At 72.0% G+C, this 57,671-nt stretch carries 41 protein-coding genes and 7 pseudogenes (2 of these 48 cut by a window edge); 14 read left to right on the top strand and 34 right to left on the bottom strand.

Going from position 1 to position 57,671, the window contains the following annotated elements; all coding sequences use genetic code 11:
- Positions 1-5,073: pseudogene (locus ACEXOX_RS35500) on the bottom strand (amino acid adenylation domain-containing protein) (its annotated part extends 1,603 nt beyond the left edge of the window); the annotation flags it as partial.
- Complete coding sequence (locus ACEXOX_RS35495) at positions 4,977-5,975, bottom strand: condensation domain-containing protein (RefSeq protein WP_406524960.1); 999 nt, start codon at positions 5,973-5,975, stop codon at positions 4,977-4,979. The pseudogene ACEXOX_RS35500 and the gene ACEXOX_RS35495, both read right to left, overlap by 97 nt.
- 146 nt (positions 5,976-6,121) lie before the next feature.
- Between ACEXOX_RS35495 and ACEXOX_RS35490 the strand changes: the two genes are divergently transcribed.
- Positions 6,122-7,306 (top strand): amidohydrolase, encoded by a 1,185-nt coding sequence (locus ACEXOX_RS35490; RefSeq protein WP_406524959.1) that lies wholly within the window; start codon positions 6,122-6,124, stop codon positions 7,304-7,306.
- 64 nt (positions 7,307-7,370) lie between these two features.
- Here ACEXOX_RS35490 and ACEXOX_RS35485 read toward each other — a convergent pair whose 3' ends face one another.
- Positions 7,371-8,372, bottom strand: a complete 1,002-nt coding sequence (locus ACEXOX_RS35485) for an ABC transporter substrate-binding protein (protein WP_406524958.1) — start codon at positions 8,370-8,372, stop codon at positions 7,371-7,373.
- A 154-nt stretch (positions 8,373-8,526) separates the two neighbouring features.
- On the opposite strand from ACEXOX_RS35485, the gene ACEXOX_RS35480 reads away from it, so the two are divergent.
- Positions 8,527-9,324, top strand: a complete 798-nt coding sequence (locus ACEXOX_RS35480) for an ABC transporter ATP-binding protein (protein WP_406524957.1) — start codon at positions 8,527-8,529, stop codon at positions 9,322-9,324.
- A gap of 162 nt (positions 9,325-9,486) precedes the next feature.
- On the opposite strand, the gene ACEXOX_RS35475 is transcribed toward ACEXOX_RS35480, so the two are convergent.
- Positions 9,487-10,689 carry a glycosyltransferase gene (locus ACEXOX_RS35475; protein ID WP_406524956.1) on the bottom strand — a complete coding sequence of 401 codons (1,203 nt, stop codon included), beginning with the start codon at positions 10,687-10,689 and terminating at the stop codon, positions 9,487-9,489.
- Between the two features lie 274 nt (positions 10,690-10,963).
- On the opposite strand from ACEXOX_RS35475, the gene ACEXOX_RS35470 reads away from it, so the two are divergent.
- From ACEXOX_RS35470 to ACEXOX_RS35460, 3 genes are all read left to right on the top strand, one after another.
- Positions 10,964-11,734 (top strand): 2OG-Fe dioxygenase family protein, encoded by a 771-nt coding sequence (locus ACEXOX_RS35470; RefSeq protein ID WP_406524955.1) that lies wholly within the window; start codon positions 10,964-10,966, stop codon positions 11,732-11,734.
- A gap of 83 nt (positions 11,735-11,817) precedes the next feature.
- Positions 11,818-12,480: a HemK2/MTQ2 family protein methyltransferase gene (locus ACEXOX_RS35465; RefSeq protein WP_406524954.1), complete on the top strand. Its 663-nt coding sequence runs from the start codon at positions 11,818-11,820 to the stop codon at positions 12,478-12,480.
- Between the two features lie 4 nt (positions 12,481-12,484).
- Positions 12,485-12,754, top strand: coding sequence for a CDGSH iron-sulfur domain-containing protein (locus ACEXOX_RS35460; RefSeq protein WP_406524953.1), 270 nt, complete (start codon positions 12,485-12,487; stop codon positions 12,752-12,754).
- Here ACEXOX_RS35460 and ACEXOX_RS35455 read toward each other — a convergent pair.
- Both ACEXOX_RS35455 and ACEXOX_RS35450 read right to left on the bottom strand, forming a co-directional pair.
- Entirely contained in the window at positions 12,734-13,618 is an 885-nt protein-coding gene (locus ACEXOX_RS35455; protein WP_406524952.1) for an iron-containing redox enzyme family protein, read from the bottom strand. The genes ACEXOX_RS35460 and ACEXOX_RS35455 overlap by 21 nt on opposite strands.
- Before the next feature lie 218 nt (positions 13,619-13,836).
- Positions 13,837-15,177: an FUSC family protein gene (locus ACEXOX_RS35450; RefSeq protein ID WP_406524951.1), complete on the bottom strand. Its 1,341-nt coding sequence runs from the start codon at positions 15,175-15,177 to the stop codon at positions 13,837-13,839.
- A 280-nt stretch (positions 15,178-15,457) separates the two neighbouring features.
- Here ACEXOX_RS35450 and ACEXOX_RS35445 point away from each other — a divergent pair, with 280 nt between their 5' ends.
- Positions 15,458-15,718 (top strand): hypothetical protein, encoded by a 261-nt coding sequence (locus ACEXOX_RS35445; protein ID WP_406524950.1) that lies wholly within the window; start codon positions 15,458-15,460, stop codon positions 15,716-15,718.
- 100 nt (positions 15,719-15,818) lie between these two features.
- Entirely contained in the window at positions 15,819-16,520 is a 702-nt protein-coding gene (locus tag ACEXOX_RS35440) for a hypothetical protein (protein ID WP_406524949.1), read from the top strand.
- Between the two features lie 130 nt (positions 16,521-16,650).
- Here ACEXOX_RS35440 and ACEXOX_RS35435 read toward each other — a convergent pair whose 3' ends face one another.
- From ACEXOX_RS35435 to ACEXOX_RS35420, 4 genes are all read right to left on the bottom strand, one after another.
- Positions 16,651-17,307: a DUF2637 domain-containing protein gene (locus tag ACEXOX_RS35435; RefSeq protein ID WP_406524948.1), complete on the bottom strand. Its 657-nt coding sequence runs from the start codon at positions 17,305-17,307 to the stop codon at positions 16,651-16,653.
- A gap of 640 nt (positions 17,308-17,947) precedes the next feature.
- Positions 17,948-18,142 (bottom strand): hypothetical protein, encoded by a 195-nt coding sequence (locus ACEXOX_RS35430; RefSeq protein WP_030024513.1) that lies wholly within the window; start codon positions 18,140-18,142, stop codon positions 17,948-17,950.
- A 340-nt stretch (positions 18,143-18,482) separates the two neighbouring features.
- Complete coding sequence (locus tag ACEXOX_RS35425; RefSeq protein ID WP_406526569.1) at positions 18,483-18,602, bottom strand: BBE domain-containing protein; 120 nt, start codon at positions 18,600-18,602, stop codon at positions 18,483-18,485.
- A 96-nt stretch (positions 18,603-18,698) separates the two neighbouring features.
- Entirely contained in the window at positions 18,699-19,652 is a 954-nt protein-coding gene (locus tag ACEXOX_RS35420; RefSeq protein WP_406524947.1) for a helix-turn-helix domain-containing protein, read from the bottom strand.
- A gap of 202 nt (positions 19,653-19,854) precedes the next feature.
- On the opposite strand from ACEXOX_RS35420, the pseudogene ACEXOX_RS35415 reads away from it, so the two are divergent.
- A pseudogene (locus tag ACEXOX_RS35415) lies at positions 19,855-20,082 on the top strand (PIN-like domain-containing protein); the annotation flags it as partial.
- Positions 20,083-20,217: 135 nt separating this feature from the next.
- Here the strand turns inward: ACEXOX_RS35415 and ACEXOX_RS35410 are convergent.
- The 4 genes and pseudogenes from ACEXOX_RS35410 to ACEXOX_RS35395 form a co-directional block, all read right to left on the bottom strand.
- Positions 20,218-20,651: pseudogene (locus tag ACEXOX_RS35410) on the bottom strand (hypothetical protein).
- 115 nt (positions 20,652-20,766) lie between these two features.
- Entirely contained in the window at positions 20,767-21,765 is a 999-nt protein-coding gene (locus ACEXOX_RS35405; RefSeq protein ID WP_406524946.1) for a hypothetical protein, read from the bottom strand.
- A gap of 635 nt (positions 21,766-22,400) precedes the next feature.
- Positions 22,401-24,005 (bottom strand): S1 family peptidase, encoded by a 1,605-nt coding sequence (locus tag ACEXOX_RS35400; RefSeq protein WP_406524945.1) that lies wholly within the window; start codon positions 24,003-24,005, stop codon positions 22,401-22,403.
- A gap of 115 nt (positions 24,006-24,120) precedes the next feature.
- Positions 24,121-24,606, bottom strand: a complete 486-nt coding sequence (locus ACEXOX_RS35395) for a hypothetical protein (RefSeq protein WP_406524944.1) — start codon at positions 24,604-24,606, stop codon at positions 24,121-24,123.
- Between the two features lie 394 nt (positions 24,607-25,000).
- Between ACEXOX_RS35395 and ACEXOX_RS35390 the strand changes: the two are divergent.
- From ACEXOX_RS35390 to ACEXOX_RS35370, 5 genes and pseudogenes are all read left to right on the top strand, one after another.
- Positions 25,001-25,312, top strand: a pseudogene (locus tag ACEXOX_RS35390) (ALF repeat-containing protein); the annotation flags it as partial.
- 68 nt (positions 25,313-25,380) lie between these two features.
- On the top strand, positions 25,381-28,611 hold the full coding sequence (locus ACEXOX_RS35385) for an ALF repeat-containing protein (protein WP_406524943.1): 3,231 nt from the start codon (positions 25,381-25,383) through the stop codon (positions 28,609-28,611).
- Positions 28,611-29,537, top strand: a complete 927-nt coding sequence (locus tag ACEXOX_RS35380) for a hypothetical protein (protein WP_406524942.1) — start codon at positions 28,611-28,613, stop codon at positions 29,535-29,537. The genes ACEXOX_RS35385 and ACEXOX_RS35380 overlap by 1 nt, the downstream gene beginning before the upstream one ends.
- Positions 29,538-29,734: 197 nt before the next feature.
- Positions 29,735-30,130, top strand: coding sequence for a hypothetical protein (locus ACEXOX_RS35375; protein ID WP_406524941.1), 396 nt, complete (start codon positions 29,735-29,737; stop codon positions 30,128-30,130).
- 415 nt (positions 30,131-30,545) lie between these two features.
- A pseudogene (locus ACEXOX_RS35370) lies at positions 30,546-30,716 on the top strand (IS701 family transposase); the annotation flags it as partial.
- Here ACEXOX_RS35370 and ACEXOX_RS35365 read toward each other — a convergent pair.
- The 20 genes and pseudogenes from ACEXOX_RS35365 to ACEXOX_RS35270 all read right to left on the bottom strand — a co-directional run bounded on the left by ACEXOX_RS35365 (position 30,656) and on the right by ACEXOX_RS35270 (position 56,892).
- The gene (locus ACEXOX_RS35365) at positions 30,656-31,522 is read right to left on the bottom strand and encodes a GDSL-type esterase/lipase family protein (protein WP_406524940.1); all 867 of its coding nucleotides are present in this window, start codon (positions 31,520-31,522) and stop codon (positions 30,656-30,658) included. The pseudogene ACEXOX_RS35370 and the gene ACEXOX_RS35365 sit on opposite strands and share 61 nt — an antisense overlap.
- Positions 31,519-32,406: a GDSL-type esterase/lipase family protein gene (locus ACEXOX_RS35360; protein WP_406524939.1), complete on the bottom strand. Its 888-nt coding sequence runs from the start codon at positions 32,404-32,406 to the stop codon at positions 31,519-31,521. The genes ACEXOX_RS35365 and ACEXOX_RS35360 overlap by 4 nt, the downstream gene beginning before the upstream one ends.
- A gap of 251 nt (positions 32,407-32,657) precedes the next feature.
- A complete protein-coding gene (locus ACEXOX_RS35355) occupies positions 32,658-33,188 on the bottom strand; it encodes a hypothetical protein (RefSeq protein WP_406524938.1) in 531 nt (176 codons plus the stop codon).
- A gap of 60 nt (positions 33,189-33,248) precedes the next feature.
- Positions 33,249-33,599, bottom strand: a complete 351-nt coding sequence (locus ACEXOX_RS35350; protein ID WP_406524937.1) for a hypothetical protein — start codon at positions 33,597-33,599, stop codon at positions 33,249-33,251.
- Positions 33,584-34,858, bottom strand: coding sequence for a hypothetical protein (locus ACEXOX_RS35345; protein WP_406524936.1), 1,275 nt, complete (start codon positions 34,856-34,858; stop codon positions 33,584-33,586). The genes ACEXOX_RS35350 and ACEXOX_RS35345 overlap by 16 nt, the downstream gene beginning before the upstream one ends.
- Positions 34,855-35,775, bottom strand: a complete 921-nt coding sequence (locus ACEXOX_RS35340; protein WP_406524935.1) for an ABC transporter ATP-binding protein — start codon at positions 35,773-35,775, stop codon at positions 34,855-34,857. The genes ACEXOX_RS35345 and ACEXOX_RS35340 overlap by 4 nt, the downstream gene beginning before the upstream one ends.
- A gap of 2 nt (positions 35,776-35,777) precedes the next feature.
- Positions 35,778-36,173 carry a hypothetical protein gene (locus ACEXOX_RS35335; RefSeq protein ID WP_406524934.1) on the bottom strand — a complete coding sequence of 132 codons (396 nt, stop codon included), beginning with the start codon at positions 36,171-36,173 and terminating at the stop codon, positions 35,778-35,780.
- A 245-nt stretch (positions 36,174-36,418) separates the two neighbouring features.
- The gene (locus ACEXOX_RS35330) at positions 36,419-37,474 is read right to left on the bottom strand and encodes a sensor histidine kinase (RefSeq protein WP_406524933.1); all 1,056 of its coding nucleotides are present in this window, start codon (positions 37,472-37,474) and stop codon (positions 36,419-36,421) included.
- A gap of 219 nt (positions 37,475-37,693) precedes the next feature.
- Positions 37,694-38,356 (bottom strand): response regulator, encoded by a 663-nt coding sequence (locus ACEXOX_RS35325; RefSeq protein ID WP_406524932.1) that lies wholly within the window; start codon positions 38,354-38,356, stop codon positions 37,694-37,696.
- Between the two features lie 101 nt (positions 38,357-38,457).
- Complete coding sequence (locus ACEXOX_RS35320; protein ID WP_406524931.1) at positions 38,458-38,673, bottom strand: MbtH family protein; 216 nt, start codon at positions 38,671-38,673, stop codon at positions 38,458-38,460.
- 243 nt (positions 38,674-38,916) lie between these two features.
- Entirely contained in the window at positions 38,917-39,783 is an 867-nt protein-coding gene (locus ACEXOX_RS35315) for an ArsR/SmtB family transcription factor (protein WP_406524930.1), read from the bottom strand.
- 157 nt (positions 39,784-39,940) lie between these two features.
- The gene (locus tag ACEXOX_RS35310; RefSeq protein ID WP_406524929.1) at positions 39,941-40,369 is read right to left on the bottom strand and encodes an acetoacetate decarboxylase family protein; all 429 of its coding nucleotides are present in this window, start codon (positions 40,367-40,369) and stop codon (positions 39,941-39,943) included.
- Between the two features lie 32 nt (positions 40,370-40,401).
- Complete coding sequence (locus tag ACEXOX_RS35305) at positions 40,402-40,878, bottom strand: acetoacetate decarboxylase family protein (RefSeq protein ID WP_406524928.1); 477 nt, start codon at positions 40,876-40,878, stop codon at positions 40,402-40,404.
- Positions 40,879-41,315: 437 nt separating this feature from the next.
- A pseudogene (locus ACEXOX_RS35300) lies at positions 41,316-42,642 on the bottom strand (class I SAM-dependent RNA methyltransferase).
- A 205-nt stretch (positions 42,643-42,847) separates the two neighbouring features.
- Positions 42,848-44,899, bottom strand: a complete 2,052-nt coding sequence (locus ACEXOX_RS35295) for an APC family permease (RefSeq protein ID WP_406524927.1) — start codon at positions 44,897-44,899, stop codon at positions 42,848-42,850.
- Positions 44,900-45,205: 306 nt separating this feature from the next.
- A pseudogene (locus ACEXOX_RS35290) lies at positions 45,206-50,082 on the bottom strand (DNA repair ATPase).
- A 544-nt stretch (positions 50,083-50,626) separates the two neighbouring features.
- Positions 50,627-52,636: a flotillin family protein gene (locus ACEXOX_RS35285; RefSeq protein ID WP_406524926.1), complete on the bottom strand. Its 2,010-nt coding sequence runs from the start codon at positions 52,634-52,636 to the stop codon at positions 50,627-50,629.
- Between the two features lie 177 nt (positions 52,637-52,813).
- Positions 52,814-53,416, bottom strand: coding sequence for a hypothetical protein (locus ACEXOX_RS35280; protein WP_406524925.1), 603 nt, complete (start codon positions 53,414-53,416; stop codon positions 52,814-52,816).
- 187 nt (positions 53,417-53,603) lie between these two features.
- Positions 53,604-54,695, bottom strand: a complete 1,092-nt coding sequence (locus tag ACEXOX_RS35275; RefSeq protein ID WP_406526568.1) for a PucR family transcriptional regulator — start codon at positions 54,693-54,695, stop codon at positions 53,604-53,606.
- A gap of 133 nt (positions 54,696-54,828) precedes the next feature.
- A complete protein-coding gene (locus tag ACEXOX_RS35270) occupies positions 54,829-56,892 on the bottom strand; it encodes a potassium channel family protein (protein ID WP_406526567.1) in 2,064 nt (687 codons plus the stop codon).
- A gap of 378 nt (positions 56,893-57,270) precedes the next feature.
- On the opposite strand from ACEXOX_RS35270, the gene ACEXOX_RS35265 reads away from it, so the two are divergent.
- Positions 57,271-57,671, top strand: the 5' portion of a protein-coding gene (locus ACEXOX_RS35265) for a potassium channel family protein (protein ID WP_406524924.1). It continues 268 nt past the right edge of the window; 401 of the gene's 669 nt are visible here — the first part of the coding sequence; its start codon is at positions 57,271-57,273; its stop codon lies off the right edge, out of view.

Here is a 57,671-nt window from a genome sequence, read left to right as displayed (position 1 = left end):
GACGCGCAGGTCGGGGATGTTGACGCCGATGGTGCTGGAGGTGGCGCCGGCGGCGGTGGCGCGGTCGAGGGGGAAGTACGAGACGTGCACGGTGGTCTCGGTGATGCCGTACATGTTGACCAGGACCGGCGCGTCGTCGGCGTGCCGCTCGTACCAGTCGTCGAGCCGCGCGAGCTCCAGCGCCTCACCGCCGAACACCACGTACCGCAGGGCCAGTTCGGAGCCGTCGCTCTCGCGGTCGGCGGCGGCGAGCTGGTAGAAGGCGGACGGGGTCTGGTTGAGGACGGTGACCTGCTCGGTGGCCAGCAGCTGCCGGAAGGCGTGCGGATCGCGGCTGGTCAGGTGCGGTACGACGACGACCTTGCCGCCGTACAGCAGCGCGCCCCACAGTTCCCAGACGGAGAAGTCGAAGGCGTAGGAGTGGAAGAGCGTCCAGACGTCGTCGGGGCCGAAGCCGAACCAGTGGTCGGTGGCGGTGAACAGGCGGGTCACGTTGTGGTGGGTGACGACGACGCCCTTGGGGCGGCCGGTGGAGCCCGAGGTGTAGATGACGTACGCGGCGTCGTCGGGGCGGAGCGGCCGGGTGCGGTCGGCCTGGCTGAGCGGCGCCGCGTCGTACGCGTCGGCCGCGCCGCCGTCCACGGTGATCAGCGGCAGGGTGTGGGCCGGGAGGCGGGGCGCGGTCGCCGTGTCGGTGATCAGGGCGGCCGGGGCGGCGTCGCCGAGCATGTAGGCGAGGCGGTCCGCCGGGTAGTCCGGGTCGAGCGGCAGGTAGGCGGCTCCGGCGAGGGAGACCGCGAGCAGGCCGGTGACCAGGTCGACGGAGCGCGGCAGGGCGAGGGCGACGATGGAGCCGGGGCCGATGCCGCGGGCGGCGAGCAGCCGGGCCAGGCGGTGGGCACGGGCGGAGAGTCCGGCGTAGGTGAGGGACTGCCCGTCGCAGCTGACGGCGGTACGGCCGGGGTGGCTGCGGGCGGCGGCCTCGTAGACCTCGGGGAGCGTGGTCGCGGGGCGGGTGGCGAGGGGTTCGGCGGGGGTGTTCCACGCGACGAGGGCGCGGTGGCGTTCCTCGTCGCCGAGCAGCGGCAGCAGGCCGAGGGGGTGTCCGGTGCGTCGGCGGCCGCGGTGAGCAGCCGGGCCAGCCGGTCGGCGAGGCCCTGTACGGTCGCGCGGTCGAAGAGGTCGGTACGGAACTCGAAGAAGCCGCCGATGCCGCCGCCGGGCTGCTCGCCCGCGTTGAGGGTGAGGTCGAACTTGGCCGTGCCGGACGGCACGGCGGTCAGCCGTGCGGTGGCCTGCGGGCCCAGCGCGAACGCGGCGTCCGGTACGGACTGCCAGGCGAGCATCGTCTGGAACAGGGGGTGCCGGGCGAGCGAGCGCCGCGGGTTCAGCTCCTCGACGAGGTGGTCGAAGGGCAGCGTGTCGTGCTCGTACGCGGCGAGGGTGGCGGCCCGTACCCGCTCCAGGAGTGTGCGGAAGGCGGGGTCGCCGGAGGTGTCGGTGCGCAGCACGACGGTGTTGGTGAAGAAGCCGACGAGGGCGGCGGTGGCGTCGTCGGCGCGGCCGGCGACGGGCGTGCCGAGGGGGATGTCGGTGCCGCAGCCGTGCCGGGTCAGGAGGGCGGCGAGGCCCGCCTGCACGGTCATGAAGACGCTGGTGCCGGTGGTACGGGCGAGGCGCTGGAGGGCGGCGTGGGCGGCGGTGTCGAGGGTGAAGGGGACGGTGTCGCCCGCGTGCGAGGCGACGGCCGGACGCGGCCGGTCGGTGGGCAGGTCGAGCTGGTCGGGCAGCCCGGCGAGGGCCTGCTTCCAGTGCGCGAGCTGGGCGGCGGCGAGCGGGGTGGGTTCGGCGGGTGTGCCGAGGAGCTGCTGCTGCCGGGCGGCGTGGTCGGCGTACTGGAAGGGCAGCGGCGCGAACTCCGGGTCCCTGCCCGCGTGTCTGGCGGTGTAGGCGGTGGCGAGGTCGCGGGCGAGGGGCGTGGTGGAGGCACCGTCACCGGCTATGTGGTGCAGCAGCAGGAGCAGGGTGTGGCGGTCGGGGCCGTCGCTGAACAGCGTGGCGCGGAGCGGGGGTTCGGTGGCCAGGTCGAAGCAGTGGCGTACGGCCTCGGTGAGGTCGTCGGCGCCGGGCTCGGCGAGGTGCACCTCCGGCTGCGCCAACGGGTGCTCGGCGGGAAGAATGCGCTGGTAGGGCTGCTCCTCCCCGCCGTTGTCAGTGGTCGGATACACCGTTCTGAGCGTCTCGTGGCGAGCGGTCAGGTCGCGCAGGGCGCGCTGGAGCGCGCCACGGTCGACCGGTCCGTCGATGCGCAGCACGAGCGGGATGTTGTAGGTGGGGCTGGGGCCTTCGAGCCGGTGGAGGAACCAGAGGCGCTGCTGGGCGGGCGAGAGGGGAGGTGTCCGGTGCGGGGAATGGGAGACGCGGGCAGGACGGTGGGCGGTTCGCCGTCGCTGTCGCCGCCCGCCGGTGCGGCGGAGTGGACGAGTGCGGCGAGTGCGGCCGGGGTGGGGTTGCGGAAGACGTCCGCGGTGCTCACGGGCGCCTGGAAGATCTCCCGCATACGCGCGGCCAGGCGGGCGGCCAGCAGCGAGTGACCGCCCAGGTCGAAGAACCCGGCGTGCGCCGGGGGCTGGTGTCCAGTGAGAGGAGGTCGGCCAGCAGACCGCGGATGATGTCGGTGTGCGGGCTGTCGGTGACGGTGGTGGTGTCCGTACCGCCGGGCCCGGTGCCGGAGCCGGTTCCGGTGCGGCCCGTGCCCGCGCCGCCGCCGTCGGCTCCGCCGTCGCCGGAGCCGGGGACGCCCGGCTCGGGGTCCGGCAGGGCGCGGTGGTCCAGCTTGTCGTTGGCGGTGCGCGGCAGTTCGGCGAGCAGCGTCACGGTGGCCGGGACCATGTGTGCGGGGAGAGCGGCGGCGAGGTGGGCGCGGAGGGCTGCGGGGGTGGGGGCGGGGGGCCCGGGGGGAGCGTCCTGTACAGCTTCCCCGCCGTCCGCCCTCAGTACCGCGTACGCCTGCAAGCGCTTGCCCTGCGGTGTGTCGCGGGCGATCACCGCGGCCTGGGCGACGGCCGGGTGCTGGGCGAGGGTGGTCTGGATCTCGCCGAGTTCGATGCGGAAGCCGCGGATCTTGACCTGGTCGTCGCTGCGCCCCAGGAACTCGACCGTGCCGTCCGGCCGGCGCCGTACGAGGTCCCCGGTGCGGTACATCCGGCTGCCGGGCGTGCCGTGCAGGGCGCCGTACGGGTCGGCGACGAAGCGTTCGGCGCTCAGGTCGGGGCGTCCGAGGTAGCCGCGGGCCAGGCAGGCGCCCGCCACGTACAGTTCGCCGGTCGCGCCGTCCGGCGTGGGGCGGAGACAGGCGTCGAGGACGTAGGCCCGGGAGCCGCGCACCGGCCGCCCTTCGGGGGCCGCGGTGCCCACCGTACGGCCACCCGCCGCGGGTGCCGTGGGCGCCGCGGACGGCGCGGACGGCGCGGACGCCGAAGACGCCGCAGGCGCCGTCCAGTAGTACGCGTCGACGGTCGTCTCCGTCGGCCCGTACAGATTGACCGCGTGCAGCCCGCCGGTCGTGGTCAGCCGTTCCCACAGCGGTACGGGTACGGCCTCGCCGCCGACGACGATCACGGCCGGGCGGTGCTTCCCGTCGTCCAGCAGCCCCTCGGCGAGGAGGGCTTCGGCGTAGGACGGGGTGACGTCGAGGTAGTCGACGCGGTGCTCGTCCACGTACCGGGCGAGGGCGGCGGGGTCGCGGTAGGCGGTGTCGTCGAGGAGGTGCAGTTCGTGGCCGTGGACCATCCACAGCACCGGGTCCCAGGACGCGTCGAAGGCGAACGAGGCGCTGTGCGCGACGCGCAGCCGTTCCCGGCCGGTGCGGGCGACGGCGGGGGCGACGTGGTCGCTGCCGTGCCCGGCGTACAGGTTGGCGAGCGAGGCGTGGCTGACGACGACGCCCTTGGGGCGCCCGGTGGAGCCGGAGGTGTGGATGACGTAGGCGGCGTGGCCGGGCGCGATCGGTACGGCGGGTGCGCTGTCGGGCTGCGCGGCGAGCGCGTCGGCGGTGGCGGTGTCGTCCAGCGCGAGGACGGGCAGCCCGTGCGCCGGGAGTGCGGCCAGCGTCGCGGTCGTGCCGACGACGCACACCGGGCGGGCGTCTTCGAGGACGGCCAGGGTCCGGGCGGCGGGGTGCCCGAGGTCGAGGGGCTGGCAGACGCCGCCCGCCTTCAGGACGGCGAGCAGCGACGTCATCATGCCGGTGCCGCGCGGCAGGGCGAGGGCGACGGGGCGTTCCGGGCCCGCGCCGCGGCCGGCCAGCAGGTGGGCCAGGCGGTTGGCGGCGGCGTCCAGTTCGGCGAAGGTGAGCGCGGTGTCGCCGGTGCGGACGGCCACGGCGTGCGGGGTGCGGGCGGCCTGGGCGGCGAAGTACGCGGGCAGGGTGCGGTCGGCGGCCGGTTCGTCGCGGCCGGTGGTGGCCCGGCGTACGGCGTCGGCGTCCAGCAGGTCGATGGTGCCGACGGGGCGGTGCGGGTCGGTCAGCAGGAGGTCGGCGAGCCCGTCGAGGTAGCGCAGGAACGATTCTCGATGCCGGTCGAGTTCGTCCGCCGCGTACCGTGCGGTGTGCGCGTCGAGGCTGATGCGCAGCCCGCCGTCCGCGTCGGGCGAGGCGGTCACGGCGAGGTCCTCGACGGGGCCGGCGGCGAGGTTGTGGACCGTGCCGGGCAGGCCTGCGAAGTCGAGGCCGCCGTCGAACGGCTTGATGTTGACCATGGGCCCGGTCAGCGGCGCGGCGGCCGAGGAGAGCGCGAGGTCGCGGCGGATGTCGGCCTGCGGGTAGCGCTGGTGGCGGCGTACCGCGCGCATTTCGAGGACGATGCGGCGCAGCAGTGCCGCGCCGGTGTCCTGGGGGTGCACGGCGATGCGCAGGGGCAGGACGTTGACGGTCATGGCCGGGGTGCGCAGCGCGGCGGGGCCGCGGCGGTTGGTCAGCGGCAGGCCGAGTACGACGTCCTCGGTGCCGGTGAGGCGGTGCAGGTGGCCGGCGGTGGCGGCGATGACCAGTTCCGCCCAGGTCGCCTTGACGGCTTCGGCGGCGCGGGTGAGCCGGTCCAGGGTGGCGGCGGGCAGGTCGGTACGGGTGCGGAGGACGTCACCGGCGGCGATGGCGTCGGCGAGCGTCGCGGCGGAGAGGGCCGTACCGGCCGCCGTGGAACGTGGCGCATCGGTGGTACCAGCGCCCCGGCCCTCCCGGCCCCCGCCCCGCTCGCCGGAGTCACCGGTTCCGGCCGTCCCGCCATCCGCGCGGTCCAGAATTCCCGGTCGGCGGTGTACTGCTCGCTCTCCAGGTACCGCGTCTCCTCCTCGACCAGGTCGCGCAGCGGCGCGAACCGGGTGGCCGCGGGCTCCTGCCCGGTGGCGAGGGCGGTGTAGAGCTCGGCGACGCGGCTGCCGACGAGTTGCAGGGCGTAGGCGTCGACGGCGATGTGGTGCACCCGCTGGTACCACCAGTAGCGGTCGTCGGCGACACGGAAGAGGGCCTGGGTGGTGAGCTGTCCGGCCTCACCGAGGTCGGCGGCGCGGGTGAGGTCGGTGTGCATCCAGTCGCGGGCCGCTTCTTCGGCGGGCCGGCCGGCGTCGCGCAGGTCGATGCGGTGCAGCAGCCGTTCCGGGTCCGGCGGAAGGACGCGCTGCCTCGGCTCGCCGTCCGTCTCGCTCACACACACGCCGAGCGTCTCGGCCTCGGTGACCGTGCGCAGCAGGGCGCGTTCGAACAGCGTCTCGTCCAGGGTGCCCTGGATCTCGACGACGTCCGCCGTGTTGAGTGCCGGGCTCTTGGGATTGATTTGACCCGCGTAATGAATGCCGGCCTGCGCGCTGAGCAGAGGGAATTCCGCGGGTCCGGCGGGGCGTGGTGTTCCCGGCGCGGGAGCGCTGGGGCGCGAAAGTGCCGCGGGGACTGCCTGGTCGACCGGACGCTGATGCATGTGTGTGACAACTCCCAGGGAGGAACCGAGCTTCGCGGACCGGCCGGCAGCCCGCACACAAACTTAGGGAAGCCTAAGTTATTTTTACTCTTCTGCGGTGCCGCCGACCGCCACCGGCACCGGTCACCGAGCCCGAAGAGGAGACGATGACGTCCGCCCCCGCCCCCGCCCCCATCCCCGGCCCCGCCGCGCTCACCGCCGTCAAGGACGCCGTGCGCCGGCACATCAAAGGTAAAGACACCGTCCTGACCGACCTGAGCCGCCGTATCCACGGCCGTCCCGAGACAGCCTTTACCGAGCACGAGGCAGCCTCCTGGTGCGCCGGACTGCTGCGCGAGCACGGCTTCGAGGTGACCGCGCCCGCCCACGGCCTGGACACCGCGTTCACGGCCACCACCGGGACCGGCCCGGTCACGGTGGCCATCGCCTGCGAGTACGACGCCCTGCCGGACCTCGGCCACGCCTGCGGCCACAACCTGATCGCCGCGGCCGGTGTCGGCGCGGCGCTGGGCCTGGCTCCCTACACGGCGGAACTGGGCCTGACGGTCCGGGTCGTGGGCACGCCGGCCGAGGAGCGCGGCGCGGGCAAGGCGCTGCTGCTGGAGGCGGGCGCGTTCGACGGGGTGGACGCGGCGATGATGGTGCACCCGTGCCCGTTCGAGATGTCCGACTTCCGGTCCTTCGCGCTGGGCACGCTGTCCGTCACGTACGCCGGCCGCACCGCCCATCCCAGTCTGAACCCGCACGAGGGCCGCAACGCGGCCGACGCGCTGACCGTGGCCCAGGTCGCCCTGGGCCTGCTGCGCCAGCAACTGCCGCCGCAGTGGCGGGTGCACGGCGTCACGACCTCGGCCGGCTCCGCGCCGAACGCGATACCCGACCGCGCGACGGCCGAGTACGAGATCCGCGCCGAGGCCGCCGAGGACCTGCGCGAGCTGCGGGAGCGCGTCGAGGCGTGCTTCCGGGCCGGGGCGCTGGCGACCGGCTGCGAGGTGACCCTGGAGCGCCCGGAGCCCGACTACCTGGACTTCCGCGGTGACCCCGGGCTGATCGCCCTGTGGGGCGCCAACGCGCGCGCCCTGGGCCGTCCCGAGCCGGTCGAGCGCGGGCCCTTCGCCTGTACGGACATGGGCAATGTGTCCCATGTGGTGCCCGCCATCCACCCCGTGCTGGACATCAGCGGGGGCGCCTGCGGGCCGCACGAGCCGGAGTTCGCGGAGGCGGCGGTGGCACCGCGGGCCATGCGGGCCATGCTCGACGGAGCGGTGGGCCTGGCCTGGACGGCGGCGGACTTCGCGTACGCCAGGAACGGCGGCGCGGCCGGGGCATGACGGAGTGCCGGTGGCGCCCCGAGGGGTGCCACCGGCACCGCAGTGGCCTCCCGGCCGCTCCGGCTCAGGACTTGGACAGCGCCTTGCTGATGTCGTTCATGACGACGTCACTGGCCAGCGGGCCGCCGCGGGTGGACCAGACGGAGCCGTTGACCGTCACCACGTGGCCCTTCTTCACCGCGCCCAGCTCCTTGTAGGCGGGCTTGGTCTGCACGTCCTTGAGGGCCTTCTCGCCGTCGGAGGTCAGGGTGGACAGGAACAGCCAGTCGCCGTCGATCTCGTCGATCTTCTCCAGGCTGAGCGACGGGGCGTGCGCGTTGCCGTCCTTGTTCTGGTTGGCGGGCCGCTGCAGACCCATCTCCAGGGCGACGCCGCTGGCGAACTGCTTCTTCTCCATCCAGCTCGGCCCGTCCGGGTTCCAGCGCACGATGGAGACGGCGGCGCCCTTGTTCGCGCCCAGCTTCTCGCCCGCCTGCTTGGCGGCGGCCTCGTGGTCGGCGATGACCTTGTTGGCGTCGTTCAGCTTGTTGACGGCGTTGCCGATGCCGCGGAAGGACATCTTCCAGTCGTCGGTGGGCGCCATCGTCACCAGAGTGGCGGGGGTGATCTCGCGCAACTGCTTGAGGACCTGCTCGTCCTGCATGTCACCGGCGAGGATCAGGTCGGGCTTGGCCGCGACGACCTTGTCCATGACGGGCTTGAGCAGGCCGCCGACGATGTCGATGCCCGCGACCTTGTCCTTCAGGTAGGCGGGCGGCTCGTCCAGGCCCTGCCCGTTGGTGATGCCCACCGGCTTGATCTTCAGCGCGAGGACCGCGTCCAGGTCCTCCTGGGTCAGCGTGACGATCCGCTTCGGGTTCGCGGGCACCTCGACGACCTTGCCGGTGGCGTCCTTGACCGTACGGGTGCCGCCGGACGCCGCCGCGTCCTTGCCGCCCTTGTCCATGGCGTCCGCGCCGGAGTCCGAGCCGCAGCCGGTCAGCAACAGCGCCGCGGCACCGAGGGCGGCGACGGCCGAGGCGGTACGGCGTCGGGCGGTGAGAAGTGAGCGGCGGGACACGGTCATCGGGGACTCCGGGTTCAATGGGACATGACGTGACAAGGCGTGCGTACGGCGGCCGCGGCAGCCGTTCGTGCGCCACTTAGCGTTAAGGTTAGCCTTACCTTATGACAAATAGGCAAGAGGTGTGACCTCTCGCCCCGGGGAAAGGCCGGCCACAGTGGAACTCCGCGTCGAGCAGCTCACCGCCGGATACGCCGGGCACCCGGTCGTCGACCGGGTCGATCTGACGGTGGAGTCGGGCCAGGTGGTGGCGGTGGTCGGCCCCAACGGCTGCGGCAAGTCCACCCTGCTGCGCTGCATGGCGCGCCTGCACGAGCCCGCCTCCGGCCAGGTGTTCGCCGGCGACGCCGACGTGTGGCGGCTCAAGCAGCGGGAGGCGGCCCACCGCATCGCCCTGCTCCCCCAGTCCCCGCAGGCACCCGAGGCGGTCACCGTGGCGGGCCTCGTACGGTACGGACGCCACCCGCACCAGGGCCTGTTCCGCCAGTGGTCCCGCGAGGACGAACGGGCCGTGACCCGCGCCCTGGAGGCGACCGGCACCACCGGCCTGGCCGACCGCCGCCTCGACCAGCTCTCCGGCGGCCAGCGTCAGCGCTGCTGGCTGGCCATGGCCCTCGCCCAGGAGACCCCCGTCGTACTGCTCGACGAACCGACCAGCGCCCTCGACATCGGCCACGCCGTGGAGGTGCTGGACCTGGTCCGCGAGGTCGCGGCGGCCGGGCGGACCATCGTCATGGTCGTCCACGACCTCGCGGCGGCGGCCCGCTACGCCGACACGGTCGTCGCCATGCGGGCGGGCCGGGTGGTCGCCGCGGGCCCGCCGCGCGAGATCATCGACGCGCCGCTGGTGAAGGAGCTGTACGGCGTCGACGCGGAGATCCTCGCCGCTCCGTCCGACGGTTCGCCGGTGGTCGTGCCGACGGCCCGCGCGGCGGCGGGGGCCGTACGGTCCTGAAGGACCCCGCCCTCGCCTCCGCGAAAGCCCCCGAAAACACCACGCGGGAGTGCGGCGCCCCCGTCCCACGACGGGCCCGCCGCACTCCCAGCCGGTACAGCCTCAGGATGCCTGTGCCGCCTCAGGAGGCCGGTACAGCCTCAGGCGACCCGCGCCGCCTCCTCAGGCGATGAGCTTCTCCAGATCGTCCACGACCTGCCCGACGTCCGGCAGCGCCAGGCTGGCGAGCTGCGCCTGCCGGATCCTGGCGGCGATGCCGCGGTCGTCCAGGATGTCCCGGCACACGGCGGCCACGGCCTCCGGCGCGGTGTCGGTCAGGTGCCGGCCGAGCCCCAGTTCCTGCACCCGCTGGGCGTTGGGCAGCTGGTCGCCGAAGTTCGGCAGCACCGCCATGGGCGTGCCCGTGCGCACCGCTTCCCTGACGCTGTTGTAACCGCCGTGGGTGACGAACAGGTCGGCGCACTCCAGCAGCAGCGGCTGCGCGAGACGGTCCGTCAGGTGGACGTGCGGCGCGGGCTCGACGCCGCCGGCCGGGCTGATGCCGCCGGTCGCCACCACGGCCGTGCAGTCCAGCCGGGACAGGCCCGCGATGATGGTGCCCAACTGCTCGGCCGGGTCGGTCATCCCCACCGGCAGCGGGGTGCCCTCGGGCAGCACCTCGCGGAACATCGGCAGTGCGGTGCCCACCGCGGCGAACACCAGGGGCCGGTCGGTGGGCAGTTCGGTCACCCAGCCGGGCAGTCCGGCGGTGCGGTCCACGACGGTGGTCTGGCGGTAGGCCAGGACCGTCGAGGGGAAGTGGGCGAAGGAGAACGCGGCGGGCAGGTAGTCGAAGCGGCCGTGCGGGTAGAGCGATCCGGCCTCCTCCTGCACGGGCAGCTCCAGCCGCTCGCGCAGCTCGTTGAGACCCGGCAGCAGGCTTTCCGGGTCAAGGATGTTGACCGTCCCCGCGGGGATGGGCAGCTGCGGGATGCCGAGCCGCTCGGCGAGCAGGCACGCGCCGAAGTCCATGCCGTCCCGGATGATGACGTCCGGGCGTACGGTACGGGCCAGCCCGGCCAGTGCGTCGTGGCTCTCGACGGCCATGTCGCCGACGAGCCGGTCGAGCAGGATGCGCAGGTGCCGGTCCTCCTCGGAGACGCCGTCCGCTTCCGCCGACTCCTCGGCGTCGTCCTGCCAGCCGGACCCGAAGTCGATCCGGGGCAGGCAGGTTTCCACCGTCACGGGATCGGCGGCGAAGACGGGGGCCACTTCGGGCGTCGTGGCCACCGTGACGTCGTGGCCGGCCCCGGCCAGCGCGCGGGCCAGTGGCAGCAGGGCTCTGCCGTGCGACGGAGAGCCGGTCGCGGTGCACAGGACGCGCATGGGTTCCTCTTCTCTGGACGTTCTCTGGCGGAGGCGGTGCGATCACCGTAGGAAGCCCCGAAAAGAGGTGTCAAAGAAAGATGACGCCATACGACGACATTGAGTCATCCGGCATGAACAGGCCGCCGAGCGGGCAGTACCCGCCCCATGATCCACCGCGGCGCCCCCGTACCGGGCGCCGGGTGCGCGCAAGATGCGATCAGCGGCCGGCCGCCACACGATGGGACCACGCAGGCGCTGCGGCGCACGCCCGGCAGGAAGGCGGACAACCGACGTGGAGCACATCGAGGACCGCTCGGCACCCTCCGGCACCGGCGGCACGGCCGGGGCCGACTCCCCGGTCGAGGCCGCGCGCTCGTGCCTGACCCACTCCGCCGTCTGTCTGATGTCCCCGGCCTCGGTCCGGGCGCAGCTGGGCGCGGACGACACGGCGTGGGCGCGCTTCGCCGCGCACTGGGACGACCTGGGCGAGGACCGGTACGCGGCCGAGCAGGGCACCCGCAGACTGCGCCGGTACGGCCAGTTCTCCCTCACCCCGGCCACCGGCGAGATCGTCCAGCTGTCGCACACGCCGTTCGTGCAGCCGAAGGACACCAATCCGCTGTACGAGACGGTGGACCGGCACTTCGAACCGCTGACCGACGCGTTCGTCGCCGACCCGCTGCTGCGGCCGCTGTTCACCCTGCTGGGTCAGGCGGCGGCCGCCCTGGACGACGCCGGGCGGTGGATCGTCAAGGTGCACCCCTTCCGGGTCGTGGCGACGGCCGACGACGCGGGCGACCCCACCCCGGAGGGCCGCCACAAGGACGGCGTCACCCTGGTGTCGTCCCTGCTCGTCGACCGTGACAACGCCACCGGCGGCCAGAGCAGCGTCTACACCCACGACGGGCGGGAACTGCTGTCCACCACCCTGTACCGGCCGGGCAGCCTGCTCCTGTCGGACGACCGGGACTCGCTGCACTGCGTCTCCCCGATCCGGCCGATGGACCGGTCACGGCCCGCGTACCGCGACGTGCTGGTGACCACGCTCACCGCCGTGCGGTGACAGCCGTCGGGCCGCTCGGCGTCCTGGCACCGCGTCTTTCGTCCGTCGTGAGATGAACGTTGCTTCCGGGGTACTCGTGACCCGTGTTCTTCATCAAACCCCCTGGCGTGTACGCGCCCCAGGAAGACACCGGAATGCTGGCCGCGGCCCTCCGGCGCGAGACGCTGCGGCCGGGCGCCGAGGTGCTGGACGTGGGCGCGGGCAGCGGTGCCCTGGCGGTCGCCGCGGCCCGGCACGGCGCCGGGCGAGTCACCGCGACGGACGCGGCGTTCGCCGCCGTGCTCACCACCCGGTTGAACGCCTGGTTCGCCGGGCACGCGAGCCGGGTGCGCGCACACCGCGGCGATCTGCTGCGCCCCGTGGCCGGGCGCCGCTTCGACCTGGTCATGGCGAACCCGCCGTACGTTCCCTGCCCGGCACCCGTACTGCCGCGCGGCGGCCGGGCGCGGGCGTGGGACGCCGGGCCGGACGGCCGGGCCGTACTGGACCGGCTGTGCGCGCAGGTGCCCGTGCTGCTCGCCCCGGGCGGTGTGCTGCTGCTCGTCCACTCCCAGCTCTGCGACCCCGACCGGACCGTGGACCTGCTGACGGACGCCGGGCTGGAGACCTCGGTCACCGACCGGAGGTTCATCCCGTTCGGGCCGGTGATGCGGCAGCGCGCCCCGTGGCTGGAGGCCCAGGGGCTGATCGCCCCTGGCCAGGACAAGGAAGAGCTGGTGGTGGTCCGTGCGCAGCGAACCGAGTGAGCTCATGCGCGAATCCGTACCGGAGCGGACGGAGCCGGCGCGCAAGGAGGCGCGCCGGGTCGTCCAGGACCCCGGTGGCCCGGTGCTCATCGAAGGCCCGGTGGAAGTGGAGGCGGACGACGGGACCGTGGTCCGTTCGGACCGCCCGTTCGTGGCGCTGTGCATGTGCCGCCGCAGCCGTACCTTCCCGTGGTGCGACACCAGTCACCGCAGCCGCAAGCGGCCCCCGGCCGCGCGGACGGCCGGCGGCGCGTCAGATCGCGGCGAACAGTGAGGACTCGCCCGCCTGCCAGGCGCTGAGCAGATGCTCGCCCAGCCGGTCCTCCAACAGTTCGGTGGCGCCGATGCCGAACGCGACGTCCGGGGCGAGCGCGGGCTCCTCCCGCAGCAGTCCCTTCACGACCTGGTGGCGCACCACCTGTTCGTGCACGGCGTCCGCCTCGACGTGCTCGGCGTAGAAGTGCACGGCCGCCGGCCCGGCCTCCAGCCGCTCCAGCGCCTGCGCGAGGCGGCGGGACCCGGGCGACGAGGTGATCTCGACCCAGGCGAAGTGGCCTATCAGGGCGCCTCGGTGCACGCGGTGCAGCCCGAAGAGCGACATCAGGTTGTTGACGGCGAGCATCTGCCGGGAGCAGGCGCCCAGGTAGCGGCCGTACGTGCTGTCCAGGCCGAGGTCGTCCATCAGCTCGGCGAAGAGCCGCGAGTGCACCCGTTCGGCGCGGCCCGCCCCGAACTCGTCGTACTCCACCGCCATCATCCCGGCCTTGGCCTGGCCCCACAGGCGCGGCACGACCCACAGGTGGGGGTCGGCCTCCTTGAGGTGGTAGAGGGACCGCTGGGCCGCGTACTCCCGCAGGTGCCGGTGCTCGCCCTTGTCGCGCAGGAAGTGCGAGACGCCGTCGCTGTCCGCCGGCTCCACCAGCAGGCCGTCGAGCAGCGCGTCCACGTCGTCACGCGCGGGGACGTCGGCGCGCAGCGCGCCGAGGAAGGCGTGCTCCAGTGCGGCCCGGAAACGCAGCAGTTCCGGATCCCACTCCCAGGTGTCGGGTACGGCGTCGAAGCCGCGGTAGTGCAGCTCGTAGCAGAGGGCGAGGGCGAGTTGCAGGTCGTCGCCGTACGGGTCCGACGCCGCCGCCATATGGCTGTCCGGCAGGCGCACGGTGCCCGGCGGCTGCTCCAGCGCGGAGACGACCGCCGCCGACAGGTCTCCGCGGGCCGGGGGCGTTTCACGTCGCGGTCCTTCCCTTCACCTGTCTCACCCGTCCGGGGGCGGGGTGCCGTGTGGCTCACGAGTGCCCCCGGTGCCTCCGGGGAAACGCCTTGGCCTGCTGGTACGCGCATGGGGGAGGCGTCGGGTCAGGTGGGGTCCGAGGGTCGGCCATCGACATCGACAGCGGTACGGCCCCGGCCCCGCGCACCTCCCGGCTTCACCTCTTGTCCCGGCTTCACCTCTTGTCCCTGCTTCCCCTCCCGCCCCGGCTTCACCTGCCCCCGCGCTTTCCGCCGGCCGTCCGGCTTCCGTGGGTCCGCGGGCACGTCCGGATCCGCGAGAAGGGTCAGCTCGTGCAGCAGCTGCTTCATCTCCACGAGCAGTTCGCCGCTCGCCGCGGCGGCCGGCGGGTCGCGCTGCTCGCGGAAGTCGTCCGCGAGCCCGTCGTACAGCTCCTGCGCCCGCGCACGAGCCCGGCGGTAGCGCTCCCCCGCCGCCGCCCGGTCGCCGTCCGCGATCAAATCCTCCTCGGCCTGGCACAGCGTCGCGGCCTCGTCCGCGAGATCGGCGTAGCGCCGCAGGAACGCCGCGCCGGGCGCGGTCAGCCGGGCCTTGTCCCCCGCCGTGCCGGCCAGCGTGCGGGTGATCGCCGAGAGGTGGGCGACGGCCCGCTCCCACACCGCGTCGGCCTTCTCGGGCGGCGGCGGGGGCGGTCCGGTACGGCGCAGCCGGAAGCCGGGGTTGAAACGGGAGCTCTCGGTGTTCCACTCGCGGGCGCTGGCCAGCGCCCGCAGCACCTGGCCGAGGCGGCGCGCGCGGTCGTGCCAGCCCGCCGCGTCCGTGGCGCTCCGCTCCTCGTCGCGCAGGCCCTCGGCCATGATGCGCAGCAATTCGGCGCTCTCCCGGGGCAGGCGCCGCAGCTGGTCGTGCACATTGCGCAGGTGCACCGGCGGGAGGATCAGCGCGTTGACGGTGATGCCGATGACCGCCCCGATCGCGGTCTCCATGAGCCGGTGCCCGACCTCGGTCAGCGAGTAGGCGCCGTAGGTGATGACGAACAGGGCGGTGGTCGCGCCGTAGATGCCCTGGGCGCCCAGTCTGCGGTGGGTGCCGATCAGCGTCATCACCGGCAGCACGATGAGCATGGCGCCCAGCGTGCTGCCGTCGGTGACGGCCATCGCCGCGGAGGCCAGCAGGGCGCCGAGCACGATCACCACGAGCTGCTGGAGTCCGGACCGCAGCGAGCGGTAGACGGTGGCGTCGACCAGCGCCAGCGCGGTCCAGGGGGCCATCAGGGCCAGCGGCGCGTTCAGCCACCAGCCGGTCAGCGCCCAGGCCGTGACCGCGGCGCCGGCCGCTTTCAGCGACTGGACGACGGTGTCCCGCTCCGGCCCGGACCCCCGCACCGCGCCCCGCACCGTGCGGCCGACCGCGGCCACTTCCCACCACACCCACCGCCACCCGGCCGTGCCCCTCGCCTCCGCCAACGCCGCCTCCCGGCTCACTCTTCCGTGCGGGTCGGGTCCGCCGCGGTCACCGGTGGCCCGGCGCGCTGGGTACCCATGATCGTCCGCCCTAGTCGGACCGGCCGGCCACCGCGCCGCGTCGAACACCCCTGCCGTTCCGTCTGCCGCACGGGTGATCCCGGGCACCCGTAGGGGTGGTCGCGCGGACCACGGCGCTTCGTAACCGTCCGAGCCCGCCTTGACTGGATGCGCGCTTTCCCGCGTAGCGCCACCGTCCCGCACCACCTATCCCCCGACTCCCATGGAAGCTCTCACCCTGATGCGTATCCGTTCCGCAGTCGTCACAGCGCTCGCCGCGGCCGGCGCGGCCGCCCTCGCCCCGCAGCCCGCCGCCGCGAACTCGGCGTCGAGCCCGACGATCTCCTCCCTCACCGAGTCCGAGGCCGTCGGGCTGCTGCGCATCCCGCTGAGCGAGTCCAACGTCGCGACGGTCCTGGGCCTCGCCGAGACGGCCGCCCGGCCGCTGAACATGGAGAAGGGCGCCTCGCTCACCGGGAAGTGACAGCGCGGGGCAGTCGCCCCCAGGGCGCACACACGTACGAGCCGCTGCGCACGCGTGCGCCCCCGTCTGCGCCTGCCCGCCCCCTCGCCCCGACGGCACCGTGGAGTACAGAACCGGTACCCCGGACTCCGACGAGGAGAGCGAAGTGATCCACATCAGCGAGACGCTCATGCTGCAGACGGTCGAGGAGTTCCTCACCGCGGAGGAGATCTCCCGGCTGGTCAAGATCATGGACAGCGAGGCGGCCGGCTGGCAGCCCCGCCACCAGGCCGAGGTCCTCAAGGCCCCGGCCACCGCCCAGGAGGTCCTGGCCGACGCCACCCAGCGGGCGCTGCCCGCGATCCGGCGCAGTATGCCGTCCATCGCCGGATCAGGGCACTGGGGTTACACCGAACTCGCCGTGGGTGAGAGCGTGCCCACCCACCTCGACGGGATCAGCAGCCCGCGGACGCCGCCCCGGCGCATCGGCCGGATCGGCGTGACGATCGCGGACGCGGCGGAAGGCGGCCGGTTCTACATCGAGACGACGTCGGACTCCGCTCCCTGGACCGACACGCTGCTGGACGCGGCCGACGGGTACGAACCGGGTACACCGCTCAGCCGCAGCCTGCCGCACGGCCCCGCCGTCCACGAGGACACACCGCAGTGGCTGAGCGCGCCGCGCAAGAGCCGGTGGCTGACCGACGCCGGGCCGGGGGTGGCCGTCGCGTACGGCGCGCAGGTCATCCACGGCGTCACACCGGTGCTCCGCGGCCGGGTACGCAAGTTCGTCACCGACCTCGTGGACACGGCGACGGCCTGACGCCGAGCGGTGGGTCCCCGCCGCCCCCGGCCGCATGTTCCCAGCCTCGTGCGCCCGGCCTCCTTCACTCGGCTTCCTTGGTTCCGCCTCCTCCTCGGACTCCTTCGTTCCGCGCCTTCCCCTCCCCGCATCACCCCGCTGAACGATGGCGGTGCTGGCCCCGGTTGCTCTGTGCGTGCCGGGCGGCGGGCGTCGGTGCGGTGGCGAGGTCGAGCTGGCGTACGAACTGGTGGAAGCAGAGCAGGACGGTCAACGGCGGGAGGCCCGCCACGGCGATGCCCGCCGGGGAAGGGTGCACCTGGGCGATGCAGAGCAGCGTGGCCACGGCGGCAAAGAAGATCACGACGGCCCAGGAGTGCAGCGTACGGCGCCGGTAGGCGCGGGCGCGCAGGATGGACAGGGTGGCCACGACCCACGGTCCGTAGATCAGCAGTGGCCACAGCCCCGCGATGTCCGACGGGGCGACGCCGTCCGCGATCGCGCGCAGCGACGGGTAGGAGGCCACCGCGCCCAGCGCGGCGACGGCGATCGCGATCACCGCCGTCATCAGCACGGACGACGCGCTCAGCAGGCGCCTCCAGGACCAGCCGACGGGCGCCGCTTCACCGTCCGCGTCGGCGTCGGAGTCCGGTGCGGCGCATCCGGCCGAGTCCGCCGGGAAGAACGCGGCCTCGTCCGCGGGGAAACCGGTCCCGGCGGCGTGGAATCCGGCCCCGGAGACGTGGAAAACAGCCTTTCCGGGGTGGTACACGATGTCGTCAAGGTGGTGAGCGACACCGTCGTCCAAACGATCCGGACGATCCGAGTAGTCCAAGTGGTCCGAGTGGCCAAAGTGGTCCGCGTATCCCAAGTGGTCCGAGTGACCGGGGTGATGGGCGACACCGTCGTCCGACGGGTACGCGATGTCGTCGGTGGGAAAGACGGCCCCGGGGTGGCGGTAGAGCCCATCGGGGTGCGGGGAAAAGGCTTCGGGGGGAAGACGGCCTCGGCGGCCGGAAACACGGACTCGCCGGCCAGGAACACCGGGTCACCGGCGGGGAACACGGACTCACCGGCCGGGAAAACGGACTCGCCCACCGGGAACGCGGCCGCCGGGCCGCCTGCCGCAGGGGGCTGTTCGGCGGTGTCCCACAGCTCCGCCAGCTCGTGGCCCAGCTCCTCCACGACGGCGGCGTCCCACCCGTCGGCGGCCATCTCCCGGCCCAGGTACCCGTCGTGCGGGTAGTGCGGGTACGGGTACGGGGTGCCGCCGGGAAAGGCGCCGGGCTCCGTGCTCTGGCGCGGCAGCCGGTGCCGGCCGGTACCGGGAGGCACGGGGGCCCGCGGGGTGTCGTTCACAACAGCTCTCACAGGAATCGGTGGTGGCCGGTGGGGAAGGGGCCGGCCGACGCGCCGCCCGGCAGGGGCGGCGGGCGCCGGTGGAGCCGTTACCGGCCGTCCTTGATGCCGTCGAGGGCTGCCAGCAGCTGTTCCAGCAGGTCACCGGTGTACTCCAGCCGCACGCGCTGCCCGGGGCGCAGCAGATGGACGTCGGGACGGACGTCGGGCGCGCTGCGGGGCACGGTCGAGCTGAGCTGCCAGGAGCCGAGCTGGCGCGTGGGGGAAACGATCGTGTCAGTCATACGTCGTCAACGAACGCGCCTCACAGCGGGTGACTGCGGCATACGGGCGAATCAGAATTAAGATAACTAATTCCTCATAACGGTGCTTCGCTGACGGAACCGGGAGCAGCCGCACCGGCACGAGTGGAGCAGACCGGGCACCGTACGGCCGTCTCATCGGGCCGCCGCCCCGAGGCACACCACTGACCAGCGACAACACCATAAAGGGAGAGTCGCGGGCAAACGGTCAGAAACGCTGACAAAACCGGCACCTTTCCCGCATCGGTCTACGGCCCGCACCGGAGCGCCACGCCTCCCACACCCTGCGCGCCCGCCCCACTCCCCTCACCCTGTGTGCACGTCAGGCCCCCTGCCCCGAAGGGGGAAAGCTGTAGTTGAGTCGAAAGATGTTGCCCGGGTCGTACGTGGTCTTCAGCTCGGCCAAGCGCCGGCGGTCCTCCGGGGCGTACCCGCTGCGCACCACGGTGGCGGAAGGTTTCGCCTCGCAACAGTCCGGCGAGCGACCGGGGATCCGCCGCAAGGCCGTGGTCGCGCGAGAACGCCGCGGGTACGTCCATCATCGTCCAGCCCCTTCCACCGCGCCCGCCGCACCTGCCGCATCCACCGCATCCACCGCATCCACCGCATCCACCAGGAGTTCCCCAGTCCCACCGGCCCCACCGAGCGCACCCGAAGCACCCGGCACACCGGATACCCCCGACCCACCAGCACGCCCCCCACGCCCCCGCAACACCCGCTCCGTCCGCTCATCCATCGGAAAGAACAGCTCGATCGCCAGCTCCGAGAGCGTGACGTCGGCCGGTGCGCCGAAGGTGGCGATGCTGCTGAACATCGCCAGTTCCCCGTACGGAGTCCGGAACCGCATCGGCACCACCGCTTCGCGCGGTCCGCGCTCCTGCGGCGGGGCCGGGGTCTCGTGCGCGGGCACCTCGTAGGCGCGGACCTCCTCGTACAGGGCCCTCAGTGCGGGATCCCCGGTGGTGTGCGCCTGCTGCGCCAGCCCGCCGAGCAGGTACGCGCGCACCTCCCCGTAGTCGATCGCGTATGCCGGGAGGCTCTCTGGATGCAGGGCCAGCCGCATCGCGTTCGGCGTGGGCGCCAGCAGTTCCGGCGGGGCCACGTCGAGCAGGACGCCCATCGCGCGGTTGGCGCGCACCACGTTCCACAGCCGGTCGACGACGACTGCCGGGTACGGCTCATGCCCCTCCAGCAGCATGTCCACCGCCGCACGCACCGCGCGCATGTCCTCGCCCTCCAGCGGACGTTCGCGGTAGACGGGCGCGTAGCCCGCGGCCATCAGCAGGCTGTTGCGTTCGCGCAGCGGTACGTCCAGATGGCGGGCCAGGCGCAGCACCATCTTCTGGCTGGGCCGGGCGCGCCCGGTCTCCACACAGGACAGATGCCGCGACGAGGTGTCCGCGCGCAGAGCCAGCTCCAGCTGACTGAGCTTCCGTCGCAGCCGCCACTCGCGCAACAGCACACCGACCCGCGGAGGTTGCTCAACTCCCATGCGGCCGACCCTACCGAGGCCCCTGCGGACCGGCCATGACCTCAGAGGCCATGCTCCCCACGCACGACCGCACGCCCCCGTCACCACACCTGCCTGCCACCACCACCCCACCCTCGCCCGCCCCGCCAAGGCGCGCGGCACCAGGCGCAGTTGACAGGGACGGCAATGGTGAGCGACACGGCGGACGGCGCGGACAACGAAGATCTCCGCGGAGACCGCCGGACTGCTCGCGCTGGGGCGCCGGCGGGTCGGAGAGCGCGTACCGCCCGGGTACATGGACGCGAAGAAGGACGGTTACGGCGCGGTCGGCGACTTCTTCGTATGGGAACAGCTGCCGCGCGAGGCGTCCCGGCGCCGGTGCGACGTCCTGTTCGTGACCGCGGACGCGAAGGAGGACTGGTGGCGCAAGGAACGCGGCAACAACCGCGGCCCCCGGCCCGAGGTGGCGCGCCGGCTCCACGGTCCGCCGCGCGCCCACCTGCGCCGCCGGGGTGCGCTGCACCGTCCCGGCCATCAACGGGTGGCTTCCCGGCCATCAACGGGTGGCTGTGATCGGCACCCGTCGCTAGAGCTCGTGGTCCTGCGCCAGCCCTTCCCAGTCAGTGCTGCGAAGCGCGAGGTCTGCGTCCTCGCCCGACGGGACGTCCAAGCCGGTCTGGAACCAGATCACGATGAGGGCGGAACGGTGCAGCACCTGGTCGAGCTCAGGGGCGACCGCTGTCGAGCGGAAGGCACCGACGCAAGCCACGGCAGGCAGCACCTCGACGGGCCCGAAGGCGCCGGCGGCCCGGTCGTCCGGGTACTCGCGGAAGGGGGAACCAGGTGGACCGGTGCGGCGGGAAACGCACGCTCAGCCTGCTGCTTGAGGCCGCTGACCTTCATGTCGTTGACGAGCTTGCACGGGTAACCCTCCAGCATTCCTCCGTAGGTCGAAGACATACGCAGCTCGTCGAGCTGGATCGAACGGCCGGACGAGAGGGTGAGGTGGCTCAGTGACATGTCGACAACCCTATGCGCACGCCTCACTCGCGATGACGGCCTGAGGCGGAGGCCCGGTCGGCCCGCCCGCCGTACTGCCGCGGGCGGGCCGACCGGGCCCGATCACCGACGCGACTCAGCCGTCGATCACGACCTCGTCGTGCAGACCCTTGGCGTCAACGCCCGGGTACATGCTCAGCGTGCCGTCGGCCCAGCGCACCAGGACGTCGTTGGGCCGCTCGTTGGCGACGAAGGCACCCGCGCCGACCACCGTGGCGTGGAGCCACTCGGACTTCCCCTGCCGGATCTGCGTCTCACCGTGCAGGCCCTCGGTGTCCACGCCCGGGTAGATGGCGGCCTCACCGTCCGCCCACCGCACCAGCAGGTCCGCGGTCTTCTTGCCGGTGAACTCGCCCGCGGTGACCTGCGCGGCGTGCTGCCACGTGGCGTTCGCCGGCACCAGCGTCTTCTCGGCGGCCGGCTTGACGCCGTTGGTGTCCAGGTCGGGGTGGAGCGTGACCTGGCCGTCGTCCCAGACGACCACTAGGTCGTCGCGCTGCGCGTTGGCCGTGAAGCGGCCGGCGGTGATCTGCGCGGCGTGGCCCCACGCCTTGTCGTTGGCCGGGGCGAGCTGCTTCTCGCCGTGGAAGCCGTTCTTGTCGACGTGGGTGTACTGGGTCAGCTCCCCGTCGCTCCAGCGCACCACGAGCCCGTCCGAGCCGTTGCCGAAACTGGCTCCCGTGATCCCCTCCGCGAAGTTCCACGCACTCTTCTTGGCAGCGGAGTTGGGCGCCGCCAGCTGGTGTTCGGCGGAGAAGGGCCGCTTGGGGTCCTTGCCGTCCGCACCCTCGTAGAGGGTCACCTCGGCATCGCTCCACCGCACGATCATGTCCATGTGCCGGGCGCCGCCCGCGGAACCACCGGTGAAGTACCCCGTGGCGATGTGCGTGGCCTTGCCCCACGGCGCGGAGGCACCGACACCGGCGCCCGGCTGCACGACGGACGCCGGTGAGCCACCCTCCGCGGGCGCACCGCCAACGGCCTGAGCCGGTACGGCCGTAGCCACCGCACCACCGGACACCGCCACCGCGGTCACTGCCGTCATCAACGCCCTGCGAACACGTATGCTGTCCATTTTTCCTTTTCCTGACATCACGAATGGGGGGCGATATCGCGTTCCCTCGCGACGGGAATCCACGCGCGCCCAAGCAACACACCACGCCCGCAAGAGGTATACGACACTCCGCACAACACGGCCATGACAATGCCGGGCGACCGCCACTAAAGGGAAAACGAATGCTTTCTGCACAGGCCGGTGAAGCGGTGTTGGCCCACGGCAAGCAGCAGTCGAGCCTCGCGCCGTCTACACCACCTGCTCACACCATGGAAGCGGATAACTGCCTCTGCGCGCATCCCTTTCATGGGGGCAGAGGATCACTTCGGCAAGTACGGCGGCAAGGCCCACGTTCCCCAGCACATCTCACCACTCGGCTTGGCCACCGAGCCCACTTCCCCGCAGTCAGCGGCACCCCGTAAACCCTCACAACACCCGCAGTCGGTGAAGCTGCGGGATTCGGTTCAGCCGAGCTCCGCTTTCCCTCCCCCTGAACGGGTGGACCCGAAAGCCCCTCCGACACCTTCGCCGTCCGGCGGTGCAAACATTGCCGTAAGAGCGGCGGGGCCCCGCCCGGTGCTGCACCGGGCGGGGCCCCGCCCAGGGCCGGAAAGGCTGCTCCGCGGCGGCCCGTCCAGGTCCAGTCAGGAGACCGATCAGCCGACGATCTTGACCTCGTCGTGCAGGCCCGCGGCGTCGACGCCCGGGTACATGCTCAGCGAGCCGTTGGCCCAGCGCACCATGACGTCGTTGGGCCGGTCGTTGGCGACAAAGGCACCCGCGCCGACCACGGTCGCGTTGGTCCAGGCGGAACCCTGCGGGCGGATCTGCGTCTCGCCGTGCAGGCCGGCGGTGTCGATGCCCGGATAGATGGTGGCCTCACCGTCGGACCAGCGCACCAGCAGATCCGCGGTCTTCTTGCCGGTGAACTCGCCCGAGGTGACCTGCGTGGCGTGCGGCCACGTGGTGTTCTTGTTGACCAGCGTCCGCAGCGCGCTCGTCTTGACGCCGTTGGTGTCCAGGTCGGGGTGTAGCGTGACGTGGCCGTCGTCCCAGACGACCACCAGGTCGTCGCGCTGCGCGTTGGCCGAGTAGCGGCCCGCGGTGATCTGCGCGGCGTGGCCCCACGTCGTGTTGCCGGCCGGGGCGAGCTGCTTCTCCCCGTGGAAACCCTTCTTGTCCACGTGGGTGTACTGCGTCAGCTCACCGTCGCTCCAGCGCACCACCAGGCCGTCCGAGCCGTTGCCGAAGCTCGCTCCGGTGATCCCCCGCGCGTAGTCCCAGGTGCTCTTCTTCGTCGGGGTGTTGGGCGCCGCGAGCTGGTACTCGGCGACGAAGGGGGCCTTGGCGTCCTTGTCCTCCGCGCCCTGGTACAGGGTCACCTCGGCGTCGTTCCAGCGCACGATCATGTCCATGTGCCGGGTGCCGCCCGCCGAACCACCGGTGAAGTACCCCGACGCGACGTGCGTGGCCTTGCCCCACGGCGCGCTGGGGAAGACCGTACGGTAGCGAATCGCCTGGACCCACGCCGCCAGGTCGTCCACGCGAGTAGCCGTGGCCTCCGTACGCGTCTCGCTCGGGTCGATACCGAAGCAGCCGGCCTGCCGGGAGGTGCTGCTGATGCCGACCAGTTCCACCCCCTTCGCGCCGGTCCGCACGACAGGGGCGCCCGTGTCACCGGGGCACAGGGCGGCACCGGAGGCACCACTGATCTTCAGCGACGCGGCGTCCGTCGCGTTCACGGTGAAGGCGGCGGAGTGCAGGCGGTCGGGAGCCCACTCCTCCTTGGTCCGTCCGTAGCCGGCGACCTGCACCTGGTCGCCAGGGCCCGGCACGGTGGCCGCCACGGTCGCCGGAGCGATTCCCGCGACGGGTTTGGCGAGCCTGGCCATCACCAGATCGCGTTCCTCGCGGGGCACGAGTTCCACGACGTCCGCGGTCTGACCCTTGTCGCTGGTCATGTCCGTGCGACCGATGACGGCGGTCGTCTTCTTCTTCGGGGCCCCTGCCGCGATCTTGAAGTCCTGGTCGGGGTTGTCCGCGAAGCACCTGCTGGCGGTCAGTATCCACTGCGGGTCCACCAGCACGCCGGAGCAGCCGCGCGCACCGGCGATGTTGATCTGAGCGGTGAAGGCGTACTCGCCGTCTTTCGCCGCGGTGCCGACCACCGCGTGTGCGGGCATGGCAGTCAGCAGGCCTGCGGTGATTCCGCCGGCGAGTATGCCGGTAAGCCGCGTCGCACGCGGGATCTTGCCGAACACGTTGTCTCCTTCGGTAATTCCCGCTGCAGCGAGAGCTGCAGCGTCGGACGGGGCCGCCTGGGCGCGCCGCGTTCCGGTGCAGCGGTGGCACTGATGCCACATGACGAGGGTCGGGTCACTTGGTGGTGATGAGTTCCAGCAGCGTGTGATCCCGGTTGTTGGGATCCGCGGTCTCTCCCACTGCCGTCCAGGTGTTCTTCGCCACGTCGAAGGACACGCTGCGCTCCTTCACCTTCATGTTGGCGCGAAGTGCGAAGTCGTTTCCCCTGATGGCGTACACGCGGTCGAGTTCCATGCTCAGATAACCCTGCTTGCCGGTCACACGGAAGCAGAACTTGCCCTTGTCGCGCGCGAAAACCTCGACCAGCCCCGGGGCACTGTCACAGTCCGCGAGCACGATGTGCCCGTCACCCCGCTTGAGGAGCAGGCCGGTCTCCTTGAAGATCTTGTCGGCCTGCGGGTAGTTGAAATCCTCCACCCCCGACGGCTCCGAAGAGGCCGCCTGATCCGGCTGCCCCGCAGCCGTTGCTCCCGTTCCCGCCAGAAGCACTGCGGCAGCAGCCGCAGCTCCGGCAGCCAGCAGTCGAGAAGTCGCCTTCACGGTTCCTCACCCTCGTGGTTCTTCGCAATGAAAAGGCCGCACGCGTGACACGCGTGCGGGGACAGGCCTTCGTCGGTACCTCCGGGTACGGCCGCCTTGCCGACAGTACGGCGACAGGCGAACTCACGGGTATTCCGGGCCAGTTCGCATATTGGTATCACCTGACGGCGAACCTCTCGTGGGCCGCAAAATGCAGCTTGAAGCACACATGCCAAAGATGCGAACAACTGCGCCCGAAATGCACACATCTATTGCCATGTTCGGCTAGTAACCTCCGTGCCTGCTCCGCCGTTTCGATACCTACTCGTGATGCATCGCCGCGCATGGCCGAATTGTTCGGCGATGATTCCCCGGATGTCGCGCGGCGTGCGAGCCTGCTCTGCCACGCCGTCAGGTGACACACCGACGGGCCCGAACGGGCCGAGAGACCTTGAGGAAGCATGTACCGACACAGAACGTCGCCGCTCTATGCGGCGGGCAAGAGGGCTGTGGTCGTCGCGACTGCGGTCGTGACCCTGTGCGCAGGGGTGTTAGGCACTCCGGCCGCCCTTGCGGCGACTGCGGAGCCCGGTGCCCAGACACAACCGCTGAGCCAGCGGGCACAGGTACTGGAGGCCTGGCGGGACGGCGGCCGGGGGTCAAGGAGGCCGCGCAGAGGGCCTTGGTCGGCTCGGACGAGGACATCAAGAAGTTCCTTGCCGAAGGCCGACGCATAGCCGCCGAAGAAGACGACCGCCTCACCGTGATACGCATGCTGAACACCAGCGGCAAGGGGTGCGGGAGGCTGCGCAGAAGGCCCTGGACGGAACCGCGGACGACATACGCAGGTTCCTCGAATCGGGGTTCCGGTCACCCTTCGCCGATGACCAGCGGGCAGCCGTGCTCCAGGCGATGCACAACGGTGACCGTGCGGTCCAGGAAGCCGGACAAAAGGCACTTGACAACGGCTCCGCCGACGCGCTGGCGGACTTCCTGGCTTCCGGCCGGGCAAAGGCCCAGCAGGAGGACGACCGGGTCCGGGCGCTGAAGGTCATGCGCGAGGGCGGCCCGCAGGTGAAGAAGGCCGCCCAGGACGCACTGAGCGGCTCGGCCGAAGACGTCAAGGAATTCCTGGACAACGGGCAGCAGGCAGCACGCGCCCGCGACCAGGAAACCCTGACCGTCACCCAGCTCGCCGAAGCCGCCACGGAAGCCGGCAAGCGGGCGAAGCGCGAGACCGACGCGGCCAAGGAGGCCGCGACCCGCGCCGAGACCGCCGCAAAGGAGGCCAAGGAGGCGGCCCGGCGGGCCGCCGAGGCCACGGCGGCCGCCAAGGACAACGCGCAGAAGGCAGCCGACGCCGCAGGCCGGGCAGCGGATGCCGCGGACTCCGCGGCGGAGGCGTCACGTACCGCTGTCGAGGCGGCGAACACGGCTACCTCGGCTGCCCGGGCGGCTGCCAACGCCGCCTCCGCCGCCGCCTCCGCCGCGGCTGCCGCAGGCCGGGCCGCCTCACAGGCGTACCAGTCCGCCAGCGCCGCGGCCCAGGACGCGAACCAGGCCGCAACCGCTCGCAAGGCGGCTCAGCAAGCGCGGAACGCCGCGGCCGACGCGCGCAACGCCGCCGGCGCCGCGCTCAACGCGCTCAACGCCATCTTCGACGCGGTCGACTCGGCTCAGGCCGCGGCCCGCGCCGGTGCCCACGCCGCTGCCGCCGCGACGGCGGCCGCCCAGGCAGGCTCGTATTCGGCCACCGCCGGAGCAGAAGCTCGACGGGCGTCGGCAGCCGCGGCGAAGGCACGTCGAGCGGCAGCCACCGCCACCCGGGCGGCCAACGCTGCGGAAGCGCTGGCCAATACGGCCGCGGCCGCCGCAAAGGAAGCGAACACCGCCGCGAACGCCGCCGCCAAGAATGCGGACGAAGCCGCCGCGGCGGCCGAGGACGCCGCCAAGCATGCCGGTGAAGCCAGCCAGTGGGCGGACAAGGCGAAGAAGCACGCCGCTGCCGCGGTCAGCGCCGCCAATGACGCGGCCAAGGCAGCCCAGCAGGCCCGCGACGTCGAGCAGACAGCCCGCAAGGCGGAGGCGGCCGAGCTGGCCGCCGACAAGGACCGGGCTGTCCAGGCGGCCGAAGAACTCAAGGACAAAGAGCGCGAGCAACGCGCCGACCTGGAGTGGGACCAGGCGGAATCGACCCGCCGCGACAAGGAGACCCAGCAGCTCCTCACCGAGGCCGACGCCGCGGGCACCGAACCCGCCGTCGCAGCCGGCAAGGGTCGACGGGCGGCCATGCGCCTGCTGACCACCGGAGGACCGTGGACCCAGCGCGCGTCCGCGGCGGCATTGTCAGGAACCGACGCGGACGTACTGGCATGGCTGCGTGAGGCGCGTCGGACGGCATCCGAGCAGGACGACCGCGCTCGCGTGAACCATCTCGCCGACTCCGGGAACCCAGGTGTGAAGAAGGGCGCCCTGGAAGCACTGAACGGCTCTGCCGCCGACATCGAGAAGTTCCTCCAGACAGGCCAGCACACTGCTCAGGCAGACGACTACCGTGCCGAAGTGCTGCGGCTGATGAATGCCGGCGGCCCGGCCGTCAAGAAGCAGGGCAGCGCCGCCATCGACGCGGGAACCACCGAGCCGTTGCGGGCCTTTCTGCGAGAAGGGCAGTACGCGGCACGTGAGGAAGACGACCGCGCCGAGACCGTCCGGATCATGAGCAAGGGAGGCGCCACCGTGAAAGCCGCGGCGGAGGCCGCCCTGGCCGGGCCGCCTGCCATGCTGCGCAAGTTCGTAAGCGTGACGCAGTACAGGGCCGCCAAACGGGACTTCGACACTGCCGTCCATGTCGCGGAGGTCAACCGGCTCGTCTCGGACGCCCAGCGCACGGCAGCGACAGCGAAGGACAACGCCGCGCAGGCGGCCGCAGCCGAAGCCCGGGCCCGCAGGGCATCGGACGAGGCGAACGAGTACGCCCGGCAGGCCAAGGAGTCGTCCGACGCCGCCAAGGGCTACGCCGACCAGGCGAAGGACTCGGCGCGGGAGGCCGACCGGTCAGCCGCGCAGGCCGCGGAGTCCGCCCGGCAGGCCAAGCAAGCCGCGGCGACGGCGAACAGTGCCGCCGCCGCTGCCACGTCCTCCGCTCGGCAGGCCGCCGCGTCCGCCGACCGTGCGGCTGCCTCTGCCGACTTCGCCTACCAGCAGGCGGACCGCGCCGCCGCTTCGGCCATAGCAGCGGGCAAGGATGCCGCAGAGGCCGCCACGGCGGCGATCTCAGCCGTCCAGGATGTCATCGCGAAGCTGGCCGAAGAGGCGAAGAACAACCAGGACGTCGAAATCGGCGACGGCAGCAGCGAGGACTACGACGGCCCGAGCGAAGAACTTGGTGACGAAGGCGGTCTTTCCGACGCGGACAAGGCCGCATTGGTCCTCGACGTCGCCGGTATTTTTGATCCGACTCCGATCAGCGACGGCGCTTCCGGGATCATCAGCCTCTTCCAGGGAGATTGGACGGGCGCCAGCCTCTCGCTGGCCTCCTTTATTCCGCTGGCCGGGGACATGCTGGCCAAGCCGGCGAAGTTCGCCAAGTACATCGAGAAGTTCGAGCACCTCGCCAAACACGCGACCGATCTCGACTGGGTCGCCAATGCGACCAAGAGCATCAGTCATCTGTCACCCACGCAGTGGCACGCCGCTCTCACCAAGATGAACAAGCTGTCCGGTGACGCTGCCAAGCGATACGGGAACAAGCAATTCCTCAAGACCGCGCAGTCCAAGAACCTGCCGACGAGTGGACCGGTACCTTTTGTGCCGCGCAAGGACTGGAACCCGAAGGCGCCGCAGGTTCGCGGCGGCGGGTACAAGGACGCCTACGGTAACATCTGGAAGCGCGCGACCGACGGAAAAGACGAATGGGACGTGCAAATACCCAAGGGGAAGAAGTTCGAGATCTTCGCCGGAAGTAAGAACCAGGGCAAAGATTACTCACACGCCAACATCTCAAAGGAAGGATATGTGACCCACTGATGCAATTCGAGCCGACGGACGTTGTCGTCCGAATCTGCTTGAACACAGCAGGGGCCGAGTCCGCATCTGCCGCGATGCGCATCTCCCTTCCGCTCATCGAGGAACTCGACCCACGGGCTGTCCAATTCGAAGAGGCCGACCCGGACGGCCTTCGACGGGGCTACCTCGTGGAACTGCTGCTGGTCCTCCCCTGCGTGGAGACCGAACGCCCGGACACACGGCTCACCACGACGGTTCGGCCACTGGTCCGGCGCTTGGGACTGGACGACGAGAAATTCACCGTCGACGATGCCACTGGCACCTCCGGCGATGTTTCGGCGAATGAACGAGAGTGGCAGAACGGCCGTACCGCGTGCGGAACCTACGCGCTGTACGCCCAGATCGGCGCGGACCCCATGGATCCGCCGGCGGGTGGGCCGGAAGAGGCGGACGAGGACGACGAAGACCTCGACCTCGACACGGATGACCAAGACTCCGTTCCGCCCTTCACCGCTGGAGAACTGGCGGAGATGTCCGGTCTGGTACAGGATTTGACGTCACTCCAGGTATCGTTCACTGCCGAAATCGAAGGGCTCGATGAGACGGCCGCCCGGTCCGCAGTGTCAGAACTGGTGGAACAATGGCGTCCCCTCGCGGGCGACTTCGTTGTCGACACTCTGTCGGCCGATGAACACAGCACACTTGTGCTGGGGGGACACTCAGGCCCGACTGCTTGGGACACGGATTCCCCGACGGCGGCGCTGACCGCTTTCGTGGAACAACTCGACCAACGCTTTCGAGGGCCGGTGACCACGACCGAGACCGGCGCCGGTCCGTTCGCCACCATGTCCTGGAGCGCTCCGGAATCGGAGCGGCAGGGACTGACCCGCCTGGAGATACACGCGGGCACAGGCTTGGTCCGAGCGGCCATGGCAAGCGGTTCCTGACACAGCGCGACATCAATACGGCGTGAGCTTGCCTCTGCCGACAACTGGTGCCGGCGGCGAATCCGCGGATCCACCGCCGACACCAGCTTGACCACGGGATCGAGGCGTCAAAGGCCACAGCCGCCGTCTCTCCTTCCGCCGGAGCGCCGCCGGGCGCCGGAACGGTCGTACGGGAGGATCGTCGCGGCCACGGTTCGGTGAGCAGAGCCATCAGGACCGCCAGGATCGCGATGCCGGGCGCGACGGAGCCGGTGGAGACCGCGTCCGCCATTCGGCCCGCCCTCGTCATCCACCCACCACGCCACTCCCACTCCCATCGCAGGAGCCAGGACGTTCGCGGCCGACGCCTCACGTCGGCCGTGGTCATCGTCCACACGCTGGCGGTCGTCTGTACCACCGGTTTCGTACGGACCTTGCAGCTCATGGACTATCCGATGGTCGCGCGCTTGCGTGCGGGTGCTTCCGAGCAGTACATGGCCACCCACAACGACATGTTCCGGCGCGTTCTCGCGCCAGGCCTGTTCACGGCGGGAGCCACCGCGTTGCTTCTGCTCGTTCTACGGCCGGAGAAACATTCGACGGAGGCACTCTGACGTTACTGGCCAGAACAGAGGAAATTCCTACCTTGTCGGTCGCGCCGCTCACCTCACCCGGCGATACCGACCCGGGTGCGGGGCGTGTAGCCCGCCCCGACACAGTGATCTGCTGACCACCGGAAAGACCGCTGCTCGGAATGGCGGACAGTACGGATGACGCCGCCATGGCGAGACCGGCGGCGAAATCACCTGCACCTGCGGCCGGCGACCGGTCGCGTCGTCCACCGTCCCCAGGCGGGAGCCACCCAGCCCACTTTTCACACAGCGGATTTACGGGCCGCGCCCAGCGCATGCCGCAGCCCGGCACCCTCCCCCGGAGGCCGCACAGCGAGCCTTCTCCCGTCTGACCGCGTCAGCCGCGTGTCGGACAGATCTGTGAACCGATGAAGCTCCTGGTAGAGACAGGTTCTAGGACCTGGTGCGCCGGGCGAAGCTGCGCCGGCGCGTCGAGCACGACTACCGCGAACTCAGACACGGCCTGGGACTCGACCACTTCGAAGGACGCTCCTGGCCGGGCCGGCATCACCACGTCACCCTGGCCACCGCCGCCCACGCCTTCCTCACCGAACAGCGGCTCTCACCAAATAACGACAGGATTTCACACAGGAGTTTGATTCTGGTCGGTGGTTCGAACGCTTCCGGCCCGAGGCGGGCAGCTATGGGATCGGGGGGCACACCCACCTTCATGTCATGTCGATGCCGCTTCGGAGCACCGGGCTGATGACCCCCGGGGTCAAGAACCCCAAGCCGGCCAGGGCGGGTGAGCACCTGGCCGGGGCGGTCCGAGAGGCCCGCAGCGGGTGAGGGGCGGGCAGGAGCCCCGACCGGGGACGGGGGGCACCCGGTCGGGGCGGTTCGGGGTGGGGGCGGAAACGCCTCCGGGAGCCCCGGCCAGGGACGGGGGGCACCTGGCCGGGGCGGTTCAGGGGCCCGGGCGCTGGGGCCCGGGAGGGGCCGGACGAGCGGCCCGGGGGGGACGGGGGTGTCGTGAGCGGTGGGGAGGAACGGGGGTGCTTCGGGGCGCGGGGAGGGAGGGGACGGGGGCGGGCTTGGGGCGGGGGGGTACAGGTCGTTCAGGTTTACTGCTGAGGCGAGGGCTGCGTAGCCGGCATCACTGGGGTGGAGGCCGTCTTCGGAGACGTAGCCGGGGGCGGTGCGGCCGGTGGTGGGGTCGGTGAGGATGTGGGCGGCGTCCAGGACGGTGTCGTAGGCGCCGCTGGTGCGGATCCAGGTGTTGAGTTCTTGGCGGACCTTGTCGCCGACGGCGTCGGTGAAGGGGAAGACGGCGCCGCGGACGGGGAGGATCGTCAGGCCGACGGCCTTGAGGCCGTGGGCGTGGGCCTGGCGGATGAGGGTGCGGTGGGCGTCGATGAGCCGGCGGGCGGTCACCGGGGGTGGGGCTTCATGCAGGGGTTGCCGGGGCCGGTTTTGGCCAGGTCGTTGGCGCCGATGTGGATGAAGACGGTGCCGAGGTCGGGGTGTTCGCGGAGGGTTTTCTCGAAGCGGGTGAGGGCCTTTTCGCCGTAGCAGGGGGAATCGCGGAGGAGGCTGTCGCCGGCCAGGCCCGCGTTGACGGCGCCTTGGGGGCGGCGGGCGGCGAGGAGGCGTTCGGCCAGCTTGTCGGAGAAGCGGTTGTCGGTGCCGGGGGTGGTGCCGACGCCGTCGATCAGGGAGTCGCCGAAGACGAGGAAGGACGAGGGGACGGGGCGGGCGAAGGGCGCGGGGGGCGCCTCGGCGGAGTCGGCGAGGAGGGCGGCGCGCTGGTCGGTGGGGGTGCGGGGGCGGCCGGTGACCTCGGCCGCGGTGAGGTAGTACCAGGCGTAGGACGTGTTCCGGTCGAAGGCGTCGGTGAAGACGGTGCGCAGGTGGTCGCCGGGGGCGCGGTAGGACGTGGCCGTGGTGAAGCGGTGGACGGTGGCGGGGCCGGTGGGGCGGTCGAGGCGGAGGGAGACGGTCAGCTTTTCCAGGGCCGAGGTGGGGAACGGGAGGGCGTCGGTGAGGAGGTCGCGGCCGACCGGGATGGTGGTGGCGCGTGCGCCGCGGAAGGTGAGTTCCTCGATGGTGCCGGGCCTGGCCTTCGGGCCGCCGTCGGAGCGGGCGAGGGTGGCGCCTGCGATGTGCAGGGGCTTGGTCCCGTAGGCGTTGGACAGGCGCAGGCGGAGCTTGGTGCCGCCGACACTGACCCGGAGGACCTGCCGCAGCGTCTGGTCGGCGAACCCCTCCTCGGACCAGTTGCGGTCGATGTCGGCCGGACCACTGGCCGCCTGCTGCACGGCCGCTCCCCAGGTGGTCGTCCACTGGGGGGCGGTGGCGGCGGGTGCCGCTCCTTCGGTCCGCAGCGCGGGGAGGCGGGGGCACAGGCCCCGGCCACCGCCACCAGCGTGATCACGGTCAGCACGCTCCTGACTCCGTTCCGGAATCGCCACCGCATGTGCCAGTCCTCTCGGTCGTTCAGCCTCGCTGGGTCAGGTGATGCCCCCGTTCGCCGCCCTGTCGCCGTTCTGTGTCGCGGGCGGAGTGTCAGTCAGTGTTCGTCGGCGGGCCGGTGCGCCGGGCCGGGGCCGTTCTTCGCGAAGTACGTGGTCACCGAGACGAGGATCTCGTTGGCGCTGCGGAGTACGGCCAATTCGGCTTCCAGTTCCGCTATCCGGCGGGCGGCTCTGCGGGCGGACGCGTCGCGGCGCCGCTCGCAGTCGTCCGTGAGCAGGTCGAACGGCCCGGTGGGGTCGAATGGCCCGGTCGGGTCGAGCGGACCGGCCGGGGTGGACGGGCGCGTGAGGTCGCTCGTGTCGTCGAGGCCCTCGCGGCCTTCCTCGCGGCCGGGCGGCCGGCCGGCCTCGCTCACGGACCGGAGTCCGGTCGCTCTTCCCGGGGCGGGTGCCTTCCTCAGGCTGATCCCCTCCCCCGCTTCCCGGGCGGCCGGTGCGTCGTGTGCGTGTGGCGGTTCGTCGTCCGCCTCTCCGGCGTTCCACATGCCGTTCGCGCGGTGTACGTCGTTCGCGTCGCGCAGGTGGCGCACGTTCTCCAGGTTGGTCGGGTCCTGTAAGGCGTGCACGTTCTCCGGCTCCTTCACCGTTTTCTCCCCTCCCCCGTGACGAAGTGTCGAGCGTGGGTGTCAGTCCCGGCTGTAGCGCCGAAGGGTGCCGGTCGCGAAGACGATGGCGAGCAGGACCGCGGCCACCGTCATGGTCACCGGCGGCTGGGCGGCGGCCAGTTCGCTGCTGTCGCGCAGGGCGCCCATGTAGTCGAAGATCGGCAGGCCGTTGGCGACCGTGTACCAGAGCGGGAGGTAGACCGCCTGGAAGAGCCGGTGCGTGCGGCTGAGGGTGCCGAGGGCCAGGGCCAGGGACGGGATGAACAGCACCCCGCCGACCCAGGAGGCGATGCCCGTCGTCTCGGACTCGATGATCATGCGGATGAGCGGGCCGATGCCGGCCAGGGCGGTGATGGTCAGTCCCGCCCCCACTCGGCGAGCATCCGGCGGCGCACCGCGGGATAGGCGCCGAGGACGGTCTCGACGGCGTACTCGTGGCGCTGGGTGCCCAGGCGGGACCAGATGATGATGGGCCAGATCCAGGCCAGCGGCAGCATGACGCGGGAGGTGCCGTGCAGCGGGGCGGTGATGCCCAGCAGGACCAGGAACGCGGCACCCAGCCACCACCACCAGGGCACGCCCTTGAGCAGGATGCGGATCTCGCCGGCCCAGATGCGCGCGGTCACGCCGCCGGGTTCGGGGCGGGTGCGCAGGATGGCCGCGGGGCGGGTGGACGCCGGGGACTGTCCCGCGACCTCGTCGATGAAGACGGGCTGGAACGCGCCGGCCGCGCTCTCCGGCTGCGGTGTGCGCTCGCGGCGCTGCCAGGTGCGGGCCGGGTCGAAGCGGCCGAACCACAGGGCGGGCAGGACGGCGACGGCCACGGCGAGGAGGAGAAGGGCGATGCGGCCCAGGAGGTAGGTCGCGGTGGGCGTGAAGCCGTCCCAGGTGAACGTGCCGAGCGGCTTGTCCAGGTAGGTCAGGCCGAGGCTGAACGAGCCCGTCATGTCGATCCTCTGGGCGACCATGTCGTCGTACATGGACCGGGCGACTTCGTAGACGCCGGTGCCGCCGAGCAGCTGGCCCGGGCCCTGGCCGACCGTCGCGATGACGAGCCAGACGCAGAACCAGACGATGTTGCCGAAGCCGGTGCGCAGGACCGGCAGGGTCTCGAAGAGCAGCGCGCACGCCGCGGTGAGGGCCGCGAGCGGCAGCGCCACCAGGAAGAACGGCTGCCAGAGGGCGTAGAGGTCGACGTCGTAGGACTCACCGCGGGCCAACTGCATGACGAGCGCGGTGATCGCGAGCACGCCGAGCATGGACGACAGCAGCATGAGGTTGCTGAGGAACTTGCCCGCCATGTACGCGGTGGTGCGCAGCGAGGTGGCGGCCACGAGCTGGCCGACGCGGGTGCTGCGGTCGCGTTCGACGGAGTTGCGGACGATGTAGAACCCGCCGAGCATGATCCACAGGCCGCTGGCCAGAGCGGTCACCATGCCGACGTACGCGCTGTGGTAGACGCCGCGGTGATCGCCGACCTGCATGATCATCCACTTGGCGTCCGAGTCGGGCACCGCGACGTAGCCGAGGGCCACCGCGGCGGCCAGGATGACGACGTACGCGGGCCGCCGGACGCGGTCGCGGAAGTCGGCCACCGCGGGACCGGTGATGGTGCGGAGCATCGGGGTCACACCGCCCCGGTGCGGATCGGGCCGGTGCCGAAGCGCTGCGCGGACTCGCCGCCGGACGCGCCGCGGATGATGGCGAGGTAGGCGTCCTCCAGGTCGGGGGTCAGCCGCACCGCGCCGTCGTAGGGGGCCTCGGGGGACAGCAGGCGGATGCGGACGCCCTCGGTGGTGCGCACCATGCGGCTGACGATGTACTGGGTCTGCACCGCCGGTACGGACGCGGGGTCGACCAGCGCCTCCCAGACGTGTCCCTCCACCGAGCGCAGCAGTTCCTCGGGGGTGCCGCGGCGCTGCAGGCGTCCGTTGGCGACCACCGCGATGTCGGAGGCCACCGACTCGACGTCGGAGACGATGTGGGTGGAGAGCATCACGACCTTGTCCGCGGCCAGGTCGCTGAGCAGGTTGCGGAAGCGGACGCGTTCCTCGGGGTCCAGGCCCGCCGTGGGCTCGTCGACGATGATCACCTCGGGGTCGGCGAGCAGCACCTGGGCGATGCCCACCCGGCGCAGCATGCCGCCGGAGTACTTGCCCAGCGGGCGCTTGACCGCCTCGGTGAGGTTGACCAGCTCCAGCAGTTCGTCGATCCGGGCCTTGGCCGACCTGGCGGACACGCCCTTGGCCGCCGCGAGGTACATCAGGAACTCGCGGGAGGTCAGGTTCGGGTAGACGCCGAAGTCCTGCGGCAGGTAGCCGAGCTTGCGGCGCAGCACGTTGGGCTTGGCCACCGCGTCCTCGCCGTGGAAGAGGACGGTGCCGGAGGTGGGGCGGGTGACCGTGGCGGTGATCCGCATCAGGGACGACTTGCCGGCGCCGTTGGGGCCGAGCAGACCCAGCATCCCCGGCTGGAGGCTCATGGTCATGTCGTCGACGGCACGCTTGCCGCCCTTGTAGACCTTGGTGACGTTGACGAGGTCGAGCATGATCAGCTCTTGCCCTTCAGGTCGGCCTTCTCGCCGTCCTTGATGACGGTCAGGTCCTTGGGCACGTCCACCTGGAACTTGGCGTCGCAGACCGCTATGCCGCTGCAGCCGGCGTCGATGTCCAGGGTGTCGCCCTTGAGCTCCCACTTCAGGTGCTCGGTACCGGCCGCCGAGTCGAACCAGCGGGTGACCTTGATGTCCTTGCGGTCGCTGGCGACCACCTTGGTGGCGACCTCGTGCGTCGTCAGCTTCAGTGTCTCGCCCTTGTACTGGAAGACCTTGGCGTCCGGCTTGACCTTCGACGCGTCCACGGAGCAGCCCGTCAGGCCGACGGTGGCGGCGAGCGCCGTGACCGCGACGAGGGGTGCGGACCGCTTCGAGGTGATGCCTGAGAACATCGGGATTCCTCCATAGTGACGAGCTGGTGTCCGGTGCTCCGGATCTGCGTCCAGAGATTCGGACTGGCGCACGTCATGAGGATCGCCGGAGGGGGGACCGGGCACATCTGCCGAACGGCAGATATCCGGGAGGGAGAGGGGCGGGTGCGGACCGGTTGCCGGAGGGGGCGTTCGTCCGGCGGGCCGATCGGTCATCACAGCGGCCCCGGCCCGCCGCCCCCGGAACCTCACCCCTCCCCCGCCCCTCAGCGCATCGCCAGTGCCGGCAGGACGCAGCGCACCCGCCAGCCCTTCTCGTGCGGGCCGGCCTCCATGGTGCCGCCGAGGGCGCTGACGCGTTCGGCGAGGCCGGCCAGGCCGGTGCCGCCGCCGTGGCGGGTGGGGGCGGGGGCGCTCGGCCCGGCGTCGTCGGCGACGGCTATCTCGACGGCGCGGTCGGCGGTCCGGCCGGCGAAGACCTCGACCCGGGCGGCCTGCGGGGCGTGCCGCCGGATGTTGGTCAGGGCCTCCAGCACCACGCGGTAGGCGGTGTCCTCGGCCTCGCGGGCGAGGGTGCCGGCGATGTCGTCCTCCAGGGAGAGGTCCACCTCGGAAGCGGCCATGGAGGAGAAGCGGCCGACGAGTTCGGGGAGGTCAGCCAGGCCGTAGAGGCGGGTCGGCGGGGGCTCGCCCCACTTGCGGCCGTCCGCTTCGCGCAGGGCCTGCACGGTCTGGTCCATGGAGTCCAGCGCCCGCAGTCCGGCCTGTTCGATGCGGACGAGGAGGGCGCGGTGTTCCTCCGGCCCGGACCCGTCCGCCTCCAGTTGTCCGGCCTGGGCCTCCAGGACGATGCCGGTCACCTCGTGGGCGACGAAGTCGTGCAGGTCGCGGGCCACTTCGAGGCGCTGTTCGCGGCGGGCCAGGGCGACCGCGCGGGCCCGGCGGTTGTCCAGGGACCGCAGGTACAGGCCGACGCCGGTGGCGGCGGCGGCCGGGAAGAGGGCCAGCGCGGCGACGAACACCGATTCCTTCAGGCCCGTCTGGGGCGCGTGGAGGGTGAAGCGCAGCGGCAGGGCGAGGAGGGCGGCGCCGGTCAGCGCGCCGGCCACGGCCGCACGGGGCGGCGGGACGTGGCGGACCACGCGGTACAGGAGGACGAGCAGCGCGGCGGCTTCGACGGGGAACCACAGGAGGACGAGTCCGGGCGGCCCGAAGTAGGCGGCGTCCGCCACGGAGGAGAGGACCGCGATGCCGCCCGCCGCCCGGTCCAGGCGGCCGGCGGGCCAGGCCAGCATCGCGACGGCCAGCGCGAGCGCGGCCATGACCGCGACCGTCCAGGCGGAGGGGGCGCGGCGACGGCGGGCGCGAGGACCAGCGCCACGGCCACCGCGATCCAGCGGCGCCGGCGCCGGCCGGTCGCGCCGGAATCGGGGTGTTCCTGGTTGTCCATGGGCCGAGGCTACGCATTTTCCTCAGGGGCGGAGTGCCGGGCACGGACGGGAATTCCGGGCATCTGCCGAACGGCAGATATTCACCGCGATTCAGCCAGGTGTCCGCCCGGTGGCGTACCCCATCTCCCAGGCGCGGACGGCCACTCCGACGCGATTGCGCACCTGGAGTTTCCGCTGAATGCTCGCGATGTGCGTCTTGACCGTGCCGGCCGAGATGAACAGTTCGCCGGCGATATCGGCGTTGGTCTTGCCCTCGGCCACCTTTCCGGCGATCTCCGCCTCGCGTTCGGTGAGGACGCTCTCGCGCGGGCGGCGCTTGGGGCCGGAGCCGGTGACGTGCTGAAGCAGCCGCACGGTGATGGACGGGCTGATCAGGCTGTCCCCGGCCATGGCGGCGCGGACGGCCTCCACCAGCAGCGTCGGGCCGGAGCGTTTGAGCAGGAATCCGGAGGCGCCGAAACGCAGCGCGGGATAGACGTATTCGTCCAGGTCGAAGGTGGTCACGACGACGACACGGACGGGGTGCGCGGCGGCAGGGTCGGCCAGCAGCCGGGTGACTTCCAGGCCGTCCATGCGCGGCATGCGGATGTCCACGAGCGCCACGTCCGGTTGCAGGGAGCGGGCCAGTTCGACCGCGTCCACGCCGTTGGTCGCCTCGCCGACCACTTCCATGTCCAGCTGGCTATCCACGATGCGGCGCATTCCGCGGCGGACCATTTCCTGGTCGTCGGCGATCAGTAAGCGAATAGTCACAAGCGGATATTGTGCCGTACCGGGATCACGGGATGCCTTCTCGGTGGTGCGGGGCGGGTCGGGCTCCGGCGGGCCTCCGGGGAGGCCCGCCGGAGTTCCCCTTAAGCGTCGCCCATCGCCGTCGCGAGGCTGCGCGGACGCATGTCGGTCCAGTGCGCGGTGACGTAGTCCAGGGCGGTCCGGCGGTCGCTTTCGGTCAGGGCGGTCGTCCAGCCCTGCGGTACGTCGGCGAACGCCGGCCACAGCGAGTGCTGGTGCTCGTCGTTGACCAGCACCAGGTAAGTGCCGTCCGGGTCGTCGAACGGGTTCGTGCCCACAGTGTTCTCCTTCTCGCTCGTCCGTCGGGGGGTGTCCGTCGGGGCGGCCCGTGCCGGTCTCGGCGTCACGGGCGGCGGGCGGTCTCCTTCACCGGGATGCCTTGCGCCGGAACGCCTTCCTCGGCTTCCGGTCCGCGGCGTCGGTGGTCGGTCGGTGGTCTCGTCACACCGCCTGGCGGGCGACGCCGGCCCCGACGCCGCCGAGCCGCAGGGGGCGTACGCGCTGCTGGGGCACGCCATTGGTTAAGGCCCGCGGGGCCGGGGCGACGAAGGGCTCGCGACTGCGCAGCAGTGCCTTGCCGAGGGGGTCAGCGCGTGCAGCGCCGTGTTGCGGTTCCGCGAGGTGGTGACCAGACCGGAACGGCGCAGCACGGCCGCGTGCTTGCTCGCGCCGGCCAGCGATATGCCCAACCGGTCGGCGAGTTCCCCCGTGGAGCACCCCTCGGCGAGCGCTTCCAGCGCCGCCGCCCTGGTGTGTCCGACCAGGGCGCCCAGCGCCTGCTCGTCGTGCTCGGCGGGGCCCCAGAAGTCGCCCTTGGCGGCGGCCTTCACCGGGAAGACGAGGGCGGGCACGCCGTTCTCCCCCACCGCGTCCAGGAACGCGCAGGACTGCTCGGACAGGAAGAAGGACGGGCACAGCAGCAGTCCGCGTCCGTCCAGGTGGATGTCCCGCTTGTGGCCGTGCCGGATCTCCAGGACCGGGGAGCGCCAGCGGACCTTGGGGTGGATGGAGCTGAGCAGCCGCTCCACGCCGTGCGCGATGGCGACCCGGCCCCATGCCTCCCGGGCGCCGTCGAGGTTGCTGCGGATCATCGGCCAGTGCGGCAGGACGGCCACCTGGCACAGGTCGGCGAGCAGTTCGGTGCTGCGGCGGACGTCGGCGGACGCGTCGTGTGCGGGGTCGATGCCCTGCGTGAAGGCGTCGGCGAACGCCACGGGCAGTTCGTACAGCGTTCTGAACTGCTGGGACAGGGCGGTGTAGCGGGCCGCTTCCTTGCCCAGCCCGGCGCGGACGCTGCGGCGCCACTGGTGGAAGGCGATGTCGCCGTTGCGTCCGAAGAGATACAGCGCGAACGCGGCCTCGGCCATCGGGCCGAGGGTCGCCAGCATCCGTGTGTTGGTGATGTCCTCAACAGTGAAGTGAATCCTCAGCAAAGTGTGCCCACGTGGTCATGGCTGGTTCGGTCCGGTGCTTAGTGGCCGGCGTAGTCGGTAAGCAGGCGTCCGCCGTGGAGAGTCTCTCCATAAGCGAACACATGTCCATCTCCTACCTCCAACGGTACGAGTGAAGCGAAATCATCCCAAGACCACCATCGAGGAAGGAGAGATTCCCGGATCCGGACCAGATCCGGGAAAACTCGACGTCACTGACCTCCGAGGCGACCAGCCGGGCGCGCGGGCCGTCGGCCGACGGGACCCACTCGGGGAAGGTCAGGGTGTGCGCGAGGGGGACGTCGTGCAGCGCCGGGGCCCGGTCGCCCGAGCGCTCCAGGGTCACCGATGCCTCCACGGCTCGCCGCCCATGGACGGAGAGCACGCCGTCGAACCGGCCGCCGGGCTCCAGCCGGGAGCCCGCCCTACCGACCGTCGCCGGACGGCTCTGGTGAATCGTGCCGAACTGCTTGGGCATTCCCTGGACCCAGCCGCGCATCATGGGCACGGCCTGGTCGACCCAGGCGTACGGGCAGCGGGCCATGGGACGGCCCTCGAACTCGCAGCTCCGCAGGATCAGGAACCCCCGAACTGGCAGCGCCCGGGGTCGGCCAGCTCGGCACCGTCCGCCGAGCACCACTGCCAGGTGGCGAACACCGCCGCCGCGGCGCCCGGGTCGGCACCCGGCGTCAGGCCCGGCGGCAGGAACCGGCGGGCGGCGTCCGGGTCGACCCGGTACTCGACCATGACGACCTCGCCGGAGAAGTGCCACGGCGGCGGGGTGAGCATCGACGACGCGCCCGTGGGCGAGAGCGGCAGGCTGTATCCGACGGGCCCGGCGTCCCCCGGCCCGGTGTGCGTGTGGGGGGTGTGGGGGTGCTGTTCCCGGTGGCCCACCACCGGCGGCAGCGCCGGCCGCAGCAACGGGGGACGGGAAGCCGCGCCGCCGCCCCGGGCGTTCTGCAGCGCGGTACGCGCCCGGGCCGACGGCGGGACTCCGTCGGCGGAGGAGCTGGAATGGTTGCGGTGGACCGAGGCGTACGCGGCGCGCATCGATCCGCTGGCCTCAGCGTTGCGGATGCCGTCCGACCCGCCGGGACCGGCCCAGCACTCCGTAACGACTCTCGACCACAACGGCCTGAGGGGCCGCGGTGTTGTGCGGTATCGACACCACGGCCCCACCTCAATACCTCCGACGCGACCGGCGAGGACGTCTGGACTACGGGTCAGACCGAGGCGCTCTGTAGGTGATCACTCGCGCAATACGTAGGCGGCTTTCCTCTCGGCGGAGGTAGGTGACTCGGTGGTGAGCATGGAATTCCGGCAGTCTGTCGTCGCCGCGCAACCAGCAGGCCGCCTGACCAGCGACGGACAGCACCTGACGCCCCATCAGGACGAGCGTCAAATGAGCGCCACGCACGTCATTTCGGCGTCAAGATATCGCCCGTAACGCCCACACGGCACACAGTCCGCACGCACAAAACCGCAGTTCAGGCCCCCTTGCCAGCCCTCTCCAGAATCATCACGCACTCCACATGATGCGTAACCGGAAACAGATCAAACGCCCGCATCCTCCGCGGCACGTACCCCTCCCCGCGAAGTACTTCAGATCGCGCGCCAGCGCCGCCGGGTCGCATGCCACGTAAGCGATGCGTCGCGCGCCCAGCGAAGCGAGATGAGCGACCGTGCCCCGTCCTGCTCCCGCCCGCGGCGGGTCCAGGACGATCAGGTCCACGTCCGAGATTCCCGTGCGCGGGAGGATCTGCTCGACCTTGCCGTGCTCGATGCGGACGCGGTCGAGGTCCTGGAGGTTGTGGCGGGCGTCTTCGACCGCGCGCTTGCTGGATTCGATGCCGAGGACGGCGCCCTTTTCGCCCACGCGGTCGGCGAGGGCGCCGGCGAAGAGGCCGACGCCGCAGTAGAGGTCGAGGGCCATGTCGCCCTTCTTCGGCATCAGGCCCTGCATGACGGCTTCGACCAGGAGGTCGGCGGCCTTGGGGTGGACCTGCCAGAAGCCGCTGTTGCCGACGCGCCAGGTGCGGTCGGCGGCGCGTTCGCGGACGAAGGGGCGGCCGTGGACGCGGTGGATGCCGCCGTCCTTCTCGTGGACGCGGAGGACCGAGACGGGCTTGTCGAGTTCGACGATGGGGAGGCGGCCGCCGGGGCGGGGGTCAGGACGACCTGGCGGTCGTTGGAGCCGGTGGCGGCGATGGCCTCGACGGTGGCGATCTGGGGCCAGTCACGCTTCTCGACGCCGAGTTCGGAGACGCCCGGCGCCGCGATCAGGCAGTGGTCGACGGGCTGGATGTCGTGGGAGCGGTGCTTGCGCAGGCCCACCCGGCCTTCGGGGTCGATGGCGTACTGGACGCGGGTGCGCCAGGCCGGGACCTCGCCCTTGGGGACCTTGTCGCCGGGGGCCGGTTCGACGGTGCCGTCCCAGCGGGCCTCCTCGGGGGTGAGGCCGGCCAGGCGGGACAGCTGCTCGGTGATGACCTCGGCCTTCAGGCGGCGCTGGGCGCCGGGGGCGGCGTGCTGCCAGTCGCAGCCGCCGCACTTGCCGGGGCCGGAGAAGGGGCAGGGGGCCTCGACGCGGTCCTTGGAGGGGGTGAGGATCTCCACGGCGTCGGTGCGGAGGAAGCGGGCGCCTTCTTCGCCGTCGGTGACGCGGGCGATGACGCGTTCGCCGGGGAGGGCGTGCCGTACGAAGAGGACCTGGCCCTCGTCCGTACGGGCGATGCAGTGGCCGCCGTGCGCGACGGGGCCGACCTCGACCTCGTACTCCTCGCCTACCAGCGACTTCTTGGGTTCGGTCTGCATGGTGGGAGGGCTCCTGGGGTGGGACGGAAGAAGAGGGCGGAGGGACTGATGCCGACCTGCAAGTCTACGGGTCGGGCGGGCGGAGTCCGAACCGGGAGGAGGGGGGAAGAGAGGGAGGGGGCGGGGTGCGGTGAGCGGCAGCGCGAGGGCCCGAACCCGCCAGGTGGCAGGTCCGGGCCCGGGAGGCAGGCAGCGGGCATCGGCCCTACTTGCGCGTAGCCGCCTTCTCCTTCTTCGGCTGGGCGACCGGGCCCCGGCGTACCGCCCCCGGCGCGTTCCATTCGGCGCGCTTGCGGGCGCGGCGCTTGGCGGCTTCGGAGGAGTCGAGCTGCCAGGGGACGGAGGTGACCATGACGCCGGGTGTGAAGAGCAGGCGGCCCTTGAGGCGCAGGGCGCTCTGGTTGTGGAGGAGGTGTTCGTACCAGTGACCGACGACGTACTCCGGGATGTAGACGGAGACGGCGTCGCGCGGGCTCTCCCGGCGCAGGGACTTGACGTAGTCGATGATCGGGCGGGTGATCTCGCGGTAGGGGGAGGCGAGGACCTTGAGGGGGACGTCGATGTTGCGGCGTTCCCACTCCGTCTTCAGGGCCTTGGTCTCGGCGGGGTCGACGTCGACGCTGACCGCCTCCAGGGTGCCCGAGCGCATCAGCTTGGCGTAGCTCAGGGCGCGCAGGGTGGGCTTGTGGACCTTGGAGACGAGGACGACGGAGTGCACACGGGAGGGCCGTACGGCCTCGTCGCCGGGGGCGTCCTCGGCGGCGATCTCCTCGGCGACCCGGTCGTAGTGGCGGCGGATGGCGGTCATGGTGACGTAGAAGATGACCATGCCGAGGACCGCGACCCAGGCGCCGTGGCTGAACTTCGTCAGCAGGACGACGACGAGCACCAGGCCGGTGAGGGTGGCGCCGAAGGCGTTGATCGCCCGGGAGCGGTGCATCCGGCGGCGCTTGGCCTGATCCTTCTCGGTCCGCAGGTGGCGGTTCCAGTGGCGGACCATGCCGACCTGGCTGAGCGTGAAGGAGACGAAGACGCCGACGATGTAGAGCTGGATCAGGCGGGTGGAGTCCGCGCCGTAGAGGTAGACGAGGACGATGGCCGCGCCGGCGAGCAGCACGATGCCGTTGGAGAAGGCCAGCCGGTCGCCGCGGGTGTGCAGCTGGCGCGGCAGGTAGCGGTCCTGGGCGAGGATCGAGCCGAGCAGCGGGAAGCCGTTGTACGCGGTGTTCGCGGCGAGGAAGAGGACCAGGGCGGTGGCGGCGGCGAGCACGACGAAGAAGAACGTGCCGTCGCCGAAGACCGCGGCGGCGACCTGTGAGATGACCGGGTTCTGGGTGTAGCCGGAGCCGACCGGGACGCCGTTGTGCAGCAGGTCCTTGGCCGGGGTCTCCGCCATCTTCACGTCGGTGGCCATGGCCAGGCCGATGATGCCGCAGAACATGGTGACGGCCAGGCCGCCCATGAGGGCCAGGGTGGTGGCGGCGTTCTTCGACTTGGGCTTGCGGAAGGCGGGGACGCCGTTGGAGATCGCCTCGACGCCGGTGAGCGCGGCGCAGCCGGAGGAGAAGGCGCGCAGCAGGAGGAAGACGAGGGCGAAGCCGGCCAGGCCGCCCTGTTCGGCGTGGATGGTGAAGTCGGCGGTGGGCGCCTTCATGGTGTCGCCCATGATCGCGCCGCGCACCACGCCCCAAATGATCATGATGAAGACGCCGGCCACGAAGATGTACGTAGGAATCGCGAAGAGTTTGCCGGACTCCTTGACGCCGCGCAGGTTCATCACCGTCAGCAGCGCGATCATGACGATGGCGCAGAGCGTTTTGTGTTCGGTGACGAAGGGGATCGCCGAGCCGAGGTTTTCCACGCCGGAGGAGATGGAGACGGCGACGGTCAGCACGTAATCGACCAGCAGGGCACTGGCGACGGTGAGCCCGGCCTTGGGTCCGAGGTTGGTGTTGGCGACCTCGTAATCGCCGCCACCGCTCGGGTAGGCGTGCACATTCTGCCGGTAGGACGCCACGACCGTGAACATCAGCACCACGACCGCGACCGCGATCCAGGGGCTGAAGTGGTACGCCGACACACCCGCGACGGACAGGACGAGCAGCACCTCGCCCGGGGCGTAGGCCACGGACGAGAGCGGGTCGGAGGCGAACACGGGGAGCGCGATGCGCTTGGGGAGAAGGGTTTCTCCGAGCTTGTCGCTGCGCAGTGCGCGCCCGATAAGGATCCGTTTGGGCACGTCGGTCAGTTTGGACACGCAGAGGATGCTAAGCCTTCGTCAAGGTGGTCGCCCACCCGCCACCCGTGCGGACGGCGGCGATGGGTCCGTATGCCGGGACCGTATTCCGCGGCCCCGGCGGCCACCAGCGCATTCATCGTCCCTGCACAACGCGGACCGGCGCTCCCCGCTCCCTTCTTCTTCTCTACGGCTTCTTAACGCCACGGCTTTTCCATGACTTCGTGAAGGCCGCCGTCCGGCGCCTCGGATCTCTACGCTTTCTTAACGGCCGGGAAGGATCAGGGGCCGGGTCTGTGACACGGCCCCCGGGCCTTCCCGACCCACTCAGCCCTCCCGGGATCTCCACATCTCTTTCACCTCGGCCCACCGCCGCGCCTGCTCGGGGGTGAGACGGCCGCGCAGCTCGGCCAGCTTCAGGAGGTTGGCCTCGGCGCCGGTGGTGAGGGTCTGCGCCTCGCCCCGGTAGTGATCGTCGATGAGCGACACCAGCTCCGCGTCGTTCATGACGGGGACGAGGCGCGCCGCCATCTTGCCGGTGTTGCGGTACGACCCCTGGAGGAGGAACGGCGGCTCGGTACGGGTGGCGTCCGCCTGTGCGGCGGAGGTGATGTAGGCGCGGTTGACGGTCAGCGCCACCTCGCGGACCCGGAGCAGGCCGCGCAGTACGGAGACGATCTCCCGCAGTTCGGCCGTGCCGTAGGGGTGGGCGAGCCGGTCGGCGCGTACGGAGTCGTCGCCCTCCGCCATCCGGACCAGCAGCCCGAGGTCGGCGCGGTCGCGGGCGGCGAGCGGGGCGAGGACCGGGTTGGCCGGCAGCGCGTTCTCGATGTGGGAGTGGGCGAAGAGCGCTTCCCTGCCGCTGAGGACGTCGCCGAGGTTCCAGACGTCGGCACGGTTGGCGAGCATGTCCGGCAGCCGGAAGCGCTGACCCGACTCGGTGTACGGGTTGCCCGCCATGCACACCGCGAAGCGCTTGCCGCGCAGGTCGTACGTACGGGCTTCGCCGTCCCGGACCCCGTCCATCCGGCGCTGGGCGTCGCACAGCGGGATGAACTTCTGGAGCAGTTCCGGCGAGGTGTGCTGGATGTCGTCGAGGTAGAGCAGGACGTTGCTGCCCGCCTCCAGCGCGAAGGAGATCTTCTCGACCTCGCGGCGGGCGGCGGCGTCGGGGGCCGCAGCGGGGTCGAGGGAGGTGGTGCGGTGCCCGAGGGCCGGGCCGTCCACCTTCACCAGGAGGAGGCCGAGGCGGGCCGCCACGTACTCCATGAGCGTCGTCTTGCCGTACCCCGGCGGCGACAGCAGCAGGAGCAGACCCTGGCTGTCGGTGCGGCGCTGCTCTCCTGCGGCGCCCGGTCCGGTGCTCGTCCCCAGCTGCTTGGCGAAGTTGTCGCCGATCAGCGGCAGGTAGACCTCGTCGATGAGGCGGTTGCGGACGAAGCCGGACATGACCTGGGGGCGGTACGCGTCCAGGCGCAGCCGGTCGCGTTCGGCGGCGAGGAGTTCGGTGCGGCGCCGGGTGTAGGCGCGGTGCGCCGGTACGCGGGTGCGGCGGAACGTTTCGGTCCGGGCGAGCATGTCGTCCAGCCGTACGGGGAGGGTGCCGCCGGCGGCGATGCGCGGGTGGCTGCCGAGCAGGCCGCGTACCTCGTCGCCGGTGGGCGCGGCCAGCTCCCGGCGCCCCAGGGCCGGGCCGCAGACCTCGATCGCGACGGCTTCGGGCAGCGCGTCCACGGCGGTGCCGCGCGCCTCGGCGTACGCGCCGAGCCAGCCGGTGACGAGCTGGTGGCGGGCGGCCAGGTCGCCGTCGAGGGCGCGCAGGTCCTCGGCGAGTTCCTTGACGGCGGGCGCGTCGGGGCCGCCGAGGGCGTCCTGGAAACCGGCCAGCAGGTCGCGGGCGGCGGTGCTGGTGGTGAAGCGGGGGCCATCGGCGGCGGCCGGTCCGGTCAGCCCGGACGGTTCGGCCAGCTCGGCCATCAGGTAATCGCCCAGGGGTGCCGACGGGTCGGCCGTCATTCCGACGAGTTCCACGCCCGCCTCCCGCAGGAATCCGTACGCCGCCCCGCCCAGCTCGGCGGAGAGCGCGCTCCACCCCGGCGGCGTGCCGAACACCGACCGGGCGCGCGCGAGGGAGCAGGCGCGGGTGACCCACAGCGCGCGTGCGCGGTCGTCGGTGCCGTACGCCCAGAAGAGCTGGGCGGCCGCGCGCAGGTGCGGCGGGTAGCGGAGCGGGCCGGCTGCGGTGTGCAGGCGTAGGAGTACGGCGAGGATCGCGGCGGCGTCGTGGTCGTGGACGCCCCGGTCGTACCCCTCGTCGTAGCGGGTCTCGGCCACCTGACGGACGAGCGGGAGGAGCGTGTCGGTGGCGGCTGCCTCCCGGAGCGCGGCGAGGTCCGGAAGCGGCGCGTCGGCATCCCGTATGCCCGCGCCTTCCTCCGTGCCTGCCAGGATCAGCCCCGCCAAGTGCTCCGCCCGGTAGACCTCCGGTGATTCGGAGACCAGCGGCTGGTCCCAGAAGGCGCGGTGGGCCAGCAGCCCCGCATCGTGGACGGGCGCGCGGTAGTCGGTGCCGGTGACGGCGTACGCGAGGTGGTCGCCGTGCGGGACCAGGGTGAGGTCGACGGGCTGGGTGGTGACGGCGAAGCGGTGGCGGCCGAGCCGGATGGTGCCGGTGGTGTCGTAGAGGTCGGTGCGGTCGCGCAGGGCGCGGGCCGCCTCCTGGCGGGCGGCGCGCAGGCGCCCGTCGAGTTCGTCGGCGCGGACGCCGTCGCCGAGGTCGCGCAGTTCGCCGGTGGTGGTGTGGATCTTCGTGACGAGCGGGTCGGCGGCGAAGAAGGCGTTGATCTCGTCGGAGGTGGTGAGGGCGGCGGCCCGGCGGACGACGGTGGCGAGGACACGTCCGGCGGAGCCGGCGAGCCGGTCGGTGTGCCGGGCGCGTGCGTCGAGCTGGGCCTGTTTGCGTGCGGAGAAGGCTTCGTGGATCTCCTCGCGCTGGGCGGCGATCCGCTCCAGGTGGGCGTCGGACATCCCGAAGCGCGCTTCGAGGTTCTCCAGTTGCAGGAGGAGGCGGCCGAGTTCGTCGTCGCACTCCTCGGGGGTGCCGGCCGCGGCCAGTGCGCCCGAGACGGCCTGTCCGAGCAGCGCGAACCGGGCCGCGAACTCCTCGCGTCCCTCGGCTTCGAGCAGGTCGCGGCGCCGGGCGTCCAGGGTGGCGCGGGCGCGGTTGACGGCGCCGAGCACCTCGCCGGCGCGGGTCAGGACGGCGGTCCGTACGGTCGTGTCCGCGAGGTCGAGGGTGCCGACGACCTCGGTGACGACGCGGAGTCCTTCGGCCTGTTCGTCGATGCGCGCGGCGAGCGGGTCGGCTTCGGCCGCGGTGGCCACCGCGGCGGCTTCCTCGGTCAGGGCCTCGACGGCGCGGTGGGTGGCGGTGAAGGCGTCCGCGCCGCTGAGGAAGGCGATGGCCCGGCGTCCGGCGGTGGCCAGGCCGTCGGTGACGCCCGCGGAGAGTTCCGCGAGGCGGTCCAGGTCGATGTGGCGGGTCTCGCGCAAGGTCTCCAGGCGGCCCTGGGCGTGGCGGAGTGCGGTGAGGTTGCGGACCCAGGCTTCGGCGGTCGCGGGCTGCTCGCCGCGGATCCGCCGTACCAGGGCGGTGGTGCGCTCCGCGGCGTCCTCCAGTGCGGCGGCGGCCTGGCGGCGCAGTTCGGTGACGCGCGCGAACTCCTCGACGACCTGGAGGGCGGCGGCCCGTACGGCTGCCAGGGGTTCGCCGAGCGCGCCGAGCCCGGTCTCGTCCAGCCAGTGGTGGCGGTCCGCGACCCGGGCGGCCGCGGCGGCGATGGCCTCGAACACCGGGCCCGCCGGGGCCATGTCGGTGGCCATCCGGGCGACCGAGAGCGCGTCGGACACGCCGCGTACCAGTTCGGCGTTGCCGATCCGGGCCAGCGGGCCGCCGTCGCCGGGCGGCTGTGCCGCGGCGTGCGCGTCGGAGGTGAAGGGGTGCGCCAGATCTGGACGGGGTGGACGCTGCCGGGCTCGCGGGAGCCGCGCAGTACGGCCAGGGTGCCGTCGTCGAGGAGCGCGTGGCCGTACGCGGTCAGTGGAGCGGCGGCCTCTTCCCGGACGATGTTGTACGGGAGGAGCAGGGTGCGGCCTTCGGCGCGGTCGTGGAACGCGTAGAGGACGTCCTCGCCGTTCGGGGAGCGGTGTTCGCGGTCGAAGGCGAGGCCGGTGGTGTCGGTGTCGAAGGTTCTGGTGGTGCCGGTGGTGAGGTAGTGGCCGCCGGGGAAGACGATGCCCTGGTCCTCGGGCAGCGCGCGGCAGGCCTGCCCGATCGCGTCGATCCGGCGCACGTCATGGGTGCGGGTGTTGAAGACCAGGTACCGGTCGGCGGTCTCCTTGTACGGGCGGACGCGCAGCAGGACCAGCGGCCCGACCCGGGCGTGCGCGACCTCGGCGTCGGCGAGGGACTGCAGGGGCTCGTCCACCGGCTCGGAGTACAGACCGTCGTCCGTCTCCGTGTCCGGCTCGGTCTTGAGGGTGAGCGAGCCGCCGGCGGTCGAGAGGAAGACCTCACCCTGGACGGACAGTTGCGGATAGCGGCCGGTCACGTGGTCCTCGCGGGTGGCGGGGGTCCACGTGAAGTCGTGGGAGGGCGGGGCGGTGTGGTCGCGTTCGCCCTTGGCGTCCAGGTAGACGGGTGTGCCGTGCTCCGCCGCTTCCCCGGACGCGGTGATCTTCCAGCGGAGTACGCGGATGTCGTCGAGCCGTTCGCCGGTACGGAAGACGGCGAGCAGCAGGGCGCCGGTGCGGTACAGCCGCAGCAGCCGGGCCTGGCGGTAGTAGCGGTACAGCTCCTCGAAGTCCCGCTGGAAGCGCGGATCGTCGAGGAGGCCGGGCACGGCGCCGGGTTCCGCCGGTTCGAGGCGTACGGCGTCGCCGGTGGTGTGCAGGCGGTGCAGGGCGAAGACGTCCGCGACGGTGGTCGCGGGCGCGCCGGGCTCGGGACGGCCGTTGCGGCCGGTCAGCAGCAGGCCGCCGACCTGCGCGACGTCCCGGATCACGCAGGCGTCGGCGGTGCGCAGGCCGTCGGTGCCGAGGAGGGCGAGTTCGGTGCCGCCGAAGGTCTCGACGCGGCGGGCGTTGAGGGTACGGGCCCGGTCGGCGAGGTCGGCGGCGGCGCCCGCGAGGCGGTCGCGCAGCAGCTCGTACGTGCCGTCGGCGAGGTCGGTACCGTCGGCGAGGTCCGCGCCGGGGGCCGGGTCGGCTCCGGGGGCGAGGTCCGTGCCCGGAGCGGTGGCCTGGGGCGACGCGTCCTCGGGGCCGGGACTCTGTCGGTCCTGTCCGTCGCGAGTGCCTGTCTCCGTCGTCACGAGGTCGTCCTGCACGAGATGCGTCTCCTGTCCTGCACGCGGGCCGTCTCCTTGGCCCGCACGGCCTCGCGCCCGTCTGCGCGCGCTTGCCGACCACCAGCTGTCACGTTTTCGTCGAGGGCTGCGTACGGGGTCCGCCACGTGCGCAGTCGATGGCCGCGTACGGAGGCCCGTCCCGTACGCAGTCGACGGCCGCGTACGGAGACCCGTCCCGTACGCAGTCGACGGCCACGTACGAAGGTCCGTCCCGTACGCAGTCGAGGGCCGCGGATGGGGCCGCCCCCTGTACCCAACCGAGTCCTCCGCAGCGGCCGGACCGCGAGGCAGTGCATCCCCCGGAAGCACTCCCCCACGGCCCGCCCCGCCCGGGCGGCGGCTACTTCGCCGCCACCGCCGCACCGTTGGCCGGCGACGGCGCCGCGACCGCCTCGGCGATCCGGGTGTCCGCCAGGCCGTTGGCGTGTGCGGCGTCCAGCAGGCTCTGGAGCTGTCCGGACTGCGGGCCGCCCCGGTCGATGAGCTTGGTCAGGGCCCCCGCCAGGGTCAGGTCGCGCAGCCCGGCCGCGCCGAGTCCGCCGAGCATGGTGGTCAGGTCCTTGGTGAAGGTGGACCCGTTCTTGTCCAGCCACGGGCCGGCGGCCGTGCGGACCGTCTCGGAGCGCTCGACCAGCGCGTCCAGGCCCTTGGCGGCGCCGATCGAGCCGGCCAGCCGGTCGAAGAAGACGCTGTCCCCGCCGACGATGTCGATCTTCGCATTCTCCAGGCCGGTGGCCAGCACCTTCGCCTGCACCTCGGCGATCTGCCGCTGGGCGTCCAGACCCGCGAGGCGGACCTCCTTGTCGGCCGCGATCCGCAGCCGGTACTCCTCGTGCTCCCGGCTCGCCGCGTCCAGCGCCGCCATCGCCGCGGCCTTCTCGGTGAGCCCGGCCGCCTCGGCCTTGAGCAGCGCCTCGGCCGCCTCCGCCTCGGCCCGGCCGGCCTTCTCGACGGCGGCCGCGTTCATCTCCCGTACCTTGACCTCGGCCAGTCCGGCGGCCGCCGCCTCGGCCTGGGTGCCCTCGGCGAGCCGGATCTTGGCCTGAGCGTCCAGGTCGGCGGCCTTGCGCCGGCCCTCGGCCAGCGTCAGCGCCTCGGCGGCGCGGTGGGCGGCGGACTGCTCGGCGGCCTCGGCCGCCTTGATGTCCTTGACCAGCCGCTGCTGGGCCTCGGCCTCGGCGCGGATGACGAGCGACTGGCGCTCGCGCTCGGCCTCCTCGACCGTACGGAGCTTCTTGATCTCCTCCTCCTGGGCGGCGACGGTCTTCTCGACCGCGATCCGCTCCCGTACGACGTCCGCGATCTCCCGCTTCTCGGCCTCGACCTCCTTGTCGGCGGCGATCCGGGTCAGCTGGGTCTCCCGCTCGCGGGCGATGACCTCCAGGAGGCGGTCCTTCTCGATGCGCTCGTTCTCGATGGCGATGACGCGTTCGCGGTTCTTCTGCGCCACCGCGACCTCGCGCTCGCGGTTCTCGTTCTGGATGCCGAGCGCCTCCTCGGTCTTCAGGTGCGCGGAGTGCGAGCGCAGCCGCTCCTCGGCCTGCACGCGGGCCGTCTCGGCCTCCTCCTTGGCGCGTACGGTCGCGATCTCGCGCTGCTGGCGGATCTCCGCGTCGGCCTGCCGGCGCTCCAGCTCCAGGACGGCCTCCCGGGCGTCGACGTTCTGCCGGGTGATCTCCTTCTCCTCGTGGCGCCGGTACTCGTTGGTGCGGACGTGCTCGATCGCGGTCAGCTCGGTGATCTTGCGGATGCCCTGCGCGTCGAGGATGTTGGCGGAGTCGAGCTGGTCCAGCGGGGTCTGCTCCAGGTAGTCGATCGCCGCGTCCTCCAGGCTGTAGCCGTTGAGGTCGGTGCCGATGACGGCGATGATGCGGTCCCGGAACTCGTCGCGCATGGTGTAGAGGTCCTGGAAGTCGAGCTGCTTGCCGACGGTCTTGAGGGCCTCGGAGAACTTGGCGTTGAACAGCTCCTGGAGCGTGCCGACGTCGCTGGCGCGCTCGGTGCCGATGGCCTGGGCGACCTTGACCACGTCCTCGCGGGTCTTGTTGACCCGTACGAAGAAGGCGATGCGGATGTCGGCGCGGATGTTGTCCTTGCAGATCAGGCCCTCGTGGCCGGTGCGCCCGATCTCGATGGTCTTCACCGAGATGTCCATCACCTCGGCCTTGTGCAGCACCGGCAGCACCACCGAGCCGGTGAAGGTCACGTCGACCTTGCGGTACTTGGAGACGATCAGGGCCTGGCCCTGGTGGACCTTGCGGTAGAGGCGGGTCAGGGCGAGGACCGTGACGAGCACGATCAGTACGGCCACGGCGACGGTCACGCCGATTCCTACAGTGATGGCATCCATCGGTACATCAGTCCCTGCGGTGTGTCGGGCAGTCGACGGGCGCGGAGAGCGGCTTCGGGGCCGCGGTGCGCTCCGGTCGGTGGTCGGTCGGGCCCGGCCGGTGGTCGGTCGGAACCAGTCGGCGGCCGGTCGGGCCCGGTCGGTGGTGGATCGGCCCCGTCGGTGGCCGGTCTGTCGTCAGACGGCCGGTCCGTAGGGGTCCAGGGCGGCGTCGAAGGGCGCGACCCGGAAGAACTCGCCGTCGGCGTCGTAGTCGAAGATCAGCGCGCTGCTGCCGGCGGTGAGGCCGGTCTCCTCCGTACGGACCTGGACCACGGCCGTCGATCCGTCGTCGGCGCGCACCTCGGCCTGGCCGAAGTCGGACGAGACCCGGCCGGTGCGGACGACGCACACCCGGCCCACGAAGTCCTCGCGCGAGGCCACCCGTTCAGGAGGCAGCAGGCGGCGGGCCAGGCGCACCGCGACGCGGGTGCCGGCCCAGGCCGCGAGCAGCGCGAGCGCCAGTGCGGCGGCGCGCAGCGGCAGGCTCTCGGTCAGCGCGGCACCGGTCAGGGACACGGCCCAGGCGATCAGCACGCCGAGCGAGAGGGTGACCGTCACGGGCAGCCCGGCGGAACCGGCGGAGCCGCCGTCGACACCCTCACCCCCGTCGAGGATGTCGACGCCTGCCCCGCCGAGCAGCACCAGCAGCCAGTAGGCGGCCACGACCAGCAGCGCGAAGGTGAAGAACACGGCCGGGAAGGCGAGTGCGGCTCGTGTGAACGCTGCGAAGTCACCCATGGCCGTCCGTCCCCCGTTCGTGTGTGTTCCTGCCGGTTCCTTGATCGTGGCAGGGCCGCGGGGGTTCGCACATTGCCGGATCCCGGCAATCTTTATGCGTTCCTGATGACCTGTTAACGGGGCACGGTCTTGCCGCCGGGGGTGGCCGGCCGGTAAAGGTACCGGCCGGTTTTCCCCTTTTCGCGTCCTACAGCGGCTTGTCCGGCCAGCCCAGCAGCCGCGCGCCCATCGCCGCCGTCTCCAGGGTGAAGCGCTGGAGGCCGTCGGCCGGGTCGTAACCGGTCAGGAACTTGATCCGGGCCAGGCGGTACGACAGGGTGCGCACGCTCACCTTCAGCCGGCGGGCGGCCTCGGCGTTGACGTACCCGGACGCCGCGAGCGCCCCGATCGTCTCCAGCAGCGGGCCGGCGCCGCCGCGCGACTGCGTCAGCGGCCCGAGGACCGTGTGGACGAGGTCGGCCATGGCGGCGCGGTCGCGCAGCAGGACGGGGAAGACCAGCAGGTCGGCGGCGCGCAGCACCGGTTCGTCCAGCTCCAGCTGCTCGGCCAGCTCCAGCGCGCCCAGCGCCTCCTCGTACGAGTGCACCACCCCGCCCGCGCCGGAGTGCACCCGGCCGATGGCGACCCGCCGCGCGCCGGGCCGGCCCACGTCGGGCCAGCGCGCGTACGTGGCGAAGGCGTCCAGCACCGTACGCTCGCGGCTCGCGCCGACGCAGATCAGCCGGCCCTCCTTGGTGGTGATCAGGACGTCGCGGTCGCCGAACCGCCCGAGCAGTTCGCGTTCGACCCGGCGGGCGACCGGGTGGATGTCGTCGAAGGGCTCGTCGCCCTCGGCCACGGCGACGGCGTGCTCGTGGGCCAGCCGCAGCCCGAACCGTTCGGCGCGCTCGGCCAGCCGTCCCAGGTCGCTGCGCCCGTACAGCAGGTCGTCGACGAACTCGCGCCGCGCGGCCTCCTCCTGACGTACGGCGAGCCGCTGCGCACGCTCGTGGCCTTCCCCGAACGCGGCGATGGCGGCGTCCACCGCGCCCAGCACGGCGTCGCCGGTGTGGGCCCGCTCCGCCGCGCCGGCCGCCCGCGCCACCCCGGGCAGCGTGCCCCAGACCCGCCGTGTCTCCCCCAGGAAGAGCCCGACCAGTTCGCGCAGGCCGTGTCCCGACTCGGCGGCCCGCTCCCCCAGTTCCCGCAGCGCGTCCAGCTCCGCGCGCCGGGGCAGCCGCCCGGTGTCGGACACCTCGGCGAGGAGGGTGGTGTAGCCCTCCAGGTATTCCGGGGACATCCCGCCGTCCTTCACCGTCCGCACTCCTTGCCGCCGCGCCGTGCACCGCCCCGGTCTTCGGAGCACCCTCCATCCTGCCGGACGGAGCGCGGGCGTCCGGCCTGGTGAGCCCCAGGGGCCCGGAGGCAGCCCCTTACGCCTCCTGCCGTACCGCCTCCGCCTCGCGCGGATGCCGGGAGATCAGCTCGCCCAGTCCCTGGCGGGTGGCGACGAGCAGGACGCGGTCCTGCGGCCGCAGCGCGTAGCCGTCCCCCAGCTCCCGTACGAGCCGGGCCCGGCCGCGCTCCGGCGTCTCCTGGGCGGCACCGGGCGCCGGGTCCGACGGGTCGTCCGGGGCGGAGGTGTCCACGGCCAGGACGCGCAGCAGGCCGGGCCGGAACACGTCGGCGATCGTGCGGCCCTCCAGGGCGGCGTGGCCGCGCGCCTCGACCCGGGCGACGAGCAGGACCCGCCGCTCGACGGGGATGGCGCCGATGATCTGGCGGCCCATCATCGCGCCGGCGAAGGCGGGCGCGGCCAGGAAGCTGACGCTGCGGCTGCGGGTACGCGCCCGGGGGTGGGCGGCGCGCAGCGTGCGGTAGACCGCGGTGGCGAAGCGGTCGTCGAACAGGCGCAGCGTCACGCGCAGCTGCGGCTTGACGGAGCGGGCGTAGAGGGCTGCTTCCAGATTGGTGGTGTCGTCGCTGGTCAGCGCAAGCAGGGCGTGCGCGCGCTGGATCTTCGCGGCTTCCAGTACGCCTTCGTGCGTGACGTCCCCCACCACCGTCGGCACCCGCAGCCGGCGCGCCAGCGCGATGCCGCGCGCTTCGGGGTCCGCCTCCACACACACCACGGGGGTGCCCAGCTCATGCAGCTGGGTCAGTACCCGCGTACCGACCTTTCCGAGCCCCAGCAGCACCACGTGCCCGGACAGCCCGCGCGGCGGGCGGCGCAGCGCGGTGGCGTTGCGGAAGGTGCCGAGGCCTTCCAGCGCGGCGGCCACCAGGACGGGCAGCAGCAGCAAACCGGTGAGGCCGGACAGGAGTTGCAGCACCTTGCGGGAGACCGGCTCACCGATGGCAGGTTCGTTGATGGCGAAGAGGTCGAGGAGGGAGAGGTAGGTGGCGTGCAGCGGGGAGTCGCCGGTGGTCAGGGAGGAGGCGACGGCCAGCGCGAGGACGGCGCCGACGACGCCGGCCAGCGACCAGCGCAGCCTGCGGGAGAAGAAGGAGCCCAGCGGTACGCCCCGGCCACGCAGGCTGCCCGGTCCCCACCGCGTGGCCGCGCCGTCATGCCGCTGTGTGCGTCCCCGACCGTTCCGGCTGCCAGGGCGCGACTGGCGGCCCTGGTAGGTAACGGTTTCCAGGACGACGGTGCCACGCCCGGCGGCGGCCGCCGCGGTGAGGTCGTCGGGCAGCAGCTCGGGGCCGTCGTCGGCGGACGGATCGTTCCCGCCCGACGAGCCCGAAGGAACCGAGGGGTCCGACGGGTCGGCGGCCACGTCCGCCGTCGCCGTCAGGACGGCGAGCGGGCACAGTCCGGAGGCCGCGGCCGGGCCCTGCCGGGCGGGGCCGCGTTCCACGGCGCGCAGCAGCAGGCCGTCGGCCTCGATGACCTTGCTGGTGCCCGCGACGGCGGTGGCCGCCAGCGCGGGGGCCACGGTGTCGGCGTCGGACAGGACCGTGGTGGACACGTCGGCCCCCTCGGTGTCCAGGGCGCCGACGGCCGCCGCCTGGTCCAGCAGCTGTTCCAGGTACTGGCCGAGTTTGCGGTTGTAGAGGCGGATCACCAGCCGCAGTCGCGGGTTGAGCCGCCGGGCGCGCAGCGCGGCATGGATGTTGGTCTCGTCATCGTCGTACACCAGCGCGAGCGCTCCGGCCGCGCCGATCCCGGCCTCGGCCAGGGTGTCGTCGTCGGCCTCCGCCGCTTCCAGGATCCGTATGGGCTCGTCGGGCGGTTCCTCGGCGCCCACCCCGCCCCCAGTACCCCCGGCCTCGCCTCCGGGAGCGTCGGGCGAGCCGGTCTGCGTACGCGCCATGGCGGCCGAGACCCGCCCCAGCAGGGCCTGGGCCCGCCCCAGGGCTCCGGCGGGCGGCGGGATGCGGGGCCGGTGCGGTTCTCTGGCGGAGGGGACGACGAGCGTCACCCGCTCCCGGTAGACGTCCTTGAGTTCGGCGGCGAGGCGGCGCGCGAGGGCGTCGTCGCCGCAGACGACCATATGCGGGGCGAGTGCGCCCTGTTGGGGCTGCTGAGGCACGGTGGACACGCCGCTCAGCGTGCCTCACGGAGCGGGCCCGGCGCACGTGACCGCGGCCGGCCGCGGAGCCCGGACCGGGGCGAAGAGGGCCGGTCCGGGACAGGCCGGGCGCGCCCGCCACGTTCACCCCACCCATGATCGGCGACCAGATTCCCGGCCGTACCGCAAGGAAACTTACTCGCCCCTTATGTTCTCTTGTCGCGTTCTTAACGCCCGAGAGGGCCGTGCGGGCGAACTGCGTGGATGCAGCGGTCCCCACGCCAGGTAGCGTGGTCGCCGAACACGCCAGGTCGAAGCAGCCGGCGTCACAGCACAGGGAAAGGTGCGAGGTAGGGGCCGATGCACATCGTCATCATGGGGTGCGGGCGGGTGGGTTCCGCGCTCGCACAGACCCTGGAGAGCCAGGGTCATACGATCGCGGTGGTCGACCAGGACCCGACCGCCTTCCGCCGTCTGGGCTCCGGCTTCGGCGGCCGCCGGGTCACCGGGGTCGGCTTCGACCAGGACACCCTGCGCGAGGCCGGGATCGAGGAGGCGGGCGCCTTCGCCGCCGTCAGCAGCGGCGACAACTCCAACATCATCGCGGCCCGGGTGGCCCGCGAGATGTTCGGCGTGGAGAACGTCGCGGCCCGGATCTACGACCCGCGCCGCGCCGAGGTCTACCAGCGCCTGGGCATCCCGACGGTCGCCACCGTGCGCTGGACCGCCGACCAGATGCTGCGCCGGCTGCTGCCCTCCGG

It is taken from the genome of Streptomyces sp. Ac-502 (assembly GCF_045222935.1).
GTDB lineage: Bacteria > Actinomycetota > Actinomycetes > Streptomycetales > Streptomycetaceae > Streptomyces > Streptomyces monomycini.
The sequence above is the reverse complement of the archived record's forward strand: the minus strand, read 5'-3'. Positions and strand labels throughout refer to the sequence as shown.

Bases quoted from the DNA above. Each gene is read 5' to 3' on its own strand.
- ACEXOX_RS35495 (WP_406524960.1), bottom strand. From the start codon at position 5,975: ATGCATCAGCGTCCGGTCGACCAGGCAGTCCCCGCGGCACTTTCGCGC.
- ACEXOX_RS35490 (WP_406524959.1), top strand. From the start codon at position 6,122: ATGACGTCCGCCCCCGCCCCCGCCCCCATCCCCGGCCCCGCCGCGCTC.
- ACEXOX_RS35485 (WP_406524958.1), bottom strand. From the start codon at position 8,372: ATGACCGTGTCCCGCCGCTCACTTCTCACCGCCCGACGCCGTACCGCC.
- ACEXOX_RS35475 (WP_406524956.1), bottom strand. From the start codon at position 10,689: ATGCGCGTCCTGTGCACCGCGACCGGCTCTCCGTCGCACGGCAGAGCC.
- ACEXOX_RS35460 (WP_406524953.1), top strand. From the start codon at position 12,485: ATGCGCGAATCCGTACCGGAGCGGACGGAGCCGGCGCGCAAGGAGGCG.
- ACEXOX_RS35455 (WP_406524952.1), bottom strand. From the start codon at position 13,618: ATGGCGGCGGCGTCGGACCCGTACGGCGACGACCTGCAACTCGCCCTC.
- ACEXOX_RS35445 (WP_406524950.1), top strand. From the start codon at position 15,458: ATGGAAGCTCTCACCCTGATGCGTATCCGTTCCGCAGTCGTCACAGCG.
- ACEXOX_RS35430 (WP_030024513.1), bottom strand. From the start codon at position 18,142: ATGACTGACACGATCGTTTCCCCCACGCGCCAGCTCGGCTCCTGGCAG.
- ACEXOX_RS35420 (WP_406524947.1), bottom strand. From the start codon at position 19,652: ATGGGAGTTGAGCAACCTCCGCGGGTCGGTGTGCTGTTGCGCGAGTGG.
- ACEXOX_RS35405 (WP_406524946.1), bottom strand. From the start codon at position 21,765: ATGGACAGCATACGTGTTCGCAGGGCGTTGATGACGGCAGTGACCGCG.
- ACEXOX_RS35380 (WP_406524942.1), top strand. From the start codon at position 28,611: ATGCAATTCGAGCCGACGGACGTTGTCGTCCGAATCTGCTTGAACACA.
- ACEXOX_RS35340 (WP_406524935.1), bottom strand. From the start codon at position 35,775: ATGCTCGACCTCGTCAACGTCACCAAGGTCTACAAGGGCGGCAAGCGT.
- ACEXOX_RS35335 (WP_406524934.1), bottom strand. From the start codon at position 36,173: ATGTTCTCAGGCATCACCTCGAAGCGGTCCGCACCCCTCGTCGCGGTC.
- ACEXOX_RS35330 (WP_406524933.1), bottom strand. From the start codon at position 37,474: ATGGCCGCGCTCGCGCTGGCCGTCGCGATGCTGGCCTGGCCCGCCGGC.
- ACEXOX_RS35315 (WP_406524930.1), bottom strand. From the start codon at position 39,783: ATGCTGGCGACCCTCGGCCCGATGGCCGAGGCCGCGTTCGCGCTGTAT.
- ACEXOX_RS35310 (WP_406524929.1), bottom strand. From the start codon at position 40,369: ATGGCCCGCTGCCCGTACGCCTGGGTCGACCAGGCCGTGCCCATGATG.
- ACEXOX_RS35305 (WP_406524928.1), bottom strand. From the start codon at position 40,878: ATGCGCGCCGCGTACGCCTCGGTCCACCGCAACCATTCCAGCTCCTCC.
- ACEXOX_RS35285 (WP_406524926.1), bottom strand. From the start codon at position 52,636: ATGGATGCCATCACTGTAGGAATCGGCGTGACCGTCGCCGTGGCCGTA.
- ACEXOX_RS35280 (WP_406524925.1), bottom strand. From the start codon at position 53,416: ATGGGTGACTTCGCAGCGTTCACACGAGCCGCACTCGCCTTCCCGGCC.
- ACEXOX_RS35275 (WP_406526568.1), bottom strand. From the start codon at position 54,695: ATGTCCCCGGAATACCTGGAGGGCTACACCACCCTCCTCGCCGAGGTG.
- ACEXOX_RS35270 (WP_406526567.1), bottom strand. From the start codon at position 56,892: ATGGTCGTCTGCGGCGACGACGCCCTCGCGCGCCGCCTCGCCGCCGAA.